General features: G+C 69.0%; 48 protein-coding genes, 1 tRNA gene and 7 pseudogenes (1 of these 56 only partly in view). 32 read left to right on the forward strand and 24 right to left on the reverse strand.

Annotated features, from left to right (window positions below; translation table 11 throughout):
- The 7 genes from IO24_RS0133650 to IO24_RS0133680 form a co-directional block, all read left to right on the forward strand.
- Positions 1–572, forward strand: partial view of a dihydrofolate reductase family protein gene (locus IO24_RS0133650; RefSeq protein WP_234335326.1) — the 3' portion only. The gene continues 73 nt to the left of window position 1, outside the view; only the last 572 of its 645 coding nucleotides appear in the window; its start codon lies off the left edge, out of view; its stop codon occupies positions 570–572.
- Between the two features lie 156 nt (positions 573–728).
- Entirely contained in the window at positions 729–977 is a 249-nt protein-coding gene (locus IO24_RS0133655; protein WP_031142480.1) for a hypothetical protein, read from the forward strand.
- Between the two features lie 84 nt (positions 978–1061).
- Complete coding sequence (locus tag IO24_RS0133660) at positions 1062–2468, forward strand: FG-GAP-like repeat-containing protein (RefSeq protein WP_031142482.1); 1407 nt, start codon at positions 1062–1064, stop codon at positions 2466–2468.
- A gap of 35 nt (positions 2469–2503) precedes the next feature.
- Positions 2504–3928: an FG-GAP-like repeat-containing protein gene (locus IO24_RS0133665; RefSeq protein WP_031142487.1), complete on the forward strand. Its 1425-nt coding sequence runs from the start codon at positions 2504–2506 to the stop codon at positions 3926–3928.
- 26 nt (positions 3929–3954) lie between these two features.
- Positions 3955–5397 carry an FG-GAP-like repeat-containing protein gene (locus IO24_RS0133670; RefSeq protein ID WP_037669095.1) on the forward strand — a complete coding sequence of 481 codons (1443 nt, stop codon included), beginning with the start codon at positions 3955–3957 and terminating at the stop codon, positions 5395–5397.
- A 16-nt stretch (positions 5398–5413) separates the two neighbouring features.
- A complete protein-coding gene (locus IO24_RS0133675) occupies positions 5414–6766 on the forward strand; it encodes an FG-GAP and VCBS repeat-containing protein (protein ID WP_031142491.1) in 1353 nt (450 codons plus the stop codon).
- A 143-nt stretch (positions 6767–6909) separates the two neighbouring features.
- Positions 6910–7920: a Yip1 family protein gene (locus tag IO24_RS0133680; protein WP_037669098.1), complete on the forward strand. Its 1011-nt coding sequence runs from the start codon at positions 6910–6912 to the stop codon at positions 7918–7920.
- A 64-nt stretch (positions 7921–7984) separates the two neighbouring features.
- Here IO24_RS0133680 and IO24_RS0133685 read toward each other — a convergent pair whose 3' ends face one another.
- Both IO24_RS0133685 and dcd read right to left on the reverse strand, forming a co-directional pair.
- Positions 7985–8497, reverse strand: coding sequence for a phosphoribosyltransferase (locus IO24_RS0133685; protein ID WP_031142495.1), 513 nt, complete (start codon positions 8495–8497; stop codon positions 7985–7987).
- 41 nt (positions 8498–8538) lie between these two features.
- Positions 8539–9114, reverse strand: a complete 576-nt coding sequence (gene dcd / locus IO24_RS0133690) for a dCTP deaminase (RefSeq protein WP_031142497.1) — start codon at positions 9112–9114, stop codon at positions 8539–8541.
- 527 nt (positions 9115–9641) lie between these two features.
- Here dcd and IO24_RS0133700 point away from each other — a divergent pair.
- The 3 genes from IO24_RS0133700 to IO24_RS45315 all read left to right on the forward strand — a co-directional run bounded on the left by IO24_RS0133700 (position 9642) and on the right by IO24_RS45315 (position 12412).
- Positions 9642–9715 (forward strand) — tRNA-Gly (locus IO24_RS0133700).
- Between the two features lie 507 nt (positions 9716–10222).
- Positions 10223–12181 (forward strand): APC family permease, encoded by a 1959-nt coding sequence (locus tag IO24_RS0133705; protein ID WP_420823240.1) that lies wholly within the window; start codon positions 10223–10225, stop codon positions 12179–12181.
- Between the two features lie 57 nt (positions 12182–12238).
- A complete protein-coding gene (locus tag IO24_RS45315) occupies positions 12239–12412 on the forward strand; it encodes a hypothetical protein (protein WP_157851299.1) in 174 nt (57 codons plus the stop codon).
- Between the two features lie 84 nt (positions 12413–12496).
- Here the strand turns inward: IO24_RS45315 and IO24_RS0133715 are convergent, their stop codons facing one another.
- Positions 12497–13012, reverse strand: a complete 516-nt coding sequence (locus IO24_RS0133715) for a hypothetical protein (protein ID WP_234335328.1) — start codon at positions 13010–13012, stop codon at positions 12497–12499.
- Positions 13013–13314: 302 nt separating this feature from the next.
- On the opposite strand from IO24_RS0133715, the pseudogene IO24_RS47700 reads away from it, so the two are divergent.
- The 7 genes and pseudogenes from IO24_RS47700 (at position 13315) to IO24_RS0133755 (ending at position 23258) form a co-directional block, all read left to right on the forward strand.
- Positions 13315–15155: pseudogene (locus IO24_RS47700) on the forward strand (APC family permease).
- A gap of 214 nt (positions 15156–15369) precedes the next feature.
- A complete protein-coding gene (gene kdpF, locus IO24_RS42495) occupies positions 15370–15459 on the forward strand; it encodes a K(+)-transporting ATPase subunit F (RefSeq protein WP_037669104.1) in 90 nt (29 codons plus the stop codon).
- Positions 15460–15464: 5 nt separating this feature from the next.
- Positions 15465–17129: a potassium-transporting ATPase subunit KdpA gene (gene kdpA, locus IO24_RS0133735; protein WP_031142503.1), complete on the forward strand. Its 1665-nt coding sequence runs from the start codon at positions 15465–15467 to the stop codon at positions 17127–17129.
- Positions 17126–19258: a potassium-transporting ATPase subunit KdpB gene (gene kdpB / locus IO24_RS0133740; protein ID WP_031142505.1), complete on the forward strand. Its 2133-nt coding sequence runs from the start codon at positions 17126–17128 to the stop codon at positions 19256–19258. The genes kdpA and kdpB overlap by 4 nt, the downstream gene beginning before the upstream one ends.
- A gap of 6 nt (positions 19259–19264) precedes the next feature.
- Positions 19265–19933, forward strand: coding sequence for a potassium-transporting ATPase subunit C (locus IO24_RS0133745; protein ID WP_031142507.1), 669 nt, complete (start codon positions 19265–19267; stop codon positions 19931–19933).
- A 96-nt stretch (positions 19934–20029) separates the two neighbouring features.
- Positions 20030–20713, forward strand: coding sequence for a response regulator (locus IO24_RS0133750; protein WP_031142510.1), 684 nt, complete (start codon positions 20030–20032; stop codon positions 20711–20713).
- A gap of 1 nt (position 20714) precedes the next feature.
- The gene (locus tag IO24_RS0133755) at positions 20715–23258 is read left to right on the forward strand and encodes a sensor histidine kinase (RefSeq protein ID WP_031142512.1); all 2544 of its coding nucleotides are present in this window, start codon (positions 20715–20717) and stop codon (positions 23256–23258) included.
- A 187-nt stretch (positions 23259–23445) separates the two neighbouring features.
- Here the strand turns inward: IO24_RS0133755 and IO24_RS0133760 are convergent, their stop codons facing one another.
- The 4 genes from IO24_RS0133760 to IO24_RS0133775 form a co-directional block, all read right to left on the reverse strand.
- Positions 23446–24237: an ABC transporter permease gene (locus IO24_RS0133760; RefSeq protein WP_031142514.1), complete on the reverse strand. Its 792-nt coding sequence runs from the start codon at positions 24235–24237 to the stop codon at positions 23446–23448.
- Positions 24234–25235, reverse strand: coding sequence for an ATP-binding cassette domain-containing protein (locus tag IO24_RS0133765; protein ID WP_199808875.1), 1002 nt, complete (start codon positions 25233–25235; stop codon positions 24234–24236). The genes IO24_RS0133760 and IO24_RS0133765 overlap by 4 nt, the downstream gene beginning before the upstream one ends.
- A 60-nt stretch (positions 25236–25295) precedes the next feature.
- Positions 25296–26144, reverse strand: a complete 849-nt coding sequence (locus IO24_RS0133770) for a DUF4097 family beta strand repeat-containing protein (RefSeq protein WP_031142518.1) — start codon at positions 26142–26144, stop codon at positions 25296–25298.
- An 81-nt stretch (positions 26145–26225) separates the two neighbouring features.
- Entirely contained in the window at positions 26226–26744 is a 519-nt protein-coding gene (locus IO24_RS0133775) for a toxin-antitoxin system HicB family antitoxin (protein WP_031142520.1), read from the reverse strand.
- Positions 26745–27344: 600 nt separating this feature from the next.
- On the opposite strand from IO24_RS0133775, the gene IO24_RS0133780 reads away from it, so the two are divergent.
- Positions 27345–27848 carry a GtrA domain-containing protein gene (locus IO24_RS0133780; RefSeq protein ID WP_031142522.1) on the forward strand — a complete coding sequence of 168 codons (504 nt, stop codon included), beginning with the start codon at positions 27345–27347 and terminating at the stop codon, positions 27846–27848.
- Positions 27849–28291: 443 nt separating this feature from the next.
- Here the strand turns inward: IO24_RS0133780 and IO24_RS0133790 are convergent, their stop codons facing one another.
- Complete coding sequence (locus IO24_RS0133790; RefSeq protein WP_031142526.1) at positions 28292–28570, reverse strand: hypothetical protein; 279 nt, start codon at positions 28568–28570, stop codon at positions 28292–28294.
- A 6-nt stretch (positions 28571–28576) separates the two neighbouring features.
- Between IO24_RS0133790 and IO24_RS0133795 the strand changes: the two genes are divergently transcribed.
- A complete protein-coding gene (locus tag IO24_RS0133795; protein ID WP_234335329.1) occupies positions 28577–29356 on the forward strand; it encodes a MerR family transcriptional regulator in 780 nt (259 codons plus the stop codon).
- A 128-nt stretch (positions 29357–29484) separates the two neighbouring features.
- On the opposite strand, the gene IO24_RS0133800 is transcribed toward IO24_RS0133795, so the two are convergent.
- The 3 genes from IO24_RS0133800 to IO24_RS0133810 form a co-directional block, all read right to left on the reverse strand.
- On the reverse strand, positions 29485–30636 hold the full coding sequence (locus IO24_RS0133800; RefSeq protein ID WP_031142531.1) for a tyrosine-type recombinase/integrase: 1152 nt from the start codon (positions 30634–30636) through the stop codon (positions 29485–29487).
- Positions 30636–30848 (reverse strand): helix-turn-helix domain-containing protein, encoded by a 213-nt coding sequence (locus IO24_RS0133805; protein ID WP_031142533.1) that lies wholly within the window; start codon positions 30846–30848, stop codon positions 30636–30638. The genes IO24_RS0133800 and IO24_RS0133805 overlap by 1 nt, the downstream gene beginning before the upstream one ends.
- Before the next feature lie 132 nt (positions 30849–30980).
- The gene (locus IO24_RS0133810) at positions 30981–31238 is read right to left on the reverse strand and encodes a helix-turn-helix domain-containing protein (RefSeq protein ID WP_031142535.1); all 258 of its coding nucleotides are present in this window, start codon (positions 31236–31238) and stop codon (positions 30981–30983) included.
- Positions 31239–32188: 950 nt separating this feature from the next.
- On the opposite strand from IO24_RS0133810, the gene IO24_RS0133820 reads away from it, so the two are divergent.
- Entirely contained in the window at positions 32189–33907 is a 1719-nt protein-coding gene (locus IO24_RS0133820; RefSeq protein WP_031142537.1) for a relaxase/mobilization nuclease domain-containing protein, read from the forward strand.
- 76 nt (positions 33908–33983) lie between these two features.
- On the opposite strand, the gene IO24_RS47705 is transcribed toward IO24_RS0133820, so the two are convergent.
- Positions 33984–34658: a helix-turn-helix domain-containing protein gene (locus tag IO24_RS47705; protein WP_031142539.1), complete on the reverse strand. Its 675-nt coding sequence runs from the start codon at positions 34656–34658 to the stop codon at positions 33984–33986.
- Between the two features lie 183 nt (positions 34659–34841).
- Here IO24_RS47705 and IO24_RS0133830 point away from each other — a divergent pair, with 183 nt between their 5' ends.
- The 7 genes and pseudogenes from IO24_RS0133830 to IO24_RS46750 form a co-directional block, all read left to right on the forward strand.
- Positions 34842–36032: a cytochrome P450 gene (locus IO24_RS0133830; protein ID WP_031142541.1), complete on the forward strand. Its 1191-nt coding sequence runs from the start codon at positions 34842–34844 to the stop codon at positions 36030–36032.
- A 109-nt stretch (positions 36033–36141) separates the two neighbouring features.
- On the forward strand, positions 36142–36372 hold the full coding sequence (locus IO24_RS0133835) for a hypothetical protein (protein ID WP_031142544.1): 231 nt from the start codon (positions 36142–36144) through the stop codon (positions 36370–36372).
- Positions 36350–36862 (forward strand): DUF6879 family protein, encoded by a 513-nt coding sequence (locus tag IO24_RS0133840; protein WP_031142546.1) that lies wholly within the window; start codon positions 36350–36352, stop codon positions 36860–36862. Before IO24_RS0133835 ends, IO24_RS0133840 begins: the two co-directional genes overlap by 23 nt.
- Positions 36863–36888: 26 nt before the next feature.
- Positions 36889–37731, forward strand: a pseudogene (locus IO24_RS41175) (helix-turn-helix domain-containing protein).
- 96 nt (positions 37732–37827) lie between these two features.
- The gene (locus tag IO24_RS0133850; RefSeq protein ID WP_234335330.1) at positions 37828–38211 is read left to right on the forward strand and encodes a hypothetical protein; all 384 of its coding nucleotides are present in this window, start codon (positions 37828–37830) and stop codon (positions 38209–38211) included.
- Positions 38208–38750, forward strand: a complete 543-nt coding sequence (locus tag IO24_RS0133855; protein WP_031142552.1) for an NUDIX hydrolase — start codon at positions 38208–38210, stop codon at positions 38748–38750. The genes IO24_RS0133850 and IO24_RS0133855 overlap by 4 nt, the downstream gene beginning before the upstream one ends.
- 388 nt (positions 38751–39138) lie before the next feature.
- Positions 39139–39483, forward strand: a pseudogene (locus IO24_RS46750) (diaminopimelate epimerase); the annotation flags it as partial.
- Positions 39484–39632: 149 nt separating this feature from the next.
- Here the strand turns inward: IO24_RS46750 and IO24_RS46755 are convergent.
- Together IO24_RS46755 and IO24_RS0133880 are read right to left on the reverse strand one after the other, a co-directional pair.
- A pseudogene (locus IO24_RS46755) lies at positions 39633–39794 on the reverse strand (helix-turn-helix domain-containing protein); the annotation flags it as partial.
- A gap of 888 nt (positions 39795–40682) precedes the next feature.
- A complete protein-coding gene (locus IO24_RS0133880; protein WP_234335331.1) occupies positions 40683–41810 on the reverse strand; it encodes an amidohydrolase family protein in 1128 nt (375 codons plus the stop codon).
- 205 nt (positions 41811–42015) lie between these two features.
- On the opposite strand from IO24_RS0133880, the gene IO24_RS0133885 reads away from it, so the two are divergent.
- Positions 42016–42492, forward strand: coding sequence for a MarR family winged helix-turn-helix transcriptional regulator (locus IO24_RS0133885; protein ID WP_031142557.1), 477 nt, complete (start codon positions 42016–42018; stop codon positions 42490–42492).
- A 462-nt stretch (positions 42493–42954) separates the two neighbouring features.
- On the opposite strand, the gene IO24_RS0133890 is transcribed toward IO24_RS0133885, so the two are convergent.
- From IO24_RS0133890 to IO24_RS0133905, 4 genes and pseudogenes are all read right to left on the reverse strand, one after another.
- Positions 42955–44109: a PDDEXK family nuclease gene (locus tag IO24_RS0133890; RefSeq protein WP_037669112.1), complete on the reverse strand. Its 1155-nt coding sequence runs from the start codon at positions 44107–44109 to the stop codon at positions 42955–42957.
- Between the two features lie 534 nt (positions 44110–44643).
- Positions 44644–45543: pseudogene (locus tag IO24_RS41185) on the reverse strand (ThuA domain-containing protein); the annotation flags it as partial.
- Between the two features lie 360 nt (positions 45544–45903).
- Positions 45904–46788 carry an SgcJ/EcaC family oxidoreductase gene (locus tag IO24_RS0133900; protein WP_031142560.1) on the reverse strand — a complete coding sequence of 295 codons (885 nt, stop codon included), beginning with the start codon at positions 46786–46788 and terminating at the stop codon, positions 45904–45906.
- A 5-nt stretch (positions 46789–46793) separates the two neighbouring features.
- Positions 46794–47384: a hypothetical protein gene (locus tag IO24_RS0133905; protein ID WP_031142561.1), complete on the reverse strand. Its 591-nt coding sequence runs from the start codon at positions 47382–47384 to the stop codon at positions 46794–46796.
- A gap of 767 nt (positions 47385–48151) precedes the next feature.
- Between IO24_RS0133905 and IO24_RS0133910 the strand changes: the two genes are divergently transcribed.
- Positions 48152–51127 (forward strand): 3-keto-alpha-glucoside-1,2-lyase-like domain-containing protein, encoded by a 2976-nt coding sequence (locus tag IO24_RS0133910; RefSeq protein ID WP_031142563.1) that lies wholly within the window; start codon positions 48152–48154, stop codon positions 51125–51127.
- 230 nt (positions 51128–51357) lie between these two features.
- A complete protein-coding gene (locus tag IO24_RS0133915; protein ID WP_031142565.1) occupies positions 51358–51729 on the forward strand; it encodes a hypothetical protein in 372 nt (123 codons plus the stop codon).
- A gap of 154 nt (positions 51730–51883) precedes the next feature.
- Here IO24_RS0133915 and IO24_RS0133920 read toward each other — a convergent pair.
- Positions 51884–52324 (reverse strand): annotated as a pseudogene (locus IO24_RS0133920) (lipase family protein); the annotation flags it as partial.
- A pseudogene (locus IO24_RS46770) lies at positions 52318–52626 on the reverse strand (hypothetical protein); the annotation flags it as partial. The pseudogenes IO24_RS0133920 and IO24_RS46770, both read right to left, overlap by 7 nt.
- A gap of 363 nt (positions 52627–52989) precedes the next feature.
- Here IO24_RS46770 and IO24_RS0133925 point away from each other — a divergent pair.
- On the forward strand, positions 52990–53823 hold the full coding sequence (locus IO24_RS0133925; protein WP_031142570.1) for a DUF1206 domain-containing protein: 834 nt from the start codon (positions 52990–52992) through the stop codon (positions 53821–53823).
- A gap of 36 nt (positions 53824–53859) precedes the next feature.
- Here IO24_RS0133925 and IO24_RS45325 read toward each other — a convergent pair whose 3' ends face one another.
- Positions 53860–54345, reverse strand: coding sequence for a hypothetical protein (locus IO24_RS45325; RefSeq protein ID WP_157851301.1), 486 nt, complete (start codon positions 54343–54345; stop codon positions 53860–53862).
- Positions 54346–54466: 121 nt separating this feature from the next.
- Here IO24_RS45325 and IO24_RS0133930 point away from each other — a divergent pair, with 121 nt between their 5' ends.
- Positions 54467–55429: a YihY/virulence factor BrkB family protein gene (locus IO24_RS0133930; protein WP_037669139.1), complete on the forward strand. Its 963-nt coding sequence runs from the start codon at positions 54467–54469 to the stop codon at positions 55427–55429.
- Between the two features lie 59 nt (positions 55430–55488).
- Here IO24_RS0133930 and IO24_RS0133935 read toward each other — a convergent pair whose 3' ends face one another.
- The 3 genes from IO24_RS0133935 to IO24_RS0133945 form a co-directional block, all read right to left on the reverse strand.
- Positions 55489–56205 (reverse strand): GAF and ANTAR domain-containing protein, encoded by a 717-nt coding sequence (locus tag IO24_RS0133935; RefSeq protein ID WP_031142573.1) that lies wholly within the window; start codon positions 56203–56205, stop codon positions 55489–55491.
- 81 nt (positions 56206–56286) lie between these two features.
- Positions 56287–57048, reverse strand: a complete 762-nt coding sequence (locus tag IO24_RS0133940) for an ANTAR domain-containing protein (RefSeq protein WP_037669142.1) — start codon at positions 57046–57048, stop codon at positions 56287–56289.
- Entirely contained in the window at positions 57045–57626 is a 582-nt protein-coding gene (locus IO24_RS0133945; RefSeq protein ID WP_234335332.1) for a hypothetical protein, read from the reverse strand. The genes IO24_RS0133940 and IO24_RS0133945 overlap by 4 nt, the downstream gene beginning before the upstream one ends.
- Between the last annotated feature and the right edge of the window lie 45 nt (positions 57627–57671).

The raw sequence follows: 57671 nt of genomic DNA on the forward strand, positions 1-57671 counted from the left end.
CGATGTCCCTCGACGGATTCGTCGCGGGCCCGAACCACACCATGGACTGGATGACGGGGACGGCCTTCCGGCCGGGCCTCGTCGAGGAGTACGCCGGGACGACCGGCGCGGTGCTGGGCGGCCGGGCCGGCTGGGACGCCCACCCCGACCCCTCCGGGATCTACGGCGGTGCCTGGCAGGGTCCCCTCTTCGTGCTCACCCACCACCCGGAGGACGCGCGGCCCACCCCGGGCGTGACCTTCCTGAGCTGCGACGTCGCCGAGGCGGTCCGGATCGCGCTGAAGGCGGCCGACGGGAAGAACGTCGAGGTCTTCTCCCCGGCCATCGGCCGGCAGCTCCTGGAGCGCGGGCTGATCGACGAGATCGACCTGCACATCGCGCCCGTCCTGCTCGGCGACGGTATCCGGCTGTTCGACAACCCCGGGGGTGTGCCCGTCCGGCTGGAGCTGCTCACCGGGGAGGACCGTACGGCCGCGGTGGACGTGCGGTACCGGCCGGCGACCGCGGGGCGATCACCGCGCACCCCGAGCCCGAGCCCCAGCCCCAGCCCCAGCCCCAGCCCCGGAAATTAACCGAACTCACGTACAACCCTTACGTCCCGCTGCGGGTCTCTTGATCGCCGACCGCCCGTCAACGCCCGGACAACTCCCGGCGAACACGGACAGTCCGGCCCTCCATCGACTGTGGATGTCCGCCAGGCATCCCCCGCATGCAGCAGGAGACCCCGCATGCAGCAGCACGAGCGCCCCTCCGGGCGCCGTCCCGCACCCGCTCACCCGTCCCGGCGCCCCCGCGTGCGGCTCGCCCTGGCGACCGCCGCCGCGGCCGCGCTGACCGGCACGCTGCTCTCGGCCACGGCCGGCACGGCGACGGCCGCGGACGGCACGCGCGCCCCGCGGGCCGACTTCAACGGCGACGGCATCGGCGACGTGGCGTTCTCCGCCTCCGGGAACTTCGGCGCGAACTTCGCCGGCTGAGCGCCCGTACCGACCGAACCATCACCGCACCCCCTTTCGGGGCCAGGCCTTCCGGTCCGGCCCGTTCCCACCCGGAGCCCCACCTTGCGCAAGCGCACCCTTCTGCTGGCCGCCACACTCACCACCGGCCTGCTCACCACCACCCCGGCGACCGCCGCCCCCTCCGGTCTCGCCGGGGACTTCAACGGCGACGGATACCGCGACACAGCGGCCGGCGCCCCGTGCGCCGACGTCGGCTCGGCCTCCTGCGCCGGTGCCGTCGTCGTGCTGTACGGCTCGGCGTCCGGTGTCTCGGCCGCCCGCAGGGCCGTCATCACCCAGAACTCCGCGGGCGTGCCCGGCACCGCCGAGTCCGGCGATCTGTTCGGCTCCGCCCTGGCCACCGGCGACCTGGACCGGGACGGCTACTCCGACCTCGTCGTCGGCGCGAGCAACGAGAGCATCGGCGACCGGGACGGCGTCGGCTCCGGCACCGTCCTGTGGGGCAGCAAGTCGGGCCTGACCAGTGGCAAGGGCCTGCCGCAGCCGTCGACGCTCTCCGAGTACGGCAACTTCTCCCGGGGCATCGCCACCGGCGACTTCGACGGAGACGGCGACACCGACGTCACGCTCACCGGCCAGAGCCACACCCGCATCTACAACGGCCCCTTCACCCGCACCGCCGGTCCGCTGAACAACCTCCGCGTCGGTGAGGTCGGTACCACGTTCGAGGTGATCGCGGGCGACCTCAGCGGCGACGGCGCGGCCGAGCGCGTCTACCCCTTCAACGTGGACGGCGACACCGGCGGCCAGATCAACTACTTCCGCTGGACCGGAACGACGCACAAGATGGCCGAGCTGCCGAACGCCGACGGCTACCCCGGTTCCATCGGCGACATCAACCGCGACGGCTACGGCGACCTCGTCCTCGGCGACGCGTCGGACCCGTACGACCTCAAGCCCGGCGGTCACGAGGGCGGCCAGATCACCGTCTGGTACGGCGGCCCGAACGGCCCCGACCCGGCGCAGCAGCCGACCGTCGTCCACCAGGACACCGCGGGCGTGCCCGGCGCGGGCGAGGCCGAGGACGGCTTCGGCAGCGCGGTGAGCACCGGCGACATCAACGGCGACGGGTACGCCGACGTCGTGGTCTCGGCCCCGGGAGAGGACGTCGGCTCGGCGGCGGACGCTGGCTCGGTGACCGTGCTGTTCGGCTCCGCCTCCGGCCTGAGGACCAGCAGCGGCGTGACGTCGTACACGCAGAACACCGCCGGGGTGCCCGGTTCCGCCGAGTCCTCGGACCGCTTCGGCTCCGCGGTCGACCTGACCGACGTGACCAAGGACGGCAAGGCGGACCTGGTCGTCGGCGTGTACGGCGAGAACTCCACGGGCGGCCTGTGGACCCTGCGCGGCTCCGCCTCCGGCCTGACCACGAGCGGCGCGCAGGGCATCACCGCCACCGCCGTCTCCCTCAGGGGCAGCGTCAACCTCGGCTCGGTCGTGGCCCAGTGACGCCCCGCCGACTCTCCCGTGAGGCACGTACACGCATGCGCCCCCGTGTCACCGCCGCCGTCCTCGCGGCGGCTCTGACCCCGCTCGCCCTCACTCTCTGCGCCCCCGCCGCGCACGCCGCGACGGCCGCCGCCCCCTACGACTTCAACGGCGACGGCCGCACCGACCTCGCGATCGGCGCGCCGGGCGCCACCGTCTCCGGGCAGGCGAAGGCCGGTGCCGTGTCGGTGGTCTACGGCAGCACCAGCGGGCCGAAGAGCTCCACGCGCACACTCCTGACGCAGAACACCGCCGGAATGCCCGGTGCCGCCGAGACCGACGACGCCTTCGGCTCCGCCCTCGCCTCCGCCGACCTCAACACCGACGGCTACGCCGACCTGCTGATCGGCACGCCCGGCGAGGACGGCACCGACAGCAACGACGGCACGGTCACCATCGTCTGGGGCTCCGCGTCCGGCCTGTCCGGCGCCCGTTCGCTGTTCAGCTTCTTCACCACCGACTACGACCGGTACGGCCGGGCCCTGGCAGCGGGCGACTTCGACGGCGACGGGAACGTGGACGTCGCGGTCGGCTCCACCGGCCCGGTCACCCTCTCCCTCGTGAACGGCCCGATCACCAAAACCAGTGCGGCCAACGGCGGTTCGGGCTCGCGCAACGACTGGTGGTCGTCCTCGAACGGCATCACCCACCTCTCCTCCGGCGACGTCACCGGCGACGGCCGCCCCCGCCTGGTCCTGCACGGCCGTGCCGCGCACAACGGCGCCGCCACCACCTCCCTCGCCGACCTGCGGATCGGCAACTACGTCGACTGGCTGCAGACGCTGCCCGCCGGGTTCGTCTCCGCCGTGGGCGACATCGACGGCGACGGCCACGACGACATCGCCGTAGGAAACGACCGGGAGGCGTCCGCCGATCCCGAGGGCGCCCTCGGCGGCAAGGTCACCGTCGTCTACGGCGGACCCGACGGCCGCGACAGCAGCCGCGCCCCGCTCGTCCTCACCCAGGACACCGCCGGTGTGCCCGGCGCCTCCGAGAAGGGCGACCGCTTCGGCAGCGGCGTCTCCCTCGGCGACATCAACGGCGACGGACACGCCGACCTGGCGATCGGCACCGCGGGTGAGAACGGCTCCGCCGGTGCCGTCACCGTGCTGTACGGCTCGGCGTCCGGCCTGACCACCAAGGGCGCCACGTCGTACACCCAGAACACCGCAGGGGTGCCCGGCGCCTCGGAGCAGGGCGACCGCTTCGGTGAGCGCGTCACGCTCACCGACCACACCGGCGACCACCGCGCCGACCTGTCCGTCTCCGCGCCGGGCGAGAACGCCGGTGACGGCGCGATCTGGTCCCTGCGCGCCACGGCGACCGGCCCGACGGCCACCGGTTCCGTCAGCTTCGGCCCGGGCACGACCGGCGTCCCGACAGCCGGCACACCGGGCTACGGCACCGCCCTCAACTCCTGATCACCGACAACGGGGACGACTCACAGATGCGCAAGCGCACTCTCCTCCTGGCCACGGCCCTCACCACCGGCCTGCTCACGGCCCTGCCCCAGGCGGCCACCGCCGCACCCGCCACCGGCCCGACCGCCGACTTCAACGGCGACGGCTACGGCGACATCGCCTTCGCCGCCCCGTACGCCAAGGTCGACGGCCAGGGCATGGCCGGCTACGTCGCCGTGGTGTACGGCGGCGCCACCGGCCTTGATCCGGCCAAGCACACCGTGATCAGCCAGAACACCGCCGGTGTGCCCGGCGCCGCCGAGGCCGAGGACGCCTTCGGCGAGGCACTCGCCCCGGCCGACCTCAACGGCGACGGCTACACCGACCTCGCGGTCGGCTCCCCCGGCGAGGACGTCGGCGACGATGTCGACGGCGGCTCCGTCACCGTCCTGTGGGGCTCGGCGACCGGCCTGAAGAACGGCACCACCGTGAAGGACCCGGCGGTCTCCGGGCACGACCACTGGGGCAACCTGCTGACCGCCGGCGACTTCGACGGCGACGGCAGGGCGGACCTGGCCGCGAGCGCCTACGCGGACCCGTACGTCATCCGCGGCGGCTTCACGACCGCCGGCAGCACCGGCGCCGTCCAGCGGATCGCCACACCCGAGACGTCGTACAGCGTCGACGCCCTCGCGGCGGGCGACACCAACAACGACGGCAGGTCCGACCTGGCCCTCACCTACCGCGTCCGCCTCAACGAGGACGAGACGGGCAGCTGGTCCAAGGGCGCCGCCTACCTCGGCACCGCCTCCGGCCTGGACACCGCGCTCCCCCGGCCGCTGAACGGCGGCACCTCCCTCGCCCTCGGTGACATCGACGGCGACGGCTACGACGAGATCGCCATCGGCAACGTCCTCTCGAAGGAGAACGACCACAGCGGTTCGCTCGGCGGCAAGGTCGTCGTGATCCGCGGTTCGGAGGGCGGCCCGGTCAACGGTGACGCGCCCATGGCCGAACTCACCCAGGACTCCGAGGGCGTCCCCGGCGCCGACGAGGCGGACGACGGCTTCGGCAGCGCGCTCTCCATCGCCGACACCAACGGTGACGGCCACGGCGATCTCGCCATCGGCGTCGTCTTCGAGGACGTCGGCACCACCGAGGACACCGGCGCCACCCTCCTGATGAACGGCTCCGCCTCCGGCGTCTCCCGCACCGGTGCCCGCACCTTCACCCAGGCGACCGCCGGCGTCCCGGGCTCGGCCGAGGCCATGGACTACTTCGGCACGGACGTCCTGCTGGCCGACGTCACCAAGGACGGCCACCCCGAGTTCATGATCACCGCGGGCTTCGAGGACGAGGGCATCGGCGCCATCACGGCCCTGCGCGGCTCCGCCACCGGCCCCGTGACCGACGGCGCCCGCTCCTTCGGCCCGGGCAGTCTCGGCCAGACCCGCTCCTACGGCGCGTTCGGCGCCGGCCTCATCGGCTGACGAACAAGGAGACCTCATGCGCAGATCCACCACGACCGCCCTGGTCGCCGCCCTGCTGGCGACCGGCGTCACCCCCGTGCTCCTGACCGGCCCCGCCGCCGCGGCGGTGGCCAAGCACTACGACGACTTCAACGGGGACGGCCGCCGCGACCTCGCCTACGGCGGCTACAACGACGTCGACCGCGTGGGCGGCACGATCACCGTCGTGTACGGCACCGCCACGGGCCTCGACTCCGCCCACCCGAAGCGGATCCACCAGGACAGCGCCGGCGTCCCCGGGTCCGGGGAGGAGGACGACCAGTTCGGCGAGTCCCTCGCGAGCGCCGACCTCAACAAGGACGGCTACGCGGATCTCGTCGTCGGCAACCCCACCGAGCACGTGGGCGGCGACGACTACCGCGGCACGGTCACCGTCCTGTGGGGCTCGAAGTCCGGCCTGTCCGGCGGCACCAACGTCACCCCCTCGAGCGGCGCGGGCGGCCACTTCGGCCGCGACCTGGCGACCGGCGACTTCACCGGCGACGGCTCCCCCGACCTGGCGGTGATCGGCGGTGAGGAGGCGTGGCTGTACCGCGGCCCCTTCACCAAGTCGGGCACGACCGGCAAGGTCAGCAAGATCGACAAGGGGTCCGCGGGCTGGTACTCCTCCGCCCTCGCGGCCGGAAAGGTCGACGGGGACGGCAAGACCGACCTGGTGGTCATCGGCACCGAGATCACCGGCAGCGACATCCGCGAGCGCGCCTGGTTCCTCAAGGGCACGTCCTCCGGCCTCGCCTCGGGCGCCTCCAAGACCCTCAGCGACCAGCAGCAGGGCCTCTACCCGAGCCCCGTCATCGGCGACTTCGACAAGAACGGCTACGGCGACATCGCCCTCGGCCTGCCCGACAAGGACAACGGCAAGGGCGCGGTCACGATCTGGCGCGGCACGTCGTCGGGCCCCGGCACGTCGGTCACCTTCACCCAGGCCACCTCCGGCGTGTCCGGCAGCCCCGAGGCCGACGACAACCTCGGCTACGCGATCTCGGCCGCCGACACCAACGGCGACGGCTACGCGGACCTCGCGGTCGGCGTCCCGCACGAGGACGTCGAAGGCAAGGAGGACCAGGGCGGCGTCCATGTCTTCCGCGGCGGCTCCGGCGGCCTCAGCGGCGCGCGGTCCTCGTGGATCGCCCAGACGGTCCTCGGCCCGGCCGACTCCCACGCCTCCTTCGGCTACACCCTCCGCCTGCGCGACCTGACCGGCGACGGCCGGGCGGACCTGGCCGTCGGCGCGGCGGGCGGCGCGCTGCTCATGCCCGGCACGGGCACGGTCCCGACGAAGACCGGCGCGATCGTCCTGCCGGAGCTCGGCGGCGGCCTCCCCGACTGAGCCCGGGCCGCGGCCCGTACGGTCGAACCGGCCGGGCGCCCGTCCGGCCCGGCCGCCCGTACGGGTCGATCCGGCCCGGGGCGCGGCCCGTAAGGCCGAACCCCGACACCCCACGGACGCCCAAAGCCCCTGCCCCTTAAGGGATGTCACAGCTCGGCCGCAAAGCCGGGCCCGGAAGCCCGGGCCCGGCACGCCACCGCCGGGGACCAGGTACGTTCGAAGACGTGGCTGGATTCAGGATCGGACGCGGCCGGAACAACGGCGCTCCTCAGACGCGACCGCACAACCCTCCGTACGGGCAGCAGACGCCGCAGGGACCGTCGTACGGCTCCCCGCCGGCGCCGCAGCCGTACCCGCAGCAGCAGCCGTACGGCAACGGCGGCGGCCCCGCATGGCCGCAGCCGAACGCCGGGCACGGCGGCGGCTACGGCGGCCAGGGCGAGCCGGAGTACTTCGGCGACGGCGCGTACCCGCCCGGCCCGCAGGGCCCGCCCGACCCGTACGCGGCGAACAACCCGGGCCACACCCAGGCCTTCTCGGTCGGTGAGGACCCGTACACCCAGGGCGACACCTACCGCGCCGGCTCTGCGGCCCCGGCGCCCGGCCCGGTCGGCCCGCGCCTGCACTGGAAGGCCCTGCTCCGGGGGATCGTCCTCGCCCCCAACCAGACGTTCCTCCAGATGCGGGACTACTCGATGTGGGGCCCCGCCCTCGTCGTCACGTTCCTCTACGGCCTGCTCGCCGTCTTCGGCTTCGACGGCGCCCGCAAGGATGCGATAAACGCCACACTGTCGAACGCGGTCCCGATCGTCCTGACGACGGCCGTCGCGATGGTGCTCAGCGCCTTCGTCCTGGGCGTGGTCACCCACACCCTGGCCCGCCAGCTGGGCGGTGACGGCGCCTGGCAGCCCACGGTCGGCCTGTCCATGCTGATCATGTCCCTCACGGACGCGCCCCGCCTGGTCTTCGCGATGTTCGCGGGCGGCGACGCGATGTTCGTCCAGCTGCTGGGCTGGGCCACCTGGATCGCGGGCGGCGTCCTGCTGACCCTCATGGTCGGCCGCTCCCACGACCTGCCGTGGCCCAAGGCCCTGGGCGCGTCGGCGATCCAGCTGATCGCACTGCTGTCGATCGTGAAGCTGGGCACGGTCTGAGGCCGTACGGTACGAGAAGAGGGGCTCCCCACGGGGAGCCCCTCTTCTCGTCCGCTCCTGACGGTCAGGCGTCGAGAACCTGCCCCGCCCGACGTACCACCGGCGGTTCAACACTCCACGGGAAGTTGATCCACTCGTCGGTACGCTTCCACACGTACTCGCACTTCACCAGCGACTGCGACTTCTCGTAGACGACGGCGCTGCGCACCTCGGCGACGGTGTCGAGGCAGAAGTCGCGCACCAGCTTGAGCGTCTTGCCGGTGTCGGCGACGTCGTCGGTGATCAGCACCTTCTTCTGCGAGAAGTCGATCACGTTGGGGACGGGGGCGAGCATGACGGGCATCTCGAGGGTGGTCCCCACACCGGTGTAGAACTCCACGTTCACCAGGTGGATGTTCTTGCAGTCCAAGGCATAGGCGAGCCCGCCGGCCACGAACACACCACCGCGGGCGATGCTGAGGACTATGTCGGGCTCGTACCCGTCGTCGGCGATGGCCTGCGCGAGCTCGCGCACGGCGACACCGAACTTCTCGTAGGTCAGGTTCTCCCGCACACCGCTCACGCTCGTGTCACTCATGTTCGTGTCACTCATGTTCGTGTCACTCATGGTCGGGTCGCTCACACCTGAGTCCGATGGAAGTTGAGGAAGGACCGGGAGGCGGTCGGCCCGCGCTGCCCCTGGTAGCGGGACCCGTACCGCTCGCTGCCGTACGGGAAGTCGGCGGGCGAGCTCAGCTTGAACATGCAGAGCTGCCCGATCTTCATGCCCGGCCAGAGCTTGATGGGCAGGGTGGCGAGGTTGGAGAGCTCGAGGGTCACGTGCCCGCTGAATCCGGGGTCGATGAACCCGGCGGTGGAGTGCGTCACCAGCCCCAGGCGCCCCAGCGAACTCTTGCCCTCCAGCCGGGAGGCGAGATCGTCGGGCAGGGAGATGACCTCGTACGTGCTGGCGAGGACGAACTCGCCGGGGTGCAGAATGAACGGCTCGTCCCCCTCCGGCTCCACGAGCCGGGTCAGATCGGCCTGCTCGATGGCGGGGTCGATGTGGGGGTACCGGTGGTTCTCGAACACCCGGAAGTAGCGGTCCAGCCGCACATCGATGCTCGACGGCTGCACCATCGCGTCGTCATACGGATCGATCCGCACCCGTCCGGCGTCGATCTCGGCCCGGATGTCCTTGTCTGAGAGAAGCACGCCCCGAGGATACGCAAGACGCGCGGAGCGACCACAACCGGACGTCTCCGCGCGCCTTATGCCTGTTGCCTTGTGCTTTTGTCCGTTACCGCTACCGCTACCGCTTCTGATAGCTGACGGGCACCACGCTCCGGAGCCGCGCACATCGCGGGCACCGAAGCAGCCGCCCGGGGCCGAGCCGCTCGGCCTGCTGCATCGGGAACGAAGCGGTGCTGAACACGTGCCCATCGGCACAGCGGACGACGGTGCGCTCCATCAAGTCCAAGAGTCCCTTCCCCAAGAGCCGCGTCTGGCTGCTGCTTGCCTGACGACAAAAGCCACAGTACGGGATCAAAGGGACGGCCATCCAGGCGGCACTCCGGTCCCGCCCGGGCCCTCTTACGCCCCACCACCGTACGCCCCAACTCCCTTCCCCCGCAGCCGCATCCCATCCCTGAAACGGCCTCAGGCCCCGCGGCATCAACACCGGGGGCCTGACATGAGGTAAAGTGGCGATCGCTCGGACACCGACTCGGTCGGCGTCTTACGCGGGTGTAGTTTAATGGTAGAACATCAGCTTCCCAAGCTGAGAGCGCGAGTTCGATTCTCGTCACCCGCTCCATAATGAAACCCCAGGTCAGCGCCCTGGGGTTTTTTGTTGTCTAGTCCAATTTGGGGGTGGCGTGCCCTCTGCGTGCCCTAAGTTGCAGAGGGGATAGCTGCCAGGTGGCCCCTCGGGCGCGGAGTCCGAGATGAAGCGCCACCTCGTCCCAAATGGCGAGACGCACTTTCGGTTGCCCGCATCACAACGCGTGCAAATCCTCACGTACTCGCATACGCAAAGGCGTAGTTGGGCGTGTTGCTCCCCCACCCGGCCCGGACATCGAACAAGGCCCCTACTCCGCCAACTGGGTGCCTTCCCGTCCCGTGGAAACTCGGCCAGTGCCACTGTCGGCACGTAAGTTCCGCCGTCGGCTGGCTCATACGTGCCTCGGTGCTGGGTGGCGGGGCCGGGAGGCCGCATACTCGGTGATCGTTGCAGTGCCGTTAGGGCGATGGCTGCCGCGACCGATTCGTGGTCAGACATGGAAGGGCATGGGGGGACATGAGTGGTGGCAACCGGCCGATAATGCCGGAGTCGGTGGAGAGTCCAGCTCTGCGGACACCGCCGACGGGCAAGGCGGCGCGGTGGCTGCTGCGGCACCAGGTGCAGCCGGTGGGGCCGGCGGCCGGTGAGAGCCATGCCGAGCAGCATGCCTGGTGGAAGGTGATGTGCCTGACCGGGGTCGACTACTTCTCCAGCCTGGCCTACGTGCCGGCGATCGCCGCTCTGGCCGCCGGGGCCGTCTCTCCTCTGGCGACGCTGCTCATCGTGGCGTTGACGCTGCTGGGGATGCTGCCGATGTACCGGAAGGTGGCCAAGGAGAGCCCACACGGCGCGGGATCGGTCGCCATGCTGGAGGATCTGCTGCCGTTCTGGTGGGGCAAGCTGTTCGTCCTGGTCCTGCTCGGGTTCGTGGCCACCTCGTGGATCATCACCATCACCTTGTCCACGGCGGACGCCTCCGTACACGTGGTGGAGAACCCCTTCTTCCCCTCCGTCCTCCACGGCCACGAAGTCGCCCTGACCGTGGGACTGCTGCTGGTCCTGGGGGGTGTTTTCCTGCTCGGGTTCAGTGAGGCGGTCAGTGTCGCCATCCCGCTGGTCGCCGTCTTCCTGGCGCTCAACGCGGTGGTCATCGGCGTCGGCCTGGTCCATGTGTTCACGACGGACGGCGCGCTGTCGGCCTGGACCGACGCACTCGTCGACGGCGGAGGCGGCTTCGGTGACCTTGCCGGTCCGGCGCTGCTGGCCTTCCCACTGCTGGTGCTGGGTCTGTCGGGCTTCGAGACCGGTGTGAGCATGATGCCGCTCGTGGCGGCCGAGGGTGCCGACGTCGAGCAGCGGCTGCGTGCCAGGATCCGCAACGCCCGCCGGCTTCTGACCACGGCCGCTGTGATCATGAGCGTCTACCTGCTGTCCGCCAGCTTCGTGACCACCGTCCTCATTCCGGAGAAGGAGTTCGAACCCGGCGGTGCGGCCAACGGCCGGGCGCTGGCCTGGCTGGCGCACGAGCATGTCAGTGAGGCGTTCGGCACCGCGTACGACATCAGCACCATCCTCATCCTGTGGTTCGCCGGTGCTTCCGCCATGGCCGGGCTGATCAACATCGTTCCCCGCTACCTGCCCGACTACGGCATGGCCCCCGAGTGGGGACGTGCGGTGCGCCCGGTCGTCATCGTCTACACCGCCCTGTGCATCCTGATCACCATCGCCTTCGACGCCGACGTCGACGCCCAGGCCGGTGCCTACGCCACCGGGATCCTGGCGATGATGGTTTCCGGCGCCTTCGCCGTAACCGTCTCCGTGGCACGCAATCGTCGCCGCGCCAGCACGGTCGGTTTCGCCCTGCTCACCGCGGTCCTTTTCTACGCGCTGGTGGCCAACATCGTCGACAAGCCCGACGGCATCGCCATCTCCGGCTTCTTCATCATGGGCATCATCATCGTGTCGCTGATCTCCCGCGTCTCGCGGACCACCGAACTGCGCGCGGACCGCATCGTCTTCGACGAGGCCGCCCGCCGGTTCATCGCAGACACCCTCGCCCACGACGAGTCCATCAACATCATTGCCAACCGCCGTCAGGCCGGCGACTTCGCCGAGTACAGCGCCAAGGAACGCGAGCAGCGCGGCACCAATCCGGTACCGGGCCCCGCGGACGTGCTCTTCCTGGAGATCGACGTGGTCGACCCGTCCGACTTCAGCGAAACCCTCACCGTCCACGGCGCCGAAGTCGACGGCTACCGCATCCTGCGCGCCGAGGCGCCGGCCGCCCCCAATGCCATCGCCGCCGTCCTTCTCGCCCTGCGCGACGCCACCGGCGTGCGGCCGCAGTGCTACTTCGCCTGGGCCGAAGGCAGCCCCCTCGTGCACATGATTCGTTACTTCCTCCTCGGCCGCGGTGACACCGCCCCGGTCACCCGCGAGATCATCCGCAGCAACGAACCCGACCCCGAACGCCGCCCTGGTATTCACGTCGGCGGCTGAGCCTGACACCTTCGCCTGGAACGCGGCAGAACGTCGACCGAAAAGGGAGCAGGCGTGATGAGGGATTCCGACGACCCCTACCGTGTTCTGCGGCGCCTCCAGTACGCCCTTTTCTTGCTCGTGGCCGCCCTGGGAACCGCCGGGTTCCTCACCGAGTCGATGTGGCTCATGGGGCTCGCCGCCTGGGCTCTGATCGTGGCCGGTCTCATCGAGATGATCTATCGGCCCTGAAGCCCCGGCCGACCGGGACAAGACACCATGGGCGCCGGACTCAAGGAGCAGAGCGCAGGAAGGGCGTGAGGAGCGCCTCGACGCTCACTCCAGTCCGGAGGCCCTGAACACGGCGCGGGCGGTTTCACGCTCCACGCGCTGCGAGACGCGGCGCATGGCGGTCACACCGCACAGCAGCAGGCCGTCGGCGGCGGACTTCCGCGCCCCCTCGTCCAGGCGGAACCACAGCTGCGGATGGCGCACCAGAACCTCGGGATCGATCTCGACGCGACCCCCCAGAGCGTCCCGCAACAGGAGCCGCTGGGAGACGCCGTCCACGCAGCGGACCGACACCAGCAGATCCGTCCGCACCCGTTGCTCGCGCACCAGCCGACGTGAAGCCAGCCAGTACCCGCCCGCGGACACCCGGGCCGGATACAGCACGACGAAGAGCAGCCCTGCGAGAGCGCACCACAGGGCCGCGCGCCTGGGGGAAATCCAGCCGGAACCCCAGTCGACGAGGAGAAGGAGCACGAGCATCATGCCTGCGCAGCGGCCGGCACTGCGCACTTCCCGCGTCCACTCGAGGCCGTTCGTCACCTCACCGAAGCCGTCGCGCACCTCATCACGGCGTCCTATGGAGCTGACGCTAGTGACCGGGCGGATCCGAGCAGCCCGCCTTGACGCAGTGCTGACGCATACCCAACGATTCCTTGCCCGCTGGCCGTGGAGCGCGTCACCGGGGCGGCGGCACACGGCAGTCGCACAGGTCACCCACCCGTCAAGAGTGCGTCAGGGTCGGCCGGTTGGGCGCGAAGATGCCGCAAGGAACCCTCTGACATGGTGGGAAACGGACCGAACCTGGATGCGACCGCGCACACGTCAGCCCTCGTGCGCGGCCGAGGAAGAAGGAGCTCGCATCCATGTCCGTCCTGACCACCGGGCCAAGTGCCGTCCCCGCCGGCGAGGAGCCCCCTGATGCCGGTGAACGCCACCGGCTGACCACCGTCACCGGGCTCGCCGCTCTGTCGCTGGAACGCGATGGCGTCGGTGGCGTACGGGCCCGAGGCGATCGTCCTCGTCCTGGCCGCGGCGGGCGCCCACGGCCTGGGCTTCACGCTGCCGGTGACGCTGGCCATCGCCGCCCTGCTGGCGGTGCTGGTGGCATCGTACCGGCAGGTGATCGCGGCCTTCCCGGACGGCGGCGGCTCCTACGCGGTCGCGAAGACCCACCTGGGTGCGCGCACGAGTCTGGTGGCCGCGGCCTCGCTGGTCCTGGACTACGTCCTGAACGTCGCCGTGGCGGTCACGGCCGGAGTGGCGGCCCTGACCTCCGCCTTCCCGGCTCTCCACAACGACCGGCTGTGGCTCTGCCTGGCGGTACTCGCCCTGATCACAGGGGTCAACCTGCGTGGGATCCTGGAGTCCGCCAAGGCGTTCATCGCGCCGACGATCGTCTTCGTCGGCTCGATCCTCGTCCTCATAGCTGTCGGTCTGTTCCGCTCCGAACCCGTGAGCACGGTGACAGCCGCCGGGCACGCCTCGGTCGTCGCGGACGACGCCACCACCGTGGGGGCACTGCTCCTGCTGAAAGCCTTCGCCTCCGGCTGTGCCGCTCTGACGGGGGTCGAGGCCATCGCCAACGCCGTCCCCTCCTTCCGGGTCCCGCGCGTCAGGCGGGCCCAGCGCGCGGAGGTCGGCCTCGGGGCCGTCCTCGGCGTGATGCTCATCGGTCTGTCGGTGCTGATCGGCCGTTTCCACCTCCAGCCGGTCGAGGGCGTCACGGTCCTCGCCCAGCTCGCGGACGCCTCGCTCGGCCACAACTGGGCGTTCTACGTCATCCAGTTCGCGACCATGATTTTGCTGGCCCTATCGGCGAACACCTCCTTCGGCGGCCTGCCGGTGCTGCTCAAGCTGCTGGCCCGCGACAACTACGCGCCGCACGTGTTCGCCTTGAAGGCGGACCGGCAGGTCCACCGGCACGATGGTGAAGCCGACGAAGACGCCGATCGCGAAGAGCGGCACGAGGGTGTTGGTGTCGCCGCCGGAGAAGACCAGCAGCGCGGCCGAGACGATGGCCAGAGCCAGGACGCCGCAGGTGGGCATGGTCCGGCACTGGCGAGTGGAGCGGGGGAGGGGGTGGCGCGGCAAGGCGCTGCTGAACGGCTTCGGCGCGCTGCTCACCGGTCTGGCCACGGTCGTCGTCACCGTGGAGAAGTTCCAGGAGGGCGCCTGGCTGGTCGTGATCGCCCTGCCACTGCTCGTCGTCGCCTTCGAGACCGTACACCGTGCCTACGCCCGGATCGGCGAGCGGCTCGGCCTCGGCCTCATTCCGGAACCCCCGCACCGCGAACGCTCACTGGTGCTCGTTCCCGTCTCGTCCCTGTCCAGGCTGACCTCGGAGGCCCTCACGGCGGCCGCCTCCCTCGGCGACGAGGTGCGTGCGGTGACCGTCTGCTACCCGGATCCCGAGGACCGGGCTCACCTGCACGCCCTGGAGCGCTCCTGGGCGGAATGGGATCCCGGTGTGCCTCTGGTCCGGCTGTCGAGCGAGCGGCGCAGCCTGGGGCGTCCGATCGCCGCGTACGTCCGTGGGGTGGCCGCCGCCGAGCCGGACACGCGCGTCACCGTGCTGATCCCGGAGGCCGAGCCGGAGCGGCTGTGGCAGCGGCTGCTGCAGAACCAGCGGGGCGCGGTCGTCGCGCACGCCGTACGGCGGGAGACGGACGCGGTGATCTGCCGGCTCCGCTTCCGGCTCCTCTGAGCCAGGCGGCGTCAGGGTCCCGTCAAGACCGTGGGTCCCGCCGTAAGAGAGCCGTCAACGACAGACCCGATCCGGTCGATGAGGCGCTTTCCTCTAATCGTCCGTTTCACCGAACCTCACTCCAGGAGTTCGCGATGGCCGATCTGGCCTTCGTCGTCACCGTGCTCGCGGCGTTCACGCTGGTGGCTCTCGTCGCCAAGGGGGTGACGAAGCTGTGAGCACCGAGAACATCGTCGGCCTGGTCGTGGCCGTCTCCCTGCTGGGCTATCTCGTCCTCGCCCTGATCTTCCCGGAGAGGTTCTGAGCCTGATGGGTCCCGTCCTCGCCGGCGTGCTCCAGCTGCTCGCACTCATAGCCGCGCTGGCTCTCGCCTACATCCCCCTTGGCAACTACATGGCCAGGGTCTACTCCTCCGACAAGCACTGGCGCGTCGAGAAGTGGGTCTACAAGGGCATCGGTGCCAACCCTGACACCGAAATGACCTGGCCCGCGTACCTGCGCGGCGTGCTCGCCTTCTCAGCCGTCGGCGTCCTCTTCCTCTATCTGCTGATGCGGCTCCAGGGCGTCCTGCCCGGCTCGCTGGGGTTCTCCTCGGTCGATCCGGCGCAGTCGTTCAACACGGCAGTGTCGTTCGTGACCAACACCAACTGGCAGTCGTACTACGGCGAGCAGACCATGGGGCACGTCGTGCAGACCGCCGGTCTCGCCGTGCAGAACTTCGTCTCCGCGGCCGTCGGCATGGCGGTCGCCGTAGCGCTGGTGCGGGGCTTCGCCCGCTCGCGCACCGGTGAGCTCGGCAACTTCTGGGCCGACCTAGTGCGCGGCACCCTGCGGATCCTGGTACCGGCGGCGGCGATCGCCGCGCTCGTGCTGGTGGCCTGCGGTGTCATCCAGAACTTCTCCGGCATCCACGAGGTCGGACAGTTCATGGGCGGCTCGCAGCAGTGGAACGGCGGCGCGGTCGCCTCGCAGGAGGCCATCAAGGAGATCGGCACCAACGGTGGCGGCTACTTCAACGCCAACTCCGCCCACCCCTTCGAGAACCCGACGCCCTTCACCAACCTCTTCGAGATCTTCCTGATCCTGGTGATCCCGTTCTCCCTGACCCGCACCTTCGGGGTCATGGTCGGCTCGATCAGGCAGGGATACGCGATCCTCGCCACGATGGCCACCATCTGGCTGGGCTTCGTGACCCTCATGATGTGGACCGAGTTCGCCCACCACGGCCCGGCGCTCCAAGCCGCGGGCGGGGCCTACGAGGGCAAGGAGGTCCGCTTCGGCGTCGGCGCGTCCTCAATCTTCGCGGTGTCGACCACCCTCACCTCGACCGGAGCGGTGGACTCCTTCCACTCCTCCTTCACCGGCCTCGGCGGCGGCATCACCATGCTCGGCATGATGCTGGGCGAGATCGCTCCCGGCGGGATCGGCTCCGGCCTCTACGGCATGCTGATCATGGCGGTCATCGCCGTGTTCATCGCCGGCCTGATGGTCGGCCGCACGCCCGAATACCTCGGCAAGAAGATCGGCACCCGCGAGATCAAGCTGGCCGCCTGCTACATCCTCATCACCCCGGCTCTGGTCCTGATCTTCACTGCGGCCTCCATGGCGCTGCCGACCCCGCCGAACTCGATGCTCAATTCGGGCGCGCACGGCTTCTCCGAGGTGCTCTACGCCTTCACGTCCGCGTCGAACAACAACGGCTCGGCCTTCGCCGGCCTGAACGCGAACACCGACTGGTTCAACACCATGACCGGACTCGCGATGCTGCTTGGCCGCTTCCTGCCCATGATCTTCGTCCTGGCACTGGCCGGCTCCCTCGCCGAGCAGAAACCGGTCCCGGTCACCGCGGGCACCCTGCGCACCGAGAAGCCGCTGTTCACCGGCCTGCTGGTGGGCGCGATCGTGATCATCACGGGTCTGACCTACTTCCCGGCGCTCGCGCTGGGCCCGCTGGCCGAGGGGCTGGCGTCATGACAACCGACGTAAGGAAGCAAGAGGACTCGATGTCCACAGCCACTCCGACACGGGCGCCGCACAGCGACGTACCCACCGGGCACAAGCCCGCCGAAGGACGCGTCGGCGCGGGCCTCTTCGACCCCAAGCAGCTCCTCAAGTCCCTGCCGGACGCCCTCCGCAAGCTCGACCCGCGGGTGATGATCAAGTCGCCCGTCATGTTCGTCGTGCTGGTCGGCTCTGTGCTGACTACGGTTTTCTCCTTCAAGGACCCGGGCGACTGGTTCGGCTGGACCATCAGCGCCTGGCTCTGGCTGACCGTGATCTTCGCCAACCTGGCCGAGGCGGTCGCCGAGGGCCGCGGCAAGGCGCAGGCCGACACCCTGCGCAAAGCCAAGACCGACACCGTCGCCCGCCGTCTCGTGGGAGACACCGAAGAGCGAGTGCCGGGTACGGAGCTGCGCGTCGGCGACCTGGTGGTGTGCGAGGCCGGCGACATCATCCCGGGCGACGGGGATGTCGTCGAGGGCGTCGCGTCGGTCGACGAGTCGGCGATCACCGGTGAATCGGCCCCGGTCATCCGCGAGTCCGGCGGCGATCGCTCGGCCGTCACCGGCGGTACGAAGGTCCTGTCCGACCGCATCGTCATCAAGATCACGACGAAACCGGGCGAGACCTTCATCGACCGGATGATCAACCTGGTCGAGGGCGCCGCACGGCAGAAGACGCCCAACGAGATCGCCCTGAACATCCTGCTCGCGTCGCTCACCATCGTCTTCCTGCTCGCGGTGGCGACCCTGCCGCCGTTCGCCGACTACGCGGGCACCCACCTGACGATGGTCGTGCTGATCGCCCTGCTGGTCTGCCTCATCCCGACGACGATCGGCGCACTGCTGTCCGCGATCGGCATCGCCGGCATGGACCGGCTGGTGCAGCGCAACGTGCTCGCCATGTCGGGCCGGGCGGTCGAGGCCGCCGGCGACGTCTCCACCCTGCTCCTCGACAAGACCGGCACCATCACCCTAGGCAACCGGCAGGCCGCCGAGTTCGTCCCGGTCGGCGGCACGACAGAGGCGGATGTCGCGGACGCGGCCCAGCTGTCGTCACTGGCCGACGAGACGCCCGAGGGCCGCTCGGTCGTCGTCCTGGCCAAGGAGAAGTACGGGCTGCGCGAGCGCCACCAGGGCGAGCTCGTGGGCGCCGAGTGGATCGAGTTCACCGCTCAGACCCGGATGTCGGGCGTCGATGTCGACGGCCGCAAGATCCGCAAGGGCGCCACGGCCTCGGTCATCGCCTGGGTCGAGGAACAGGGCGGCACGGTCACGGAAGACGCGGATGGGATCGCACACCGCATCTCCGAGGCGGGCGGGACCCCGCTGCTGGTCGCGGTGGACGACGAGCAGGGCGCTCGCGTCTTGGGCGTCATCCACCTCAAGGACGTCGTCAAGGACGGCATGCGCGAGCGGTTCGAAGAACTGCGCCGGATGGGCATCAAGACCGTCATGATCACGGGGGACAACCCGCTGACGGCGAAGGCGATCGCCGAGGAGGCCGGTGTCGACGACTTCCTCGCCGAGGCCACCCCCGAGGACAAGATGGCCCTCATCAAACGCGAGCAGGCGGGCGGCAAGCTCGTGGCGATGACCGGCGACGGCACCAACGACGCCCCGGCACTCGCCCAGGCCGACGTCGGCGTGGCGATGAACACGGGTACGTCGGCCGCGAAGGAGGCCGGCAACATGGTCGACCTCGACTCCAACCCGACCAAGCTCATCGAGATCGTCGAGATCGGCAAGCAACTCCTCATCACACGGGGCGCGCTCACGACGTTCTCCATCGCCAACGACGTCGCCAAGTACTTCGCGATCATCCCGGCACTGTTCGCCGCGGTCTACCCGGGCCTGACCAAGCTCAACATCATGGGCCTGTCCTCACCGGACTCCGCGATCCTGTCGGCCGTCATCTTCAACGCGCTGATCATCATCGCGTTGGTGCCGCTGTCCCTGAAGGGCGTGCGGTACCGGCCCGTCAGCGCGGACCGCCTGCTGCGGCGCAACCTCACCATCTACGGGCTGGGCGGGCTGATCGCCCCGTTCATCGGCATCAAGCTCATCGACCTGCTCATCTCTCTGATCCCCGGGATCGGGTGAAGGACCATGAACAACTCCGTTGTGAACACTGTCCGGTTGCTCGGGGCGGGCCTGCGTGCCCTGCTCGTGTTGACCCTGGTCACCGGCGTCATCTACCCGCTGGTCGTCACCGGCATCGCCCAGGGGCTGTTCCCCGGCAAGGCGAACGGCTCCGAGATCAAGGCTGACGGCAAGGTCGTCGGCTCGTCCCTCATCGGGCAGGCCTACAACCTGCCGTTGAAGAAGGGCCAGGAGACCCCGGCGCCGGACCTGAAGTGGTTCCAGGGCCGCCCGGCCAACGGGCTCGGCACCAACAGCGTCAACACGCAGTACAAGCTGCTGCTGTCCGGCGCCACCAACCTGTCCGCCGACAGCAAGGACCTGATCAAGCAGGTGGAGGACGCCAAGGCCGCGGTCGTGAGGGACAACTCCGTGCCCGGTCACACCGTCAAACCGTCGGACGTCCCCCCGGACGCGGTCACTTCCTCCGCCTCCGGCCTGGACCCGGACATTTCCCCGGCCTACGCCGAGCTCCAGGCCCACCGGGTCGCGGCGGAGAACGGCCTGTCCGTCGCCAAGGTCGACAAGCTGGTCGAGGAACAGACGGAGGCCCGCACCCTCGGCTTCATCGGCGAGCCCCGGGTCAACGTGCTCGAACTCAACATCGCGCTCAAGGACCTCGTGGCCAAGGGCTGACGAGCTGAAGGAGCGGGAGCCGACGGAGACGAGGACCTTCCTCCTCCGCCGGCTTCCGCCACCGTGAAGTCCGTACAACAGGAGAGGCACACACCCATGACCCGGGTGCTCGTCGTGGAGGACGACCCGCAGCTCGTACGGGCCCTCGTCATCAACTTGCAGGCACGTCACTACGGCGTGGACGCCGCCCCCGACGGCGCCACGGCCCTCCGCCTCGCCGCTGCGCGTCAGCCCGACGCCGTACTGCTCGACCTCGGTCTGCCCGACATGGACGGCGTCGACATCATCAAGGCCCTGCGAGGCTGGAGCCGGGTCCCGATCCTGGTCCTGTCCGCCCGGCAGGCGTCGGACGAGAAAGTGGCCGCGCTCGACGCCGGTGCCGACGACTACATCACCAAGCCGTTCAGCATCGACGAGTTGCTGGCCCGGCTGCGCGCCGCGGTCCGCCGTACCGATGACACCCCGCACGCGCCCGGGACGATGCTCGTCGAGACGGCGGACTTCAGCGTCGACCTGATCGCCAAGAAGGTCGTCAGAGACGGGCAGGACGTGCGGCTGACCCCGACCGAGTGGCACCTGCTGGAGATCCTGGTGACCAGCCCGGGTCGGCTGATCACGCAGAAGCACCTCCTCCAGGAGGTCTGGGGCGTCTCGCAGCGCAGCAAGACCAACTACCTGCGGGTGTACATGGCCCAGCTGCGCCGCAAACTGGAGACGGACCCCTCCCACCCCCGCTATCTGATCACCGAGCCCGGCATGGGCTACCGCTTCGAGGGATGACATGGCACGAGGCAAGCTCCGGATCTACCTCGGCGCCGCACCCGGCGTCGGCAAGACCTACGCCATGCTCTCCGAGGCACACCGCCGTATCGAGCGGGGCACCGACTGCGTGGTCGCGTTCGTGGAGCACCACCACCGTCCGCGCACCGAGGTGATGCTGCACGGCCTGGAACAGATTTCGCGCAAGGAGATCGAGTACCGGGGCGGCACCTTCACGGAGATGGACGTGGACGCCGTCCTGCGGCGCGCCCCCGCCGTCGCCCTGGTGGACGAACTGGCCCACACGAACGTGCCCGGCTCCCGCAACGCCAAGCGCTGGCAGGACGTCGAGGAACTGCTGGCGGCCGGCATCGACGTGATATCGACCGTCAACATCCAGCATCTGGAGTCACTGGGTGACGTTGTCGAGTCGATCACCGGTGTGCGGCAACGCGAGACCGTGCCGGACGAGGTGGTGCGGCGGGCCCACCAGATCGAGCTGGTCGACATGTCCCCGGAGGCCCTGCGCCGACGCATGGCGCACGGCAACATATACAAGCCGGACAAGGTCGACGCCGCCCTCTCCAACTACTTCCGCCCCGGCAACCTGACCGCCCTGCGCGAGCTGGCGCTGCTGTGGGTGGCCGACCGGGTCGACGCCTACCTCACCCAGTACCGCAGCGAACACAAGGTCTCGGCCATCTGGGGCTCGCGCGAGCGCATCGTCGTCGGCCTGACCGGCGGCCCCGAGGGCCGCACCCTGATTCGCCGGGCCGCGCGGCTCGCCGAGAAGGGCGCAGGCGGCGAGGTCATGGCCGTCTACATCTCCCGCAGCGACGGCCTCACCGCCGCCTCCCCGAAGGAACTGGCCGTCCAGCGCACCCTCGTCGAGGACCTCGGCGGCACCTTCCACCAGGTCGTCGGGGAGGACATACCGGCGGCCCTGCTGGACTTCGCACGCGGGGTGAACGCCACCCAGATCGTCCTCGGTGTCTCCCGGCGCAAGGGATGGCAGTACGTCTTCGGACCCGGCGTCGGCGCCACGGTCGCCCGGGACTCCGGCCCCGACCTCGACGTCCACCTCATCACCCACGACGAGGCGGGCAAGGGACGCGGACTGCCCCTGCCGCGCGGCGCACGCCTGGGACGCTCCCGAGTCATCTGGGGCTGGCTCGTCGGAGTTCTGGGCCCCGCACTCCTCACCGGGCTCCTCACGAGTGCCGCCCCGGACGTCGGCCTGGCCAACGACATGCTGCTCTTCCTGACCCTGACGGTGGCGGCGGCCCTGCTGGGCGGACTCTTCCCGGCACTTGCCTCCGCGGTGGTGGGCTCCCTTCTGCTCAACTGGTACTTCTCGCCGCCCGTCCACACCCTGACGATCGACGACCCTAAGAACATCGTCGCCATCGCGGTCTTCATCGGGGTCGCCGTGTCGGTGGCGTCGGTGGTCGACCTCGCGGCCCGCCGCACCCACCTGGCGGCGCGGCTGCGTGCCGAGGCGGAGATCCTGTCCTTCCTCGCGGGGAACGTCCTGCGCGGCGAAACCACGCTGGAGGCGCTGCTGGAACGGGTCCGCGAGACCTTCGGCATGGAGTCGGTGGCCCTGCTGGAGCGGACCGACGAGACGGACCCCTGGACCTGCGCCGGCAGCGTGGGCCCCCGGCCCGCCGAGCATCCCGAGGACGCCGACGTCGACGTACCGGTCGGCGACCACATGGCCCTGTCCCTGCGCGGCCGCGTGCTGCCCGCCTCCGACCGCCGGGTACTGGCCGCGTTCGCCGCCCAGGCCGCCGTCGCCCTGGACCGCCAGCGCCTGCAGCGCGAGGCCGACCGCGCCAAGGAACTGGCCGAGGGCAACCGCATACGAACCGCCCTGCTCGCCGCCGTCAGCCACGACCTGCGCACCCCGCTCGCCGGCATCAAGGCCGCCGTCTCCTCACTGCGCTCCGACGACGTCGAATGGTCCGAAGAGGACCAGGCCGAACTGCTGGAGGCCATCGAGGAGGGCGCCGACCGGCTCGACCACGTCGTCGGCAACCTGCTCGACATGTCCCGACTGCAGACCGGCACGGTCACCCCCATCATCCGCGAGACCGACCTCGACGAAGTCGTGCCCATGGCGCTCGGCGGGGTGCCCGAGGAAAGCGTGGAACTGGACATCCCCGAGACCCTGCCCATGGTCCACGTCGACCGGGGACTGCTGGAGCGGGCCGTCGCCAACGTCGTCGAGAACGCCGTCAAGTACAGCCCCGCCGACCAGAAGGTCCTGGTATCTGCGAGCGCTCTCGCCGACCGGGTCGAGGTACGGGTCGTCGACCGCGGGCCCGGCGTCCCGGACGAGGCCAAGGACCGCATCTTCGAACCCTTCCAGCGCTACGGCGACTCGCCCCGCGGCGCCGGTGTCGGCCTCGGCCTGGCGGTGGCGCGCGGCTTCACCGAAGCCATCGGCGGCACACTGCACGCCGAGGACACACCCGGCGGCGGCCTCACCATGGTGCTCACCGTACGGACGGCACCAGGGCGACGGCCACAGCAGCCGGACCTGCCGGTGGCGGCCTCGCCCTGAGGGGCAGGGACTCGCTGTGGTCCAGCAGCGCGGCGGAAGGGCGGGCGGTTGACGAAGGGCCCTCCTCGCCTGCGGACGGCGCGGGTCCGGCAGGCGGCGGACAACTCCGATGGGGCGGCGTACGCCGACGCGGTGTCGGAGTATGCCGCCCTCGAGCGGGACGAGCTGCCGGAGGCAGTCCGCGCGGTCACTTCGGGTCGCGGTTGAACACCGCCTTCGACCAGCGGTAGCCGAGCGCCGCCAGACCCAGGCACCACACGATGGTGATCCACCAGTTGTTGCCGATCTCGGTGCCGAGCAGCAGTCCGCGCAGCGTCTCGATGGCGGGCGTGAACGGCTGGTACTGGGCGATCGGCTGGAACCAGCCCGGCATCGCGTCGACCGGGACGAAGGCGCTGGAGATGAGCGGCAGGAAGACCAGCGGCAGCGCGTTGTTGCTGGCTGCCTCGGCGCTGGGGCTGACCATGCCCATCCCGACCGCGATCCAGGTGAACGCCAGGGCGAACAGCGCGAGCAGTCCGAACGCCGCGATCCACTCCAGGACTGTGGCATCCGTGGAGCGGAAGCCGATGGCCACGCCGACGGCGCCGACGAGGGTCACGCTGATGACCGACTGCACCACGCTGCTGATGACGTGTCCGATGAGCACGGAGCCGCGGTGGATCGCCATGGTGCGGAAGCGGGCGATGATGCCCTCGGTCATGTCCATGGAGACGGACACCGCGGTGCCGACCAGGGTGCCGCCGATGGTCATCAGCAGGATGCCCGGGACGAGATACGCGATGTACTCCGAGCGGTCGGCGCCGCCACCGCCGATGCCCGCGCTCATCACGTCACCGAAGACGTAGACGAACAACAGCAGCAGGACGATCGGCGTGAGCAGCAGGTTCAGGGTGAGGGACGGGTAGCGCCGCGCGTGCAGGAGGTTGCGGCGCAGCATCGTGGTCGAGTCGCGGACGGCGAGGGAGGGGGCGCTCATCGGACGGTCTCCTTGGACTGGTCGGGGACGCCGGCACCGCCGGTCAGGGCGAAGAACACGTCGTCGAGGTCGGGGGTGTGCACGGTCAGCTCGTCGGCCTCGATGCCTGCGGAGTCCAGCCAGTCGAGGACGGAACGCAGCTCGCGCTGGCTGCCGTCGCTGGGGATCTGCAGCGCCAGCGCCTCGTCGTCCCTGGTGGCCTCGCGCAGGGCGACGGCGGCGGACTGGTACGCGGCCGGATCGGTGAAGCGCAGCCGGACATGTCCGCCCGGGACGAGCCGCTTCAGCTCCTCGGCGGTGCCCTGGGCGGCGATCTTGCCGTCGTTGAGCACCGCGATGCGGTCGGCGAGTTCGTCGGCCTCCTCCAGGTACTGGGTGGTGAGGAAGACGGTCACCCCGTCGGAGACGAGCTCGCGGATGATCCCCCACATGGTGTGGCGGCTGCGCGGGTCGAGGCCGGTGGTCGGCTCGTCGAGGAAGATGATGCGCGGCTTGCCGACCAGCGTCATGGCGATGTCCAGGCGGCGCTTCATCCCGCCGGAGTAGGTGGAGGCGGGCTTCTTCGCGGCCTCGGTGAGGTCGAACCGTTCCAGCAGTTCGGCGGTGACCTGCCGTCCCTCGCGTTTGGAGAGGTGGTGCAGGTCCGCCATGAGGAGCATGTTCTCCTCTCCGGTGATCAGCCCGTCCACGGCGGAGAACTGCCCGGTGACGCCGATCGCGGCACGTACCCCGTCCGGGGACGTGGCGAGGTCGTGGCCCGCGACTTGTGCATGTCCGCCGTCGGCCGTGATGAGCGTGGAGAGGATCTTCACGGCGGTGGTCTTGCCTGCGCCATTGGGTCCGAGCAGCGCGAACACGGACCCGGCCGGGATGCGCAGATCGATGCCGTCGAGGACGGTCTTGTCGCCGTACGACTTGCGCAGACCGACGGTGGATACGGCGGCCGACGACTGCGGACCGTCGCCCTGGCTGGGCGTGGGCATGACAGATGAAGGCATGGGGCCCTCCGATCGAAGGCTGAAGTGAGTGGGAGAAGGGGCCGGTTGACGATGTGGTGCTCAGGCCCGGGCGCGGCGGACGTCGATGTTGCCGTACTTGGTGCGGGCGCGGACCTTGACCGTGTCCTCGGTCTGCTCCGGGCTCTCGGACGCGGTCAGCGTATTGCGCACCTGGCCGGAGCCCGAGCTGACGTCGAGCCAGGCGGCCGTGCCCTCGCGGACGCCGACGTCGATGGCGCCGTAGTTGGTCTCCAACTGGACGGTGCCGCGAGCCACTTCACCCACCCGCAGGGTGCCGTGGGCAGTGGTGGCGGTGACCGAGTCCTCGGCCCGCCGGATCTCGATGTCGCCGTTGGCGCCGCTCACCCGCAGCTCGCCGGTCGCGGCATCGATGGTCGTGGTGCCGTGCGAGTTCTTCAGGACGGCAGGGCCGTCGACCAGGCCCACGCGCAGGCTGCCGGAGCTGGTGGTGATCTCCGCCCTGCCCTCGACGCGGTCCACGGTGATCGAGCCGTGCGACGCGGTCAGCTGGAGCGGACCCGTTGTGTCCAGGCGGACGTCGCCGGACGAGGTCTTCACACTGACCTCGCCGAGCCGGCCCTCGCCGAGCACCTGGGCCCAGGCGCCGGTCATGTCGACGCGCGAGTCCGCGGGCAGTTCGACCGTCACGTCGACGGTGCCGGTGCGGCCGAGCCCGAGCAGATTGCCCTTGGGCGTCCTGACGGTCAGTACGCCGCCCGCGTAGGTGACCTCGGTCTGCTCGGCCGCCCGTACGTCCAGGTCCTTCTTCGGGCCGCGGGGCCGCACCTCGACGACGGTGTCGGGGCGGTCGCTCGCGGTGAACTGGATGGAACCGGCCTCCACGCGTGCGGTGACCGAGATCGGTTCGGGAGTGTCGAAAGAAGGCATGGCTGTCCCGTCCTCTTGAGTCCTTGGGTCGTCCCTGCTGATGGGACGTGGTGGGGTGAAGTGGTGCTGGTGGGGGCGCGGCTAGCGCACCCAGCCTGTGAAGCTCTGTCCGACGGTCTGGGTCTTCTCCGTCGTACGCGGCCGGGTGCCGCCGTCGACCGCGGCCGACACGGCGCGCACCAGCCACGCGTTGACCGACAGGCCCTCTCGGCTCGCGGCCTCCTCGGCGCGGGCCTTGAGGTGGGCCGGCAGGCGTAGGTTGACGCGGGCGGTGCCGCCGTCGTCGCCGTCGGCCGGGGCCGGGGTCCTGAGAGGTTCGACGGGCGCGGCCGGCTCCGCGCGGGCGCCGCCGTCGGTGGGCGGCGGTGTCACCACGAAGTCGGGGTCGAGCCCGCGCAGCCGTACGTCGACCGAGCCGGGGGCGAGTTCGCGGGTGATCTCGTCCATCGCCGCGGAGAGCACATTGAGCATGGTCAGGCGGGTCGCCGACTCCAGGGGCGCGATGAGCCTCTCGGCCAGCTCTCGCGCTTGGTCGCCGCCGGCTTCGGCGGCGACCGCGAGTTCGCGGCGGAGGTTGTCGACATACGGGGTGAGGTCCATGACGCCATCATGGCACCACAGTGACGCCACACGCAAGGCCGAATGGCGCCTCACGTGAGATGAACTTGTAGGTGGTCACCCTGATCTGCGAAAACGCGGGTAGGGCGCTCCGATTCATTGTGGCGCCATGCACGCTCGCGCATTTCTGGAAGCGCGGAATGGCGCCGGGTGACACCGCCCGGCACCACCGTGACCCATGTGACCCCATGCGGATGTCGCGAGAAGGCGACCCGCCGCCTCTCGGTTCGCGGCTGGGCCCAGCCCAGGCCGAAATCCAGTGACATAGGGGCCCCGAGTTGCCGACGGGACATCGGTGCCGGCCGGAGCAAATCCCAGGGCGGTCCCGGTCCCGCATCAGTCGACGTTGGTGCAGGCGGCTGCGCTGGCGCTTGCCGCGGCCTCACCACGCCTGCGGCGGGCGCCGAAGCTGTGGCGAGTCTCTGGCCTGGGCTTTCGCGACTGACGTCCATCTGTGGTGCTATACAGGCTCGATGTGGCACCATTGATGAGCCATAGTGGCATCATTGGCAGTGAACTCCTCGGCCGCTCAGGCCGAGGGGTGCGCGTTTTCGCGGAGTGAGCCATCAGAAGGGGCGGATCATGGAGACACCACAGAGCCAGGAGCAGGCGGCGCCCGCCGCCTTCACCCGCTTCGTGCTCTGCGGCGGTGGGGTGGGGGTCACCTCCAGCTTCGCCGTCGCGGCCCTCGCCTCGTGGATCCCCTGGGCTCTGGCAAACGCCCTGATCACCGTGGTCTCCACGCTCCTCGCCACCGAGCTGCACGCCCGCTTCACCTTCGGCGCGGGCGGGCGCGCGACCTGGCGCCAGCATGCGCAATCGGCCGGGTCCGCGGCGGCCGCATACGCAGTGACCTGCGCGGCGATGCTTGTCCTGCAGCAGATGGTGGCGGCGCCCGGTGCGGTGCTGGAGCAGATCGTCTACCTGTCCGCCTCCGCACTCGCCGGTGTCGCGCGGTTCACGGTGCTGCGCCTCGTCGTCTTCACGCGGAACCGCTCGCAGGCCATGCCCACCATTCGCACCGCCCGTCCCGTGCACGCGACCGCGGCCCCCGCCGTCCCTGCGGTGCTCCGCTACGCCGCCTGACCGTTCCGCAGAACGGCGTGGCGCACGGGCAGATGTCCTCTGAATCTTCGCCAGCGCCGCACAGCCGCTGCCGCCCGTTCAGCCCGGGCAGCCACCGGCCGATTCCGGGGAAGATCCGATGACCATAGTTGCTAGGGCGTATCGGGTGTAGTTGATCTGCCGCATTGGTGATCGCAGGTCCGCCCGGGGGCAGGAGCACGTGTACGGGCAGGTGGCGGCAGAGCGGGTCGTTCATGTCCAGCACGCCGCTGGCGGCTTGTTCGGCCAGGAGCAGGGCGGTGAACGCCTGGTCAGGGACCCGATCTCGAACCGGGTGGCCGGTGTGCAGGGGGCTGAGTCGCGGTGGGTGGTGGTGCGGCCGCGGGCGATCAGCTCACGGTGTCCGGCGCGGTGCAGGCCGACGAGGACGGTGCTGGCGCCGGTTGCCGCCGACAGTAGCCACGTCACCGCCCGCCGCACGCTTTGAGCAGCCGAGCCAACGCCTCTCCCGCCTCTCCGTACCCGGCGTCTGAGATCTGTTGCAGCTCGCGTAGGTCGCCGGCCGCGACCGCGCGTCGAGTGAGCAGGAACCCGGCGTGCATGGATCCCTCGTCCAACAGCTCGCTCAGTTCCCCGAGGTCGCCGGCGGCGTCGGCGAGGTCGGCAAGCCGGTCCAAAGCGGTTTCGTTGCCCGCATCGGCCAGCTCGCGCAGGGTCTCCCGATCGGTGTTCGTGTTCGCCATGACGCCATGCTGCGGCCCTGCCCCAGGGGCAAGGTCAAGTGGGACGATGACCGGGTGATCACCATCGGGCAGCTGGCCAGGTACGTCGGAGTGTCGATCAAGACCATCCGCGTCTATCACGACAAAGGGCTGCTCCCCGAACCCGACCGCGATGCGTCCGGCTACCGCCGGTACAGCGCGAACGACGCCACCGACCTGATCAAGATCCGGACGCTCGCCGAAGCGGGCGTCCCCCTGGCCCGTATCCGGGACCTGAGATCAGCGACCGACGAGGACTTCCAGCGAGCGCTGCACGAGATCGACGACGAGCTCACAACCCGCATCCGCGGCCTGGAGACAACGCAAGGGCGCCTGCGCCGGCTCGCCGCCGGGCATCTGGCACCGCTGCCCACCGAGGTCTCTGCCCATCTGGAGCAACTGGCTCGCTGGGAGTTCACCCCTCGTTGGGTGAACCTGCAACGCGACCTGTGGATCCTCGTGTTCGCCATCCTTCCGGACCGAGCGATCACCCTGTTCCATGACCAGGCCGAGACCCTGGACGACCCCGACTTCCGGCAGCTCTTCCTCGACTACGACCACGCGCACGACCTCGACGCCGACCATCCCCACATCGACGACCTCGCCCGCCGGATCGTCGAGGCGACCCGGAGGCGCTACGGACCCGATGAACCGCCCGAGCTGGATGCAGCCTCCGAGATCCCCGCTCTCATCCAGGGCTCGGTCAACGCGCTGTCCCCGGCGTGGCAGCGACTCGACACGCTCATTCGCGCACAACTGAGCGCGTGACTCGACGTGTTCGGACGCCCGGTCCCGGCTGCGCTCGGAAATCAGTCAGTGCACGCCCGCCGACTACAGTGCAGCCGTTTGCCCGTTGCGGTACCAGTACCGGCCGGCACGAGCACGCCGATGCGCCGTCACCCCTCCCCGGGTCGTCGCCTATCGGCGGCGGACTCGCTCATCTGCTGCCGCACCTCGGCGTCGATGCCCTTGGCCAGTCTCCGCTGGTGCTTCGCTGTCGAGTGCTGGTAGATCAGCTGCGCTCGCTCGGAGGACTGGCCGGCGCGGACCATGAGGTCCTTCAGCTTGGCGCCGGTGTCGGCGGCGAGGGTGTTGCCGGTGTGCCGCAGGTCGTAGGAGCGGAAATTGTCCGGCATCCCCACCTTGGCCCTCGCCTTGCGCCACTTCCGCCCGAAGGTGGAGCGACGGAAGGGAGCACCCTTCTCTCCCACGAACAGCAGGCCGTCGCCCTCCTTCTCCGCGAACCACTGGAGGTGGCGACGCAGCTCCGGGAGCAAGAAGTCAGGCAGGTAGACGGTGCGCTTGCCCGCCCGCGTTTTGGGGTCGCCGGTGACGCGTCTGCCGTTGGTCAGCTCCGGGGAGGCGAGCGTGACCCGCAGCGAGCATTCGTCAAGATCGACACTGTGACGGCGCAGTTCGGCCAGCTCCTCGGGGCGGAGCGAGGCGAAGGCGCCGAGCAGGACCATCAGTCGCCAGCGTGGGCCCATGGCATCGGCCAGGTCGAAGACCTGCTCGACGGTGGCAGTGGGACGCTCGTCGGCCTCCTCCTTTCCCGCGCCCTTGATACGGCAGGGGTTGCTGCGCAGGAGGTCGTCGTCGACCGCCGTCTGCAGGATGGCCTTCAACAGGCGGTACGACTTGGCGACCGTGGTGGGGCCGGTCGCCTTCAGACGCTCGGCTCGCCACGTGCGGACGGAGGGCGGGGCGATCTCGTCCAGGTCCTTGCCACCGAAGGCTGGCAGGATGTGCAGGCGCAACAGGCCGTCGTAGCGGTCGAGCGTGGTCGGGGCCAGGCCGCGCTCCTCCATCCATCGCAGTGCGTACCTCTCGAAACTGACCGCCCCGGCTTCCGGGTCGCGCCAGTGATTGCGCTCGATGTCGGCCCGGGTGATGTTGAGCCAGTCCTGGGCGTCGGACTTGGTCTCGAACGTCTCGGGTGCGGTATACCGCTGTCCGTCCGGGCCGAGGTAGCGGGCCTGCCACCGGCCGGAGGCGAGCTTGCGTACCGTGCCGAACTCGCGCCGCCTCTGCGGCTTGCGTCCCGCCATCAGGCCGCCTTCCCGAAGCGGGCCCGGACGCGGCGGACCGGCTCGACGGTGCGCGCCTCGACGTACTCGGCGACCGCGCTCTCGGGGATGCGGACGGGGCGGCCGAGTTTGACGTAGCGGATACGACGCTCGGTGATCAAGCGACGTACGAAGCGCTCGCCCGTGCCGAGTTGTTCGGCGGCCTCGGCCACCGTCAGAAGGCGGTCAGGCATTCACGTTCACCTCCTTCAGGGCAAGGTGCTGGGTACATGCGGAGACAAGGGGTATTGCGGGTCGGTGCAAGGGGGGTGGGTCCTCACTCTGGAGCGGCAGGGGGGTACTCGCCTCGGTATGGCGGCGGCAGTTCAGGCGGCGGGCCAGCCGCGCAGGAGCACGGGGGCTGAGACGTGAAGCGCCTCGGCGATCACGACGAGATCGTCGACGTCGCATCGGCGCTGGGCACGTTCGATGCGGGACAGCATGGTGTTGGACATCGGGTGGCCCAGCGCGGTCACGCGGCCGGCGAGCTGGCGTTGCGACAAGCCGCGTTCGGTGCGGACGATTTCGATGGTGCGGGCCGCCCGGATTCCTGCGGGCCCGATTTCCAGTGAGCGTGGGGGCATGGCTCCAATTGAAGCGTCCATTCGCCGGTTTGGTTAACCGGCGATCGTGGTCTATGTTCCGCTCGCGCGGTTCGCTGCGGAGCGGTTTCCCGGGGTCGGGAAGGGGAGCCGAGCGACATGTCGATCGGCGCTCTGATGGTGCGCTGACGTGGGATGTTGTGTTGTAGCTTCCCCATCAGCGGCACGTCAACGGCTTCGGGATGTGATCCTTCTGGCTCGACGCCGCGAGCAACTATTTCGGCAACCGCCGATCGTGCCCTAAAATTTTGGGACCGCCCTCTATCGCCTGCTTTTCGGCAGCCTTTCTGCCGTAAGAGATTGCGCGGGATTGGGCTGGACTTGCGCGGCCTGGGTGTGGCTATGTTGACGACACCCCCCGAAAAGCGCGAGCGGCCACCAGCGCGCCCCGCGCCCGGAACACGGGCCCTCGGATGTCGAGACCGACCTCGCCCAGCTCGCCGACGCCGGACTCATCTGCCGCTACACGGGCCCGGACGACAAGGCGTACCTGCACATCGTCACCTGGCACCAGCACCAGAAGATCAACCGGCCCAGCAAGAGCCGCCTCCCCGCCTGCCCGCTCCACGAAGCCCCGATCGGTACCGCGCCTGCCGGCAGCCTCGGAATCACGGAGCCCTCACCGCCGCCTCACAGAGCTCTCAGTGAGGGCTCCAGCGACATGCGCAAGCCTGCGGTGAATTCGGGGAGCGGCGGTGAAGCCACAGGTCAGGAGCGTTTCACGGAGTCCTCCGTGAGGGAGCAGGGAGGACTCCGTGAGGTACCAGTGACGTCTCACGGTACGGATCTAGGGTCAACCAGATCGCCAAGGCCCTCAACTCTGGTGCCGACGAGCCCGATTTCGCCGCCACTCTCGCCGATCTGCAGCGCGCCGCACAGGCCGTCCAGCGGGCGGCCGACAGAGTCGCCAACTGGCAGGAGGACGAGGCGGCTTGATCCCCCGGATCCACCAGCAGGGCAGCAACACCCTCGGACTTCTGCACTATCTGTACGGCAAGGGCACCCACGAGGAGCACATCGACCCACATCTGGTCGCGTCCTTCGACGGCATGGCCCCCGACCCCGGCCGCGACCCTTCGGTGACGAAGAAGGATCTCCAGCACCTCCTCGACCAGCCCCAGTCTCTCCTTGACGCGGACCAGCGTCCCGACCAACACGTCTGGCACTGCTCCGTACGCGCCGCCCCCTCAGACCCGACTCTGTCCGACGAGCAGTGGGGCGACATCGCCCGCCGCATGGTCGCCGCCACCGGCGTCGACCCCGGCGACGGCGCCGGCTGCCGATGGGCCGCCGTCCGCCACGCCGACGACCACATCCACATCATCGCCACCCTCGTACGGGAGGACGGCCGCCGCCCCGACCACCACCGCTCCGGCAAGCGCGCCCAAGCCGAGTGCCGCCTCGTCGAAAAGGAACTCGGCCTCCACCAGGTCGCCCCTGGGGACGGCACCGCCGCCAAGCGCACCACCAGCGCCGAGCGACACAAAGCCGAACGGCAGGGCAGGGAGCGCCCCGCGCGGGAGGAACTGCGCGAAACCGTACGGCGCGCCGTGGCCGGCGCTACCAGCGAGGAGGAGTTCTTCGACCGCCTGGCCGCCGCCGGCGTGCTGATCCGGCCGCGCGCCGCGCCCTCCGGCGACTTGCTCGGCTACAAGGTCGCACTTCCCGACGACCGCAACGACGACCAGGAACCGGTCTTCTATGCGGGCTCCACACTCGCTCCCGACCTGTCCCTGCCCCGCATCCGCGAACGATGGTCCGGCGAAACCCGCACCCAGAGCACCGACACGCCCTCGCACCAGACCACAGGCACCGCACTGAGTGGCCCCGCAGCGGCGCGACGCCAGGCAGCCACGGCAGCCTGGCAGGCGGTGCTGGTCATCGATCATAGCGAGGACGCTGTGGTGGCCGCGCAGATCGCGGCGGCCGGGGAGGTCCTCGACGCGCTCGCCAAGACCTCTGCCGCTCACACCCGCACGGAGCTGCGCGAGGCGGCCTTCGCGTTCGAACGAGCCACTCGCTCCCACGTGAAGGCCGAGCGCGGACACGACCGGGCCCTGCGCCAGGCGGCCCGAGACCTCGTCTACAGCGGCCCGGCGCTCGGCCGCGGGGAGGACGGGGCCACCACGGCGATGCTGATCGACATGGCGTTCTTCCTCGTCACCGCCGCCGCCCACTGGCACGCAAAGAAGGGGCACGCTCAACAGGCAGTCGCTGCCCGGCAGGCCGCCGAGCACCTGCGCACTGCCTCTCGGGCCGCTGCCGACGTCCCGCTGGGGGTGCTGTACCAGCGGGGGCGGCGCCTGTCGCAGCCCCTGCGCCAGAGGCAGACCACCCATCTGCGTCAGGCGGTGCCGGAGCTGGCGGAACAGGTCCTTGCCGAACCGGACTGGCACGCGCTGGCCGCCGCCCTCGCCGACGCCGAGAGCGCCGGCCACGACCCGGCGGCGCTGCTGGCCGAAGCCGCCGCGCGGCGGGAACTGGACACCGCCGGTTCCATCAGCGACGTGCTCCTGTGGCGCCTGCGACGCATGGCCGGCCTACCCGCCGACGCCACCTCGACGCGCAAACAGACCACCGCTGCGACGAAGAGCGGAAGTACCGTCCGGCCCTCGCCCAGCCGACACGACGGGCCGCGCAGCGCACGGTAGTCCGGGGGCATCCGCGAGAAGATCAGCCAGCCCTGGAGATCGTGCGTCGGCTCCAGCAGAAGGTCCACAAGACCCATCACGCCAGGAGGCCGCGCCAGCGGTCGGCCGACTCCGTCAGGTCCCCGGTGACCCGCTCCAGGAAGGTCCCCACCTTGGCCAGCCGCTGCCCGACAGGCGTGTCCAGTCCGAGGGTCTCCGCCGCCGCCAGCGCGGCCTGCGCCGACTCGAGCGTCTGCCGCGAGCTGATCACGACCGAGCGGTACCAGGCGTCGTCGTCGACCACATAGATGTCCCGACGCCGCTGCGGATCGCGCTCGCGCCGGACATACCCATGCTCGACCAGGAAGTTCACGGCCACGGAGACGGAGGCCGGGCTGACCTTCAACCGGTGGGTCAGCTCGGCGGCGGTGCGCCTGCCGTGCTCGGACAGCAACAGGTCGACGTGCGCGCGCGCTGTCATCCGCGGCATCCCCGACCTGACCGCCAGCTCGATGATCTCCTCCTCCATCATGCCGCTCGGCACTCCGCCCCCGCGCGGGGGTGCAGGTGTGCCGCGCTGCGCCCGCTGGACCGTCGCCTGGTGCGCCTGCTGGGGCCGGTAGCCGCCGGGGCCGCCGTTGCGTGCGACCTCCCGGCTGATCGTCGAGGTCGGCCGGTCCAGCCGCCTGGCGATCTCGGCATAGGAAAGTCCGTCGGCGAGTCCGGCCGCGATGCGCTGGCGCTCCCGCTGGGTCAACCGTCCTCCTGGCATGCCGCCAGTATTGCCTTCGCCTCTACTCATTGCAACGAACCATTGCATTCACTCTCAGCGTCATTGCATCAGTTTATCGCCATCTACCTGCTCAAATGTCATTCTATCGATTGACGTCATTTTGAACGCAACGTAGCTTTCACTACACGTCAAACACGCAATGTCGCGAGATGAGGAATGGCCATGAGCGAATCCCTCCACACCGTCACGGCGCTGCCGACGGAGCGTCAGCCCGGCTGCCCCTTCGACCCGCCGGCGGAGCTGATCGACGCCCGCCGGCACGGCCCCATCAGCCGCTACACCCACCCCGGCGGAAAACCCGGCTGGATGATCACCGGATACGACCTCGTCAGATCGGTCCTGGCCGACCCGCGGTTCAGCTCGCGCAAAGAGCTCATGAACGTGGTCGACTTCGAGCTCCCACCGGCGCCGCCCGGCGAGTTCCTCCTCATGGATGAGCCGCAGCACGGGCGTTACCGGAAACCGCTCGCGGGAAGGTTCACCGCACGGCGGATGCGACTGCTCACCGAGCGCATCGAGCAGATCACCACCGACTGCCTGGACGCCATGGACAAGGCCGGGCCACCGGCGGACCTGGTGACGGCGTTCGGCAAGCCGATCCCCACCATCGTGATCTGCGAGCTGCTGGGGGTGCCGTACGAGGACCGGGGCTCCTTCCAGGAGCAGATCGACACGTTCATGAGCGGGGCCACCAGCGACGAGGAGCTGATAGCGGCCTACACCGCGACCCAGGAGTACCTCGCGGAACTGGTGACCACCAAGCGCGCGAACCCCACCGACGACGTGCTCAGCGAACTCACCGACAGCGATCTGACGGACGAGGAGCTGAAAGGGATCAGCCTGATCCTGCTGGCGGCAGGGTTCGACACCACCGCGAACATGCTGTCCCTCGGCACCTTCGCGCTGCTGCAGAACCCGGCGCAATTGGCCGCGCTGCGCGCCGATCCCGCGCTCGTCGACGGGGCCGTGGAGGAGTTGCTGCGGTACCTGAGCGTCGCCAAGTCGTTCATGAGGACGGCGCTGGAGGATGTCGAGGTGGGCGGGCAGACCATCGAGGCCGGCACGACGGTCGTCCTGTCGTACAACACCGCCAACCGCGACCCCGAGCGCTTCACCGATCCCCACGTGCTCGACCTGCACCGGCAGGACGGCGGGCACCTGGCCTTCGGCCACGGCATCCATCTGTGCCTGGGCCACCAGCTGGCCCGCATCGAGATGCGGGTCGCGTTCTCTGCGCTGCTCAAGCGCTTCCCCACACTGCGCCTGGCCGTACCCGCCGAAGACGTTCCCCTGCGCCCGGAGACCGCGGACATCTACGGGGTGAAGAGCCTCCCGGTGACCTGGGACGCGTGACCGCGAACCGGTGACGGTCCTGGCAAGTTTGGGCAAGTTCCTGGCTCGGCAGCTCCGTCACGGGCAAGCTCTGGCACAGAGATCGTTACCGGCTTCCGAGGAGGACACCATGGCCCTGCGTAAGCTCGGCAAGGACCCGGAGAGTCCCAGTGGCGGCTCCCCCACCATCTACCTGGACGAGGAGAAGGGCACCTACGTCGTGCAGGGGTGGACGGTGGACGACGATGCCCGACTGCGTCAGATGGACATCCCGGGCCACGAGTCGGCGGTGGAGATCCCCCGGCGCATGGTGCAGTTCTTCCTGGAGGTAAAGAAGGATGACGAGGCCACCGACGTTTGAGGAGCTGTTCCGCGACTGCCAGAGGACGGCTGTCCATCTGGAGATGCGCGACGCCTACATGAAGTCGGACCCCGCCTTCGTCGACTGGAAGACCGACCAGATCCTCGACCCCGCCGAGCGCTGGGCCGACTGGCACGGCCTTGTCACGGCCGCCACTGCGCGAGGCGTCGAAGTGCGCCGGGCCAGGATCGTTTCGACGCCCGTCAGCGAGTACATCCGCTTCGAGTACGACGTGACCGACGGGCTGAACATCGCCGCCGGCGAAGACGTGCGCTGGCTCTCGCGCCGCAGGGTGACGGATCTCGCGCTCCCGGGCAACGACTTCTGGCTGTTCGACTCCAGCCTTGTCCTCGTCAATCACTTTGACGGTGAGGGCGAGAACATGGAGGTCGAACTCACGGAGGACCCGGAGGTGGCGAAGTTCTGCGAGTCGGCCTTCGAGGCCGTGTGGCAGCGGGCAACGCCCCACGCAGAGTTCGAGTTGGCCTGACAGCCCCGAGCAGTACCGTCACAGATATGACCTCGCCATCCTCGAGCGTTCAGGAAGCCCGCAAGGCGCTCGGACAGCACCTGGCCGAAATCCGGCAAGCAGCCGGACTCACCAAGCGAGCACTGGCCACAGTCTGGGTTGGCACGAGTCGAAGGCTTCGCGCTTCGAGAGCGGCACCCGTGCGCCCTCGGAGCGCGACCTTCGTGATTGGTGCTTCGCCTGCGGCGGAGAATGAAGCAGAGGATCTCATCTCCACAGCCCGCGGAATCGAGGGCATGTATGTCGAGTGGCGCAAGATGGAGCGCAGTGGGCTCAAGTGGGCCCAGGAATCCGTCCTGCCTCTGTGGGAACGCACTCAGCGATTCCGCATCTACTCGCCGTGGCTCATCCCCGGCCCAGTACAAACGGCCTCGTACATCACCGCGCTGCTGACTTCCATCCGTAACCGCCGCGGGCTCATCGACGACGTGCCGGCGGCAGTCAGGGTGCGCGTACAGAAGCAGCAGGTCGTGTACGGCAACCACACGTTCGCCATCCTCCTGGAAGAGAGCGCGCTCCGATACCGCATCGGGGGGACGGACGTAATGGCCGGGCAACTCGGTTATCTCCTCAGCGCTATGGCGCTCCCCTCGGTGAGCATCGGCATCATCCCTCAGGACGCGGACCGTTCAACTCTCTGGCCCGTCGAAGGATTCTTCCTCTACGACGACGAGACCGTGAACGTCGAACTCGTTTCGGCACACCTCACCGTGGTTCAGCAGCACGAACTTGCCATGTATGCCCAGACGTTCAGCGAGCTTGCAGAACTTGCCGTCTACGGCCCGGCCGCACGTGAACTCATCACCGCAGCCATCGAATCCCTAGGGTGAACGTCGGGCAAGTTCCGGCACACTCGTGGAGCCTTCCCTATCGCCCTTCCTAGGTTTATCGGCACGGAAATCGTGCTCCGGAAGGACGAAGCGGTGATGACTGTGGCAAGTATCGGCAAGGCACCGGGGGCAGCCGAGAGCGCTGCGGCCGAGGATCCCATCGACGTAGAGACGATCTCCTCGCGCACCGCGTCCGTCCTCGCTATGAAGATGGGCACCTCGACCCGTGAGGACATGGACAGCGCCATGCCGGCGATCGTCGGGCACCTGAACCTGCTCCTCTGTGAAGACTTGGGAGCGGACAGGGACCAGGAAGTGCGGGCACTCATCCGCAAGGGCTACACCCTGATCGACCCCAGCAAGCGGCCGGCCGAGGGAACTCCCTCCTTCGGCGCGTTCCTCTACCTCCGGGACGTTGCCCTCCTCACACGGCGGCTGCTGTGGATCTACACCGAGCGCAACGGGCTGGGTGCGCCGTGAGCGTCAGGGACGACCAGATCATCAAGGAACTCGGCCACTACATCCATGAACACCCGTCGGAGCAGATGTCGTTGATGCCGGTGTACGACGCGGCCCGTGATCATGCGCAGCGGCGCTCCTGTACACACGGCCGACGTTGCCCGCTCGTGATGACGGGAGCAGTCGTCGTAGATGAGAGCAACCGTGTCCTTTGCCTGCGACACGAAGAGGGCTACGCCCTCGCCGAAGCGCGACCCGAGGCCCAGGACAACTCCCTCAGCGAGGCGGCGTTGCGCCTGCTGGCCGAGGAGGTCGGCGTCCGCGACGGGTGGACACAGCCCGACCTCGATGGTCCCTTCCTGGTGGACGTGACGCGGCCCGGGCAACACAGGTACGGGCCCCGCCTACGGGTCGGCATCCGGTACCTGTTCCGGGCTCACTCGGGCGCTGTCCTCCCTGCGGTGATCGAGACTGGTGCGGCGGCCTGGGTGCCCCTCGGGGACATCGGCATCCCGTCAGTCCGTGACCGTCTTCAACGTCACGTCATCGGAACCCGATGAGTCCCCGGCAGCAGCAACTCGCCTACGTCCTGAGCCTCATCGCAGTCGGCGGCTCCGTCCTCTTTGGCATCTGGAGGGGCTGAATGTACGAGCGCAGGACCGCGGATCAGCCCTTCATACCTACCCCGCCAGTGGGAACGGTGGGGGCCACCAGGCCGCCGACCGGTGTCCGCGTTGGCGACTTCATCCTCCTCGACGGCACGTATCAGCGGATACAGGACATGAGGTCCGCCGGCACGTCAGCCCAGCGCATCCTGCACTTCGCCGGACGAACCCCGCTGATCATGCGAGAGGCCCGCACCACCTACCGGCCCATCGAACACCGCTGATGACATCCCGCTCGGGCACCACACCACCCTTCTCACCTCACCATGCGAGGAGCTTTGTCATGCGCTTCCGCAAGATCCACGGCGCAGGGAACGATTTCGTCCTGCTCTCCGACCTCGAAACGGACGACGAAAAGGACTGGCCCAAGGAGGCGGAACGTCTGTGTGCCAGACGCACCGGCGTAGGAGCAGATGGCCTCGTCATCAGCAGATTGATCAGCGACAGCCCCGCCGTCCTCGCAGTCGACTGCTTCAATGCGGACGGCTCTGTCGCAACCATGTGCGGCAACGCCCTGCGCTGCACCGCCTGGGCCGTCCATCACGATCACGGCTTCGAGCGGATGAGCCTCCACATGGCTGGGGCAGTGCACGAGGCGATCGTGTGCGACGACGCCGTGTGGGTCACGGCCGAGGTGGGCGCGATCCTGCCCCGGCGCTTACAAACCGTCATCAACGGCAGGCCCACCTGGTTCGACAGCGCCCACACAGGCACCGAACACGTCGTGGCCATCGTGGACGACGTGGACACCATCGACGCGGTCACGGTCGGGCGTCTAGTGACACCGCGCAGCAACAGCAATCCGAGGGCGGCTAGATACTGGGGAGACCTGCGGTCGTACGCCCCGGTGAGCTGCTCGGCGGTGTGCCGGACCAGGCTGACAGCCTGAGTCGGGTGCTTCGCGCGTGCCAGGACGTGGGCCTGCACGCGGACACTCGAATACCCGCCAACTCGATGGCCGTCACCGACGCCCGGCACCGAGCGCTGAACGCGATAGGGCGCTGGGGTGGTGAGTGGGATGCCGAGGTGCTGCAGACAGCCGAACTCAGCGAACTGCTTACCAACGCAGTGCAGCAAGCCGGCACCGGAGGCATCTCCCTGATGCTCCGCCGTCTGCCAGACGCTTTGCAGATCGAGGTCAATGACACCAACTCGTCTCCGCCGAAAATCGATCTCCCCCGACGCGTACAGCGAGCACGGCAGAGGCATGCTCCTGGTCTCCGCACTCGCCGACCGCTACGGGACCGAGCGGACATGCGAAGGCAAATGCTGCTGGGCCGAGATCATTCTGCCCACCCCGCCGAGCGGGCAGCCCAGCCCTCACCCCTCGGGCCATCCCTGCGACAGCCCACCACTCCCCCAACGGCAGCGCGAACGCCACGTGGTCGGCACGTACGACTGCTCCGCGTCGAGCGATTCGGCTGAGGCATCTCCCGGCCGCACGACTACCTCTACCTCCGCCTCCTCGACCCATATCCGCCCGGGTCACCACTGATGCCGGTGACGACACCCCTGTGGGGCTTCTGGTGCGAGTGCTGGACAGAGGACCTGATGACGCAGGAGTGGCCGACCCTGCTGACATCGTTCGACGCCTACTCGGCGCCTCAGATCGACCGTTGGGCTGCGGTCGCGCTCCGCACGATCTCACCCGCGTTGGACGCGGCCGCTTGCGACGAGGCCTGGGAGTGGCTGCACGACAGCCGTATCCACGAGACGAGCCCTCCTGCGGGCCGAGCCCTGCAAGGTGTCGGTGAGCCACGCCAACACCCGCGTCTGCCTGCCGCCTCGTGTCGGCCCAGCCATACTCCTCACCTGCTGCTGTCTTGATCAGAGGTTCAGCAGGTGTGCCGCGTTGCGGTGTGCGATGCGTTTGAGGTCGGCGCGGGAGAACGGCGCTGTGCGGAGGAACTCGACTGCCTCGGCGGTTGATTCGTAGGGGTAGTCGACGGCGAACAGCAGCCGGTCGGCGCCGATGGCCTGGACGGCTCCGAGGAGGGCCGCGTGGGAGAAGACGCCACTGGTGGTCGCGTAGAGGTTGTGCCGCAGGTAGTGGGAGGGCAGGTGTCGTGGCCTGCTCTTGGGGTCGGCCTGGTGGTAGCGGCTGTCGAGCCGGGCCAGCTGGAAAGGCAGCAGTTCTCCCATGTGCCCCAGCGTCACCGAGGCCCCGGGGAACTCGTCGAACACTCCGCCGTAGATCAGGCGCAGTGCGTGGGCTCCGACCTGTGCTGTCCATCCCCAGGACGGCCCGCTCAGCACGGGATGGCCCTGGAACACCCGCCACTGATCGGCGGGGAAGAGCGCGGGATGGAGGTAGAGCGTCACGCCGAGCCGTTCAAGCTCGGCCCACACCGGCCGGAACTGCGGCTCGTCGAGGTAGTGACCGTGAACGTGGTCGTTGTGCAGGACCCCCTTGAGACCCAGTTGCTCCACCGCCCGGCGCAGTTCGGCCACGGCGGCCTTCAGGTCCTGAAACGGCAGGGTGGCGAAGCCGGCGAACCGGGTCGGGTGGGCGGCGACCACGTCGGCCAGGTGGTCGTTGACCCGGCGGGCCGTGGTCACGGCCTCGGAGGGGTTTTCGATGGCCTCCACGCCGGGTGAGGTGAGCGACAGGACCTGCATGTCCACGCCATGCTCGTCCATGTCCGCCAGCCGCAACTCCGTGAGGTCGGCGAGCCGGCGCCCCCACTCTTCCCCCCAGCCGGGAGGCATCCAGGCTTCGCCCGGCCACGGGATCAGCTCCGGAACGGAGAACGCCTCTTCCACTGCGATCACCTTCATACCGCGCCCCGGGCGGTCGACGGCGGACCCGGCCGATGTGGAGGTGGCGGCCTGGGCGACGGCGGGCGGGGCCGCGAGGGCTGCTGTGCCGGCGGTGGCACCGGCCGCGGCGGCCAGCAGACGCCGCCGCGAGGTCCCCGCGGTGAGGGGAGATTCAGACGATCCTGTCGTCATCATCCTGCCTTTCCATCGGTCTACGGGAATCAGAGGCATGGTTCGGGAGGCGGGAATCTATTCCCCCTCCACCATTAGGTAGCCTAATCGTAGGTTACCTAATGAAGAGTCCCCTGGGAAGCTCCGGTGATGTTGGGCACCAGATCTGACCGGCTTACGATCGGCAGACCGCGCCGAACCGACCGCCCCAGCGTGAAAGCAGAACCACATGGCCTCCTCCCCGTCCGAATCCGAGCCGCTCATCCGGCTGCTGTGGCGCGCACACAACTGGTTCCGAGCCGCCCTGACCACTGCATTCGAGGCCCAGGAAGACGGGTCGGCCATCAGCGCGGCACACGTGACCCTGCTGAGTCAGCTCCCGTCAGAGGGGGCGAGCATCGCCGAGTTGGCCCGGCGTCTGGGCGTCAGCGCCCCGACAGCGCACCAGTGGGTCCACGAACTTGTCGCCATGGGCGTGGTGACCGTGGAGAGCGATCCGCACTCCGCCCGGTCGAAGCTCGTACTCCTCACGGCGGCCGGTGCCCGGCGCCGCGAGGAGACGATGCAGATCCTGGCCGGGATCGAAGCCATGCTGGGCGGGCGCATCGGTGCGGATACCGTCACCGCACTTCGGGCCGCGCTGGAGGAACCGTGGGGATCTCCGGAATCGGTGGTAGTGGAACTCCCCGGACCTTCCACGCCTTAACCCTGTCGGCTCCCGGCCGCAGCGGCCAGTCCCTCCCCGGGCTGCAGGCACAAGGCCACCACACGCGGACCGCATGACTGGTCCGGCACGAACGAGCGCGACAGCCGGGCCCTGGAACGTCTGCGGAATTTCTGCCGACCCGCTCCCGCAGCGGTCCGCGCCGACGCCGGCCCGGCCAAGCTCCACGCCGCCAAGGGGTACGACTACGACCACCCGCGTCGTTGGCCCTGCCACGCGGCGTCACCCGCGAGGTCATGGAGTCCTCGAGCCGCCTCGGCCGCCACCGCTGGGCGATCCACCGAACCCGGGCAACACAACTGACAGTCCCGGCGGGCTTTCTCGGCGAGCCCGGCGCACTTGTGCGCTTCGCCCATGTACTCACGAGATCCGGACGTCACGACGCCGCAGAAGGGCTCTGGGCACAGGCGGCACAGACACCGGCCACCAGCAACTCCCCAGCGATCAGGCCGTAGTCGGCTCCAGGCTGTCCAGGAGTCGCTCGACGGCGGCCAGGAGCCTCTCAGTGGCGTCGGGTTCAGCAGCCAGGGCTCCCAGAGGAACGGACGGCCATGCGTTGAACCCCACGTCCCGCAGCTCGTCCAGCCGCTTGTCCAAGCCAACTGCGGTCGGCAGGGCGGAGACGAACGTCTCCGTCGCCCCGGAGCCGAAGCGCTGGACGATCGCCTGCAGGTTGAAGGCGAACTCCTCTCGCGCGGGATCACCGAGTATCGACAGTGTCCCGATCGGCGCCCAGCCGCCGGCACGTGTCCGGTAGTGGACATTCATGCTCGGGTACCGGCCGGTGCCCCCCACCAGCCTGCCACGTGCCTGTGCGTGCGCCAGCAGCATTTCGGCGGCATGACGCACCTCCGCGGTGCACCTCACGCTCATCGCGGCGTCCAACTCGTCCCGCGTCGTCTTCCGTGCATTGCGCGTGCCTGACGGCGTCTTCGCGGCCGTTGCCACTTCTCCGTAGACACGGGGCACGAGGACCTTCAGCGCACCGTCACCTCGGTACTGGGTCAACTCGATGGCGTACACATCGGTCTGCCGCATCTGTCGGTTGAGGAACTCGACGATTGCACGCAGTTCCAACGGGATGCGGTCGGCGACGAAGAGCAGCCGCATCTGCCCCGCGGTCAGCCGCTCCTCAACCGACCCCCAGAAGTCCTCGGGCGAACGCTCGCCCAGCAACTCCGCGTACGCCTCGTCCAGAGGTCGGCCGTCAGCTCGACAAGTCTTCTCAAAGGAGTGCTGCAGCAACGCCGCGGGCCAGTACCGAGCACCGTTCGCGGCGTAGTCGAGCATCTGGCCCACGACCTCCCTGCGTATACGGGTGTCGGTGGCGCGCTTGACCTCCACAAGGGTCGGCACCCCGTCAGCGTCGACGAAGAGGTGGTCGAGCCAGTATGTTGGCCCGCTCTCCGGGCTCGTCGAGACCCCCATCTCCCGCGCAACCAACACCAGCCGCAGGGACCGACCATCCGCAAGGGTTCCGAAGTCCAGCACCCTCGGATGGCGGGCCAGCAGTTCCTGGAACTCCTCCTCCGTTTCGAATGGTGTCGCCTCCAGCGCCTGAAGGCCCTCACCCACCACGAAGACCGGCTGTTCAGCCACCTGTTACTCCCCCGCGCCTCCGTGGCCACGACCGTTGGTCCCTCATCACCCCATTGATACCAGGCAGCACCGACACGGTATTCCGCACGCGCAGGATGTGACGAGCATGGCCCGACCGCTTGCCGCCCACGCCTCTCACCACGCACACAAGGTCACGCCACGCGTGAATCATGGCCTGGGCATCATCAGGGTCGGTGACACCTGGTACGGCTTCGGCGAGGACAAAACGGGTGTGGATTCGTCCGACATGTCCTTCCAGGGCATCGCGTGCTACAGCTCGACCGACCTGGCGAACTGGACACGAAGCAGAGGCGGCCGAAGGTGCCCTGCTCGAACAGGGCAAGCAGCAGCGTGTCTTGTCGGCGGTCGCGATGGCCGTCAGCGCCGGCTCGGCCGGCGGCCGCCGCGGCGGGCGGGCCGCCGAATGGCTCGATCAGCACTGGAAGGGCATCGTCCAGCAGTTGGACACGGCAGACCGTCCGCCTACTGGGGCCTCTCGACCGGGCCGAGCGCGGTCAAGAGGAGTACGTCGCGTAATCGACCGCGGTCGCCGGCCGACGTCGGTGTTCCGTCGCCGCTCAGTTCGAAGGCGCCCGGTCCCGCTCGCCGCCATGCCGACAGCGACGCGGCCGTACCGTCGAAGAGCGGCCGCTAGCCGTTCTCCGGCCGGCAGTCCGCCTCGACGGCGCCGGCGGCCCACTCGATTCCGCCCAACAGGTGCTGGCGGACGGCGGGTTCGGCGAAGGACTCCTTGCTGTGGCCAACGCCGGTGTAGAAGGAGCGGCCGCCCTGGTAGTTCTGGCACCAGGCGATCGGATGGTCGCCGTTCATGGTGCCGCCCCAGTACGAGGACTCGTCGAGGGAGGCCAGGACGCGGACCCGCTCCCGTGGATTCGAGCGGAAGTTGTACCACTCGTCGGTGCGGTTCCAGGTGGTGGGCAGGTTAGCGGTCGCCGGGTGGGCGCGGTCCTCGACGTGCACCGTGGCACGCATCGGCCACCACGGATGCGACTCGAAGTAGGCACCGACGAGCCCGCCGTAGAACGCCCAGTCGTACTCGGTGTCGGCTGCCGCGTGGATGCCGACGTAGCCCCCGCCACTGCGAATGTAGCTCTCGAAGGCCACCTCCTGGGCGGGGTTCAGGACGTCACCGGTCGTGGACAGGAACACAACCGCGTCATAGCGCCCGAGGTTGTCGGCCGTGAAGGCTCCGGCGTCCTCCGTCGCGTCGACCGAGAAGCCGCCCGTCTCGCCGAGCTGTTTCACCGCCGCGATGCCGGCGGAGATCGAGCCGTGGCGGAAGCCGGCCGTCTTGGAGAACACCAGCACCCGTGTGCCGTCCTGCTTCGCCTGTGACACGGCCGGTCCCGAGAAGCAGCCCAGGAGCACGGCCGCTCCGACGACTGATGTTGTCAGTCGGTTGATCGATCGCATGCTGTGTATGTCCCTCTCATCCGGTGGTGAATGTGAAGTCGAGTGGCGACCTCTGCGTACTCGCTCCGAGCTACGCGAACGGTGATCACGCCCATACGGGCCAGACGGTGAGGTTCTCCAGCTGCGTGGGACCCCGGGTTCGAGTGCGGTGTCGACCGCGCGGACGGCCGTTTCGCTGTCGAGCCGCGCGCCGAGAATGAAATGCCGGAACGACAGGGGGCCGAGGGAACTGGGTGACACCGGATTGGATCGCTGATCGTTCACTGGTGTCGGGCGATCACCGGCGGCACGCGTAGCGCCTCGGTCCGCTGCTACAGCTGTCGCGTTGTCGCGCGGCCCTGCGGAGCGTCTGGTCGGAGTTCAGGCCCCGGTGGAGTCGGACGGCGGGCGCGGGCCGCCGAAGCCGTGTTCCGAGAGGTCGAACCAGTTGCCCTCCGGATCCATGGCCCGGTACTCGGCGAAGGGACGGTTGGTGAAGCGTTCGGCCGGTTTCGGGGTCCCGGCAGCCACCAGGGCCTCGGTGGTGGCGGCCGTGTCCTCGATGTGGAACCCGAAGTGGTTGAAGCCGACCGGCGTCTCACCGTCGAGCTGGTGCTTGATCAAGGCGAGGGAGAGATAGCCGTCGGAGAGGAAGCAACTGCCGTCCGGGTCGCGGTGGAAGAGTTCCATCGCGAAGACCGAGGAGTAGAACTCGGCCAGCTTCTCCGGGTCGCGGGCCACGATGGCCAGGTGGCGGAGCCTCGGCCGCGCGGCGGTGGGTTCGTCCACGGTGGAATCCTTCGAGTCGGGGTACTGCCGCGCAGGGCGGGGCGCGGGGATCATGTTGTGGAAGGCGCTGATCAACCAGTGGCCCTCCGCTGTCCGTTCCACGACGGCCAACGCGTGCGTGGTGGCCAGCGGCTGCCCATCCGGGGCGGTGATGGTCGACTCGGCCTCCACCGTGGCGAGGTCGGGGCGGAGGAATCGGACGGCCACGACGCGTGCGTGGAGGACGGTTCCCGCGTACGGCCCGTGGAAGAGGGCGTCGTGGCCGGCCACGATCCCGGTCCGGCCGGGTGGCTTGTCGCCTCGTACGGTCGTGAAGTCGCAGTCCTCCGCGAAGCTCGCGGCGAAGAGCGCGGCGTCACCTGCCGCCCAGCCGCGGGCCATCTCGGCCCACAGGGCGCGGATCGCCCGGGCGTCGTCATGGGTGCCGCCCTCGGTGCCGTCATGGGCGGGTGCGTTCGTTCCTTCGGGCTGCTGCATTGTTCTCACGCCTTCATCAGTGAACTCGTACGGATACGCAGGTCGACCTCGGGGCACTCGGCATCCTCGAAACCTTCGGCGGGGGGCCGGGGAGGCGGGGCCCAGGCGCCCAGGGCGTGGTAGAACTCGCCGTCCCGGCGCTCCAGGTAGCAGATGATGTTGAGGGGCCAGCCGGTCCGGCCGAAGAGATGGCGGTCCATGGGAGTCGGGCGCTCGCTGAGCGTCTGGCCCCGTTCCGAAGGCGGTCCCAGGCGGTGCCAGTCCGGGTGCATGTGGATGGAGCCGAGCAGGTCCATCCCCAGGGCCTCGGCCTCTCGGGACGCCCGGAGGAGGTCGTGAGAGTCCATCCACCAGCCGCGGTGCTCGTTTTCGTAGGCCGGCCCGAACTTCGGCACGATCGTCTCGCGGAACTCCCGTAGAGCCGCCGGATCACTGGTGCGGGCATTACGGCCGAAGGCGACACGCCGCACGTGGTACGTCGTCGCCTCCGCGCTGCCGAGCAAGAGCGCGAAACAGGGCAACGGGGTTTCGGGGGTGATGAGTTGGTACTCAGCGGCAGCCACGGCGAGGAAGTCCGCGAGTGCCTCGTCGTCCATCAGGACGGTGGGAGGAGGGGGGATGGTACGACCGGCTGCTGAACAGCCGGCCGAACCGCATCGCGCGTCCGGCGAACCGGACCCGGATGCGTTCGTCACTGCGGACATGGGTGGTCTCCGTCGAAATGGGGGGTGGGGAGGCCGTTGGAGCGGAGTGTCCGCAGACGTTAGTTGAGAGTTCACGCTCACAGGTCGACTGCCGTGAACTGTGGGGATTTCCCTACGGCTTGATAGGAACTTGCGGCCGGACGGTTCGCGACGTCGAGGGGGATGAGCGTCAAACGCGCGACGAGGTGCCATGTGCAGCGGGCGATTCACATCAACCTTGCTCGCGTCGCCTTGGCACTGCCGGTTGCCTGGCGTCGATTCTCGTCATCCGTCCGGCAGGAACCCCAGGGCACCGGCCTGATCATCCCGCACCGCCGCGAACGCGGAGAGGCTGAATCCGCGGCCGGGCCGACTCCCGTCCGTAGGGACGAAGTGCGAGGAGCACCGAGCCCCTGCCCGGCTGGACCTTGTACCCCTTGCGCGATTCAGGCGTTTTCGTCCCACTCCCCCTGAGTGCGGCAGTGTCCCGGGACGACCACCTCAGCATCCAGGCGCTTTCCAGCCGGTCAGGGCTCCCAGGGGACCTCAATTGGCATGACTCACAGGGATTGACGTAGAAATCGCTTACCACCTACGGTCCTCCCGGAATCGCGGACACCTTTCGGTATCTCGAACGTCTGGCGTCGGTACGCCCCACGAGAACTAGGAGTCGAAGCGGAATGGGCACACAGCGAAGACTCGGCTGGATGTCGCTTGCCGCGGCAACCACCATGGCACTCGCGGCGGGAGTGATCACCGCCCCCGCCGCCCACACCGCGGACGATCCCGTGGAGGTCGTGGTCAACGGGGACGACATTCGCGCGGACAACGTGAACGGTTTGACCTACAAGGGCCTCGGCGTGCTCAGCTGCAACAGCACGAGCAACCTGCTGATGGACTACAAGGCGGAGCACCCCGGCCGGTACTGGCAGCTCATCCGCGTGCTGTTCGGTGGGAAGAACCCTTTGATCAACCATGTCAAGGTCGAGATGGGTTCGGACACGAACACGTCGACCGGTTCCGATCCGGCGACCATGCGCACGGCGGACGAACTCGCCGACGCGTCGCGCTCCCCGGGCTTCCAACTGGCAGCGGACGCCAAGACGGTCAACCCGAGGCTCAAGGTCTCGATTCTCCGCTGGGTCATGCCCCGATGGGTCCAGAACGAATGGAACAAGGGCACCGGCTCCGACGAGATGTACAAGTGGTACAAGGAGACGATCCTCGACGCGTACGAGAAATACGGGTACATGGTCGACTACGTGAACCCGGATACGAACGAGACGCGGGACCCGGACGAGGCCTTCATCAAGTGGTACAAGAAGGCGATTCTGGCCGACACGGACTTCGCCGACCCCCGCTACGGCATCCCGGCGAAGAAGCGGGAGAGGGCCGCGAAGGCCTACCGCAGCATAAAGATCATCGCCGCCGACGAGAACACCACCCTCAATATCGGGCCGTCGATGCTCAGCGACGCGGAACTCTTCGGCATGGTCGACGCGGTCGGCTACCACTACACCACCGATGACCGGCGCGACGGGCCCGCCGGCAGCGACACCAATCTGCCGTACACCCGGCTGGCGACCGGTGAGAACAAGTACGGCGAGGACAAGGAAGTCTGGTACAGCGAGGGAGTCGGCTCCTTCGGCTACACCGACTACCGCGTCAACAACACCGAGGGTCCGAACGGAACGAGCACCGGTATCGGCGGCGTCCAGAGCGCCCTGGATCTCGCGAACCGCTCCGTCAAGAGCTACGCCAACTCGAAGCGGACGCACTACATCTTCCAGCCGGCGATCGGCTCCTTCTACGAAGGTGCGCAGTACAGCCACAAGGAACTCGTCAGCGCGCGTGACCCGTGGTCGGGCCACCTCCACTACGACGCGGCCATCTACGTGATGCAGCACTTCACCCAGTTCGCGAAGACCGGCTGGGAGAACGACACGAACACGGCGGGCATCTGGCGCACCGTGCCGGAGGCCAGTTACAGCGGGGTGAGCGGCACCGAGAACGTCGACGGCTCGAACGGGGCCCCGAGTTACATGACGCTCGCGGACCCCCGTAAGAAGGACTTCTCCACGATCGTCGTCAACGACAGCGACCAGCCCAAGGCCTACCGGATCAAGGCCGAGAACATGCGACTCGGTTCCGACCCGACCATGGAGATCTGGGAAACCCGCGCCCCGGACGCGGGCCGGCCCTACGACGCGAACTTCAAGCGCCTCGTCGACGAGATCCGGCCCGGCGGCGCCGGGTACTACACCTACACGGTCAAGCCGAGGTCGATCGTGACCTTGACGACGCTCGACAAGAGCCACGACAAGGCGACGAAGCAACGCCTGCCCGAGTCCCGGGACCGCACGGTGCTGGACACCGACGCGACCGGCAAGAAGCACAACTCCCGCGACAACGTCCTGTACGCCGACGACTTCGGGTACGAGGAGGAGGGCAGAGTCCAGGTCGGCACCGGCAACGGCGCGCACAAGGCGTCCCAGCCCTACCTGAGGTCCCGCGGCAACCAGCCGCGCTACATGGTCGACCAGACCGGCGCCTGGGAGGTCGGTGAGGACGCGAGCGGCGACAACGTCCTGTACCAGTACATGGACCAGTCCATGAAGGACACCGGCGCCTGGAACCGCCACACCCCGAACACGACGGTCGGCGACTTCCGCTGGGAGAACTACCGGGCCTCGGTCGACGTCTCGTTCCCGGACCCGGCCGGCGGACTCGCCGCCGTGGGCGTCCGTCAGCAGAAGGGCATGGCGATCAGCGACGCCGCCTACAACGTGCGCATCGCACCGACCGGCGCCTGGACGTTCTACGAATACGGCACGGCCATCAAGTCGGGAACGGTCCCCGCGTCCGACGCCTACCGTCTCGCCATCGAGGCGAAGGGCGCGACGATCACGACCTACATCGACGGCAAGGCCGTCTCCACGTACCAGGACCCGACTCCGCAGACCGAGGGCCGCGTCAAGCTCGGATCCGACTTCCACAAGACGGCGTTCGACAATTTGAAGGTCGAGAAGATCGACGGGTACACGCCCTACGCCCGCGCACAGCTCGACAACATGGACAGCTCGGTCACCTACGACGGCACGTGGAGCCGGAAAGCCTCCCTCGGCGACGCGATGGACTGGTACCGGTCGACGTCGACCGGCACGACCGCCGGCTCGTCGTTCACCGTCCCGTTTACCGGCACGGGCATCGACATCATCGGCGGCAACGACGGCACCGCCGTCCTCGACGTCTACGTCGACGGAAAGCTGATCGCCCGGGACGCGAAGACGGCCGCGACCGACAAGCGCCTCGCGACGTACGCGCTCCGCGGTCTGCCCGACGGCGCGCACACGGCGAGGTTCGTCCTCAAGTCCGGAAAGATCGTTCTCGACGCGTTCAACGCCATCTCCGGGGACGTGGACAGCACGGTGGACACGACACCGATCCGGAGCGCCCTGGAGAAGATCGGTAGTCCGGCGCGGGCAAACTACACGGCCGACTCCTGGGCCCTGTTCGCCTCCGCGTCGTCCGCGGCGAAGGCTGCCGTGGCGGGACGGCAGAAGGGCCTTGACGCCATCGGCGTCGAGCAGATCACGGACCGGCTCGAAGAGGCTCACGACCGGCTGGTACGCAAGGACGGCACCGCCACCCCGTAGGTGCCCCGGGCCTGCGGACCCCGCGCGTTCGCCGTACATGTTCAAGGGGCCGTATCGGATTCCTCCGATACGGCCCCTTGCATGGGGGCGAGTCACCGTCCGCTTGGCTCGGCGGACCGCGCCCGCACACACGACATCGCTCGCCCACCGGGCCGCCGGACAGTTGTTGTGCACCGGTGCGGCGCGCGTCTCCTTGGTACGGAACCGGAGCAGAACCAGGAGACAGTTCGATGGAGCAGGCCACCACAGACCGATCGCTCAGCCGTCACGGGATGCTGAGGCCGACCGGCGCGGCCGGTGCCGGTGCCGGTGCGATCGGGGCGGCCACGGGGAGCGCATCAGCCTCGCCGATGGCCCCGAAGGGCGGGTTCGCCCACCCGGCGCTGCTGCACACACGGGCCGACTTCGACCGGATGGCCGAGAAGGTCAAGGCGGGTGCGCAGCCCTGGACGGACGGCTGGAAGCGGCTGCTGAGCAGCCGGGACTCGGCGACCGGCTACCGGCCACGGCCCGTCGCGACCGTCATCCGCGGTGGCGAGGGCGCGAGCTTCCACCTGCTGTTCCGGGACGTCGCCGCGGCCCTGCGGTCCGCGGCGCGGTGACCTCAAGCCGAGGACTCCTTGGTCGAACCAGAGGCGGCCAAAGGTGCCCTGCTCGAACAGGGCAAGCAGCAGCGTGTCTTCTCAACGGTGGCGACGGACGTCAGCGCCCGCTCGGCCGGCGGCCGCCGCGGTGGCGGGCCGCCGGATGGCTCGATCAGCGCTGGAAGGGCATCGTCCAGCAGTTGGACACGGCCGGTTCGCCCTCCAGTCGGTCGGTGAGCCAGGAGATGGCCGTTCCCTGGTCGGTGAGGAGGGGGGCGAGGTGGTTGGTGAGGATCCTGTCGCCGAGGTTGGGCAGGTCAACGGCCGCGTAGGTGACGTTGCCGCCCTTGCGGCACCAGTCCACGGCCAACTGACGGGCCTGGGCGTGCGGAACGATGTCGTCGTAGATGCCGGTGGCCACACGGACCGGACCGGACGGCTTGAGCGTCCCGATGCGCTGTTCGTCGAGGACGGCCTGGGCGCGGGGTTCGGCGGCGATGATGTCGGCGACGGACTTGCCGCTGGTCGTCCATGTCGTGCTCCGGGTGAAGCCATAGCGGACGACGGACTCGCCGACGCACATGGTCGACGTGTCGGCGAGGGCCTTGCGTCCGGTTCGCCAAGCACGATGGCGGTGATCACCAACTCAAGCATCACGCAGTCGTAGGCACCGTCCGTGCCTCCATAGCGCTCGGCATCACGCTCTACCACGGCACTGGCGATCCGCCATCCACCGCCATTAACCGGCGCGAAGGTCGCCGCGAAGACTCCGTAACCGGTCCAGCTTCGATGCAGGAAGACAACCTCGCCTTCCACGAAGACGTCCCACTTCTCGTCCATGTCCCGCGACGCGTAGTCACGCTGGATCTGTTCCCAGTCTTCATCTGACCAGACCCGCTGAGGCAGCTCCAGCATCGGCTGAGGATCTGATATCGGCTGGACACCACCAGAAAACATGGACCGAGTTACGCGTTCCTCAGCAGGCATGGAGTGATCTTACGGACGAAGCCGAGCGTGACAGCACATTCCTCGGCGACCTCATTGTGAAACGACCTGTAAGTAGGCCGGATTTTTGGTGGAACCTTCTGCCCGCGTGCAGGCCCTGCAACGACTGGAAGGGCTGCGGCCATAGTCCTGAGGTCGGGACAACGGTGCGGGAGCGACTCGGTCTGTTCCGCTCCGGCCGGTCACTTGTCGACAGCGCGCATCGAGTGCCCGGCCCTGGGCACTTGAGAGCGGTGGACGCGTACCGCGCGCCCACACCATGGGGAGGACATCGTGACCTCGTCCAACACGCAAGGGCGCGGCCGGGCCACGAAGGCCGCGGCACGCTCCACCCAGAACGAGACGCTGACTGCCGCGGGGCGAGCGGGCTTTGTCGCCCGCGGCATCGTGTACGTACTGATCGGACTGCTGTCCATCCGGGTCGCCGTCGGCAGCGGTGGCGGCCAGGCGGACCGCCAGGGCGCGCTGCACGAGATCGCGGCGCAGCCTTTCGGGAAGGCAATGCTGTGGACCTTGGTGGTCGGCTTCGCCGCCATGGCACTCTGGCGAGGTGCCCGCGCCGTGCTCACCAGGGGGCCGCAACGGAAGGCGGGTTCACGCGTGCTGGACGGCGGCCGGGCGGTCTTCTACGCCTTCGTCTGCTGGAGCACGGCCACCTATGCCGCCGGGGGCGGCCAGGGCTCCAGCGGTAACGAGCAGTCGCAGGACTGGACCGCATCAGCACTCAAACTGTCGTACGGCCAGGTACTGGTGGGAGCCGGGGGCTGCCTCCTGATCGGCATCGGTGCGGTACTCGCCGTCCGGGCGGCCATGCGGAGCTTCCTGAAGCAGCTGGACACCGGCACCATGAGCCACGGTACGAAGCAGGTCGTGACCGCTCTGGGGGTGGGCGGAGGCGTGGCACGTGGTGTGGTGTTCGCCGCGGCTGGGATCTTCATCCTGGTGGCAGCCGTCCGCTTCGACCCGGACGAGGCCAAGGGCGTGGACGCGACGCTCCGCAGCTTCACACAGACACCGGTGGGACCGTGGCTCCTGGTCGCCGTCGCGATCGGGTTGATCCTCTTCGGTGCCTTCTCCTTCGCCTCGGCGCGCTGGCGCCGCCTGTAACACGGTGACCCAAGCCAGATCAGTCTCGCCTATACCTCAATTTTTTTCAGGGTAGACGCAACCCATGGCGGTGGCGTCTACCCGACAGAACGGTTCTGCGTGAGGACAGGAAGCAGGCCCCAGGAGCACGCCGTGATCATCCTCGGACTCGTCATCCTCGTCGCCGCGGTGGTAATCGGTGTCGTCGGCGTTCTTTCGAACAGTGGCAGCGCCCACGAGTTCACCGGCGGATTCTCGGTTTTCGGTGTCGACGTCACCGGCTCCACCGGCACCCTCTTCCTCTGCGGCATCGTCGTCGGGGCGGCGGCTCTGCTCGGGCTGAGCCTGGTCCTGACCGGTACGCGCCGCACCACTCGCCGCCGCACCGCACATCGCGGGCTCAAGCAGTCTCGGCGCGAGACAGCCGCAGCCGAACAGGAACGGGGCGCTCTGATCAACGAACGCGACACCTCCCGCGCGCAGACGGCGCAGGTGGAGAGGAGGGACGAAGACCCCGCGGACCTGGTCGAACGCCCCCGCCACAAGGGCACTGGTTCAACGCCGGGCCGCTCCCCGCTGACGATCCCTCAGACGACCTCGATACAGACCTCGGTCGACCCGCCGGACACGGTGACGGTGGGTACGCAGAGAGCGGGTGTTCCTCATGGAATGGCTGAGAAGGCTGCCCGTGATCGGAAAGCTGATGCGTACGCACGCTTGGCGGGCGTTCGAGCGGCTGGATGCCGTCCACTGGGCCCGGCTCGCCGCGGCCATCACCTTCACCAGTTTCGTCGCGCTCTTTCCGCTGATCACCGTGGGCGCGGCGATCGGTGCCAAGCTGCTGAGCGAGGAACAGCTGGGGAAACTCCAGGACGAGGTCGCCTCCCAGGCTCCGGGCCTCTCCGACCTGCTGGACCTGGACAGTCTCGTCGCGCACGCCGGTTCCGTCGGGCTGATCGCGGGCGCTCTGCTCCTCGTGATCGGCATCAACTGGGTCGGCGCCCTGCGTGGCAGCCTGCGCGCGGTGTGGGAGAAGGAGCAGGACCCGGGCAACCCGTTCCTGCTCAAGCTCAAGGACTCCGTGATGCTGGTCGGCCTCGGCGCGGTCGGGCTGGTTGCGATCGGCAGCTCGGTGTTCGCGAACAGCGCCGTCGGCTGGACCGCAGACAAGGCCGGGATCGAGGGCGGGGCGGGACGGGTCCTGCTGTTCTTCGCCGGCCTGGCCATCGCCCTGGCTGTCGACTTCCTGCTGCTGGTCTACCTGCTCACCCGGCTGCCGCGGGTGCATCCCGGCCGACGTGCGGTCGTGGTCGCCGGGCTGATCGGTGCGGTGGGCTTCGAACTGCTCAAGTGGTTGCTGACCGGCTACCTGCAGGGCGTTGCGGGGAAGAGCATGTACGGCGCCTTCGCCGTGCCGGTCGCCGTCGTGCTGTGGATCAACCTCATGGCCAGGCTGCTGCTGTACTGCGCCGCGTGGACAGCGACAGCAGGGACGGCGGTGCGGTCCGGCGAGCCGGCCGAGGGCCCGGAGCCCGGAATCAGCCCCGCAGCCGACGCCGCACCACAGCGGGCGTCAGCCGGCAGCGTTGCACCAGGAGCACCGCGCCTCCAGAAGCACGGCCCATGACCCGAGCGCGGTTCCTCGTGCTCGGGCAGCTGCGTGCGGTCACCGCCTCGGCATCAGTGTCAGGCCACCAAGCCGGGGAGGGGTTCGGAGTCGTCGATGAAGGCGCGCGCCACATCGGACAGGCGGCGGTTGTGCGCACGAGCGTAGCCGCGCAGGGCGGTGAAGGCCCGTTCCATGTCGGTGTTCTGGCGTTCGGCGAGTTTCCCCTTGGCCTGTTCGATCAGCACGCGGCTGTTCAGGGCAGTCTGCAGCTGTTCGTTGAGGACGGTGCTGCGGTGGGCGGACCGTTGCTGTAGGAGGCTGATGGTGGCGACGTCGGCCAGGGCCTGGGCGACGAGTGTGCCGGCCGGGTCGAAGGGGCCGGGGGTGGTGTGGAAGAGGTTGAGAGCGCCGACGGTCTCGTCCCGCAGGCGCATGGGCAGCGCCTGGACCGCCCCGAAACCGCTGCGGTGGGCCGCCGTGACGAAGCGCGGCCAGCGGTCGACCTCCCGGGTCAGGTCGGGGACGATCATGGAGGTGCCGGTGCGGAAGCACTCCAGGCAGGGGCCTTCGTCGTTCTGGAGCTGGAAGAGTTCCAGCAGGCGTACCCGTTCGTCGGAGGCGGCCATGACGCGCAGTTTGCCGTCGCGGTCGGCGAGCAGCACCCCGGCGGCGCTCGCGTCGAGCATGCTCACACAGCGGTCGGTGAGCAGGCGCAGGAAATCGATGAGGTCGAAGTCGGCGACCAGGTTGTCCGCCAGCTCGACGAAGGTCTTGGCCAGGAGTTGCTGATTCATGGTGGCACCACCCTCTGTTGAGACTAGTCCCGCCGGGAGAGGGCGGGAAGCGCAGCGCGTTCGTCGGCCGGAGCCGATGAGTCAGGTGCCGTCGTCGGTCCGTTTGGTTTCGGTGTCGGGGGAGAAACGGAGCCGGTGGGCCACCACGTCGGCGGCCACGTCGGCGAGCCGGCGCCCTTGCGTATAGGCGTAGGCGCGGAGCCGGACGAAGGCTTCGTCGATGCCGACGCCGAGCTGGACGGTGAGGATTCCGGTGGCCTGGTCGATCTCCGCCCGGTATCCGCCCAGGTCCTCGAAGCCGCGATCTGCCAGTACTCCGTCGACCGGCGCGCCCGTCTCGTCGATCCGCGCGTCGAGCAGGAGCAGCGTCGCAAGGTCGGCGAACGCCAGCGCGTCGGCCAGCTCCTCGGCGTCCAGCACGGTGGGGACGCTGGCGTACAGGTCCAGAACTCCCGGGCTGATCGCCCCCATCTGCAAAGGGAGCGCGAAGACCGCGCGTGCCCCGGCTTCCAGGGCCGCATCGGCGAACACGGCCCAGCGGTCCTGCATAGCGCCGGTCAGCAGATCAGGTGTCAGAACGGCGGAACCCTGGGTGAAGGCGTCCACACAGGGCCCCTCGCCCAGGGTGAGCTGGAGCTCCTCCAGCTGTTCGCTGATGCCGTCGGTGCTGCACAGCGGATGGCTTGCGGCGGTCTTGGACATCGCTGATACCCCGGCTCCGCCGACCGGCAGTGCGGCCACGGCCGCGGTGCACACATCGACCACGCCGACCCGGGCACCGCGTCGGGCCGCCTGCTCGGCGACCAGCACCTGGATGCGGGCCGAGCGACTGTCGGACCTCATCCGGGCCACCGGGTCCAGGCATCGTGTGCCAGGCCCTCCAGCCGCGCCGTGATTCGTTCCCCGAGGGGGAATACCAGCGCACGGAACCTGGTCGGGCCCGCCGGCCGCCACACCTCTCCCACGTCCAGCCATCCCCAGGAGCGGAGCGACGCGAGGGTCGGGTGATCGTCCGGATCCACCAAGGTGGCGCCGAGTGACGCCTGGTGGTCGCTCAGCAGCCGCTCCTGCAAACGGCGGGCCATGTCCTCATCCTGTGGGTGTGGCTGGACCAGGATGCTGGTGATCGCGAAGACGCCGCCGGACGCCGTGAGTTGTTCGATGGTCTGCGGCAGTGCTCCGTCGAACCCGGACCACCAGAAACCGTCACTGCCCACCGGGAACCCGAAGGCACATCCCACCAGGTGGTCCGTCTCCGCGGTCACCATGGCGAACCCCGGCCGACGGATGTCACCGGTGAGACGGTTCAGGAAGTCCTGGCGGCTGCGGCTGCGGTACGCCTCAGCGGCGGACGTCTCGCGGGAGTCGACGTACAGATCCGCCAGTTCGCCGCTCAGGCCCTGCGCCAGCCAGCGGTTCACCCGACGCAATCGGACCGCGTCCATGGTGGACGACTCGCCTGCATG

Source organism: Streptomyces flavovariabilis (assembly GCF_000725785.1).
Classification (GTDB): Bacteria; Actinomycetota; Actinomycetes; order Streptomycetales; family Streptomycetaceae; genus Streptomyces; species Streptomyces hawaiiensis.

Coding starts and splice junctions, on each gene's coding strand:
- IO24_RS0133885 (WP_031142557.1), top strand. CDS start 42,016: ATGGCCTCCTCCCCGTCCGAATCCGAGCCGCTCATCCGGCTGCTGTGG.
- IO24_RS0133750 (WP_031142510.1), top strand. CDS start 20,030: ATGACCCGGGTGCTCGTCGTGGAGGACGACCCGCAGCTCGTACGGGCC.
- IO24_RS0133910 (WP_031142563.1), top strand. CDS start 48,152: ATGGGCACACAGCGAAGACTCGGCTGGATGTCGCTTGCCGCGGCAACC.
- IO24_RS0133835 (WP_031142544.1), top strand. CDS start 36,142: ATGGCCCTGCGTAAGCTCGGCAAGGACCCGGAGAGTCCCAGTGGCGGC.
- IO24_RS0133915 (WP_031142565.1), top strand. CDS start 51,358: ATGGAGCAGGCCACCACAGACCGATCGCTCAGCCGTCACGGGATGCTG.
- IO24_RS0133760 (WP_031142514.1), bottom strand. CDS start 24,237: ATGAGCGCCCCCTCCCTCGCCGTCCGCGACTCGACCACGATGCTGCGC.
- IO24_RS0133680 (WP_037669098.1), top strand. CDS start 6,910: ATGTCACAGCTCGGCCGCAAAGCCGGGCCCGGAAGCCCGGGCCCGGCA.
- IO24_RS0133930 (WP_037669139.1), top strand. CDS start 54,467: ATGGAATGGCTGAGAAGGCTGCCCGTGATCGGAAAGCTGATGCGTACG.
- IO24_RS0133670 (WP_037669095.1), top strand. CDS start 3,955: ATGCGCAAGCGCACTCTCCTCCTGGCCACGGCCCTCACCACCGGCCTG.
- IO24_RS0133880 (WP_234335331.1), bottom strand. CDS start 41,810: ATGATGACGACAGGATCGTCTGAATCTCCCCTCACCGCGGGGACCTCG.
- IO24_RS0133770 (WP_031142518.1), bottom strand. CDS start 26,144: ATGCCTTCTTTCGACACTCCCGAACCGATCTCGGTCACCGCACGCGTG.
- IO24_RS0133790 (WP_031142526.1), bottom strand. CDS start 28,570: ATGGCGAACACGAACACCGATCGGGAGACCCTGCGCGAGCTGGCCGAT.
- IO24_RS47705 (WP_031142539.1), bottom strand. CDS start 34,658: ATGCCAGGAGGACGGTTGACCCAGCGGGAGCGCCAGCGCATCGCGGCC.
- IO24_RS0133765 (WP_199808875.1), bottom strand. CDS start 25,235: ATGCCTTCATCTGTCATGCCCACGCCCAGCCAGGGCGACGGTCCGCAG.
- IO24_RS0133675 (WP_031142491.1), top strand. CDS start 5,414: ATGCGCAGATCCACCACGACCGCCCTGGTCGCCGCCCTGCTGGCGACC.
- IO24_RS0133830 (WP_031142541.1), top strand. CDS start 34,842: ATGAGCGAATCCCTCCACACCGTCACGGCGCTGCCGACGGAGCGTCAG.
- IO24_RS0133775 (WP_031142520.1), bottom strand. CDS start 26,744: ATGGACCTCACCCCGTATGTCGACAACCTCCGCCGCGAACTCGCGGTC.
- IO24_RS0133755 (WP_031142512.1), top strand. CDS start 20,715: ATGGCACGAGGCAAGCTCCGGATCTACCTCGGCGCCGCACCCGGCGTC.
- IO24_RS45315 (WP_157851299.1), top strand. CDS start 12,239: ATGAGGGATTCCGACGACCCCTACCGTGTTCTGCGGCGCCTCCAGTAC.
- IO24_RS0133900 (WP_031142560.1), bottom strand. CDS start 46,788: ATGCAGCAGCCCGAAGGAACGAACGCACCCGCCCATGACGGCACCGAG.
- IO24_RS0133705 (WP_420823240.1), top strand. CDS start 10,223: ATGCCGGAGTCGGTGGAGAGTCCAGCTCTGCGGACACCGCCGACGGGC.
- IO24_RS0133665 (WP_031142487.1), top strand. CDS start 2,504: ATGCGCCCCCGTGTCACCGCCGCCGTCCTCGCGGCGGCTCTGACCCCG.
- IO24_RS0133850 (WP_234335330.1), top strand. CDS start 37,828: ATGACTGTGGCAAGTATCGGCAAGGCACCGGGGGCAGCCGAGAGCGCT.
- IO24_RS0133810 (WP_031142535.1), bottom strand. CDS start 31,238: ATGCCCCCACGCTCACTGGAAATCGGGCCCGCAGGAATCCGGGCGGCC.
- IO24_RS0133800 (WP_031142531.1), bottom strand. CDS start 30,636: ATGGCGGGACGCAAGCCGCAGAGGCGGCGCGAGTTCGGCACGGTACGC.
- IO24_RS0133935 (WP_031142573.1), bottom strand. CDS start 56,205: ATGAATCAGCAACTCCTGGCCAAGACCTTCGTCGAGCTGGCGGACAAC.
- IO24_RS0133685 (WP_031142495.1), bottom strand. CDS start 8,497: ATGAGTGACACGAGCGTGAGCGGTGTGCGGGAGAACCTGACCTACGAG.
- IO24_RS0133745 (WP_031142507.1), top strand. CDS start 19,265: ATGAACAACTCCGTTGTGAACACTGTCCGGTTGCTCGGGGCGGGCCTG.
- IO24_RS0133795 (WP_234335329.1), top strand. CDS start 28,577: ATGCTGCGGCCCTGCCCCAGGGGCAAGGTCAAGTGGGACGATGACCGG.
- kdpA (WP_031142503.1), top strand. CDS start 15,465: ATGGGTCCCGTCCTCGCCGGCGTGCTCCAGCTGCTCGCACTCATAGCC.
- kdpB (WP_031142505.1), top strand. CDS start 17,126: ATGACAACCGACGTAAGGAAGCAAGAGGACTCGATGTCCACAGCCACT.
- IO24_RS0133805 (WP_031142533.1), bottom strand. CDS start 30,848: ATGCCTGACCGCCTTCTGACGGTGGCCGAGGCCGCCGAACAACTCGGC.
- IO24_RS0133840 (WP_031142546.1), top strand. CDS start 36,350: ATGACGAGGCCACCGACGTTTGAGGAGCTGTTCCGCGACTGCCAGAGG.
- IO24_RS0133905 (WP_031142561.1), bottom strand. CDS start 47,384: ATGGACGACGAGGCACTCGCGGACTTCCTCGCCGTGGCTGCCGCTGAG.
- IO24_RS0133655 (WP_031142480.1), top strand. CDS start 729: ATGCAGCAGCACGAGCGCCCCTCCGGGCGCCGTCCCGCACCCGCTCAC.
- IO24_RS0133940 (WP_037669142.1), bottom strand. CDS start 57,048: ATGAGGTCCGACAGTCGCTCGGCCCGCATCCAGGTGCTGGTCGCCGAG.
- IO24_RS0133780 (WP_031142522.1), top strand. CDS start 27,345: ATGGAGACACCACAGAGCCAGGAGCAGGCGGCGCCCGCCGCCTTCACC.